Source organism: Rhodothermaceae bacterium, assembly GCA_009838195.1.
GTDB lineage: Bacteria > Bacteroidota > Rhodothermia > Rhodothermales > Bin80 > Bin80.
In genome coordinates this window covers 1-57671 of record VXSC01000011.1, presented here as the reverse complement: position 1 = coordinate 57671, position 57671 = coordinate 1, and the positions used below count along the sequence as shown (strand labels likewise).

The 57671-nt window shown below is 51.8% G+C and carries 45 protein-coding genes and 1 other RNA gene (1 of these 46 running past the window's edge); 10 read left to right on the top strand and 36 right to left on the bottom strand.

Annotated features, from left to right (window positions below):
• The 5 genes from F4Y64_02295 to F4Y64_02275 all read right to left on the bottom strand — a co-directional run.
• Nucleotides 1-238, bottom strand: the start of a protein-coding gene (locus F4Y64_02295; GenBank protein ID MXX96429.1) for a bifunctional 3,4-dihydroxy-2-butanone-4-phosphate synthase/GTP cyclohydrolase II. The gene continues 1007 nt to the left of window position 1, outside the view; only the first 238 of its 1245 coding nucleotides appear in the window; the start codon lies at nt 236-238; the stop codon falls past the left edge of the window.
• Between the two features lie 9 nt (nt 239-247).
• A complete protein-coding gene (yajC, locus tag F4Y64_02290) occupies nt 248-496 on the bottom strand; it encodes a preprotein translocase subunit YajC (GenBank protein ID MXX96428.1) in 249 nt (82 codons plus the stop codon).
• Nucleotides 497-594: 98 nt separating this feature from the next.
• Nucleotides 595-694: signal recognition particle sRNA small type (gene ffs, locus F4Y64_02285), an RNA gene on the bottom strand.
• 41 nt (nt 695-735) lie between these two features.
• Nucleotides 736-3204: a primosomal protein N' gene (priA, locus tag F4Y64_02280; GenBank protein ID MXX96427.1), complete on the bottom strand. Its 2469-nt coding sequence runs from the start codon at nt 3202-3204 to the stop codon at nt 736-738.
• Nucleotides 3205-3212: 8 nt separating this feature from the next.
• The gene (locus F4Y64_02275) at nt 3213-3845 is read right to left on the bottom strand and encodes a GNAT family N-acetyltransferase (GenBank protein MXX96426.1); all 633 of its coding nucleotides are present in this window, start codon (nt 3843-3845) and stop codon (nt 3213-3215) included.
• A gap of 72 nt (nt 3846-3917) precedes the next feature.
• On the opposite strand from F4Y64_02275, the gene F4Y64_02270 reads away from it, so the two are divergent.
• Genes F4Y64_02270 through F4Y64_02255 form a run of 4 tightly spaced genes read left to right on the top strand, consistent with a single transcriptional unit; the run spans nt 3918 to nt 6625 of the window.
• A complete protein-coding gene (locus tag F4Y64_02270; protein ID MXX96425.1) occupies nt 3918-4085 on the top strand; it encodes a zinc ribbon domain-containing protein in 168 nt (55 codons plus the stop codon).
• The gene (locus F4Y64_02265; protein MXX96424.1) at nt 4085-5269 is read left to right on the top strand and encodes a cupin domain-containing protein; all 1185 of its coding nucleotides are present in this window, start codon (nt 4085-4087) and stop codon (nt 5267-5269) included. The genes F4Y64_02270 and F4Y64_02265 overlap by 1 nt, the downstream gene beginning before the upstream one ends.
• Nucleotides 5269-5820, top strand: coding sequence for an NUDIX hydrolase (locus F4Y64_02260; protein MXX96423.1), 552 nt, complete (start codon nt 5269-5271; stop codon nt 5818-5820). Before F4Y64_02265 ends, F4Y64_02260 begins: the two co-directional genes overlap by 1 nt.
• Complete coding sequence (locus F4Y64_02255; protein ID MXX96422.1) at nt 5807-6625, top strand: ion transporter; 819 nt, start codon at nt 5807-5809, stop codon at nt 6623-6625. The genes F4Y64_02260 and F4Y64_02255 overlap by 14 nt, the downstream gene beginning before the upstream one ends.
• On the opposite strand, the gene F4Y64_02250 is transcribed toward F4Y64_02255, so the two are convergent.
• The 6 genes from F4Y64_02250 to F4Y64_02225 form a co-directional block, all read right to left on the bottom strand.
• Nucleotides 6622-9183: a bifunctional aspartate kinase/diaminopimelate decarboxylase gene (locus F4Y64_02250; GenBank protein MXX96421.1), complete on the bottom strand. Its 2562-nt coding sequence runs from the start codon at nt 9181-9183 to the stop codon at nt 6622-6624. The genes F4Y64_02255 and F4Y64_02250 overlap by 4 nt on opposite strands.
• Before the next feature lie 127 nt (nt 9184-9310).
• Nucleotides 9311-10657: an FAD-binding protein gene (locus F4Y64_02245; GenBank protein ID MXX96420.1), complete on the bottom strand. Its 1347-nt coding sequence runs from the start codon at nt 10655-10657 to the stop codon at nt 9311-9313.
• A 332-nt stretch (nt 10658-10989) separates the two neighbouring features.
• Nucleotides 10990-12948, bottom strand: a complete 1959-nt coding sequence (locus tag F4Y64_02240) for a LysM peptidoglycan-binding domain-containing protein (protein ID MXX96419.1) — start codon at nt 12946-12948, stop codon at nt 10990-10992.
• A 199-nt stretch (nt 12949-13147) separates the two neighbouring features.
• Nucleotides 13148-14692 (bottom strand): acyl-CoA carboxylase subunit beta, encoded by a 1545-nt coding sequence (locus F4Y64_02235; protein ID MXX96418.1) that lies wholly within the window; start codon nt 14690-14692, stop codon nt 13148-13150.
• Entirely contained in the window at nt 14689-16389 is a 1701-nt protein-coding gene (locus F4Y64_02230; GenBank protein ID MXX96417.1) for a D-aminoacylase, read from the bottom strand. Before F4Y64_02230 ends, F4Y64_02235 begins: the two co-directional genes overlap by 4 nt.
• Nucleotides 16390-16393: 4 nt before the next feature.
• Nucleotides 16394-18718 carry a prolyl oligopeptidase family serine peptidase gene (locus F4Y64_02225; protein MXX96416.1) on the bottom strand — a complete coding sequence of 775 codons (2325 nt, stop codon included), beginning with the start codon at nt 18716-18718 and terminating at the stop codon, nt 16394-16396.
• A gap of 84 nt (nt 18719-18802) precedes the next feature.
• Between F4Y64_02225 and F4Y64_02220 the strand changes: the two genes are divergently transcribed.
• On the top strand, nt 18803-19585 hold the full coding sequence (locus F4Y64_02220; protein MXX96415.1) for a hypothetical protein: 783 nt from the start codon (nt 18803-18805) through the stop codon (nt 19583-19585).
• Here the strand turns inward: F4Y64_02220 and F4Y64_02215 are convergent.
• Nucleotides 19579-22155, bottom strand: a complete 2577-nt coding sequence (locus F4Y64_02215; GenBank protein ID MXX96414.1) for a glycosyltransferase family 1 protein — start codon at nt 22153-22155, stop codon at nt 19579-19581. The two genes, F4Y64_02220 and F4Y64_02215, sit on opposite strands and share 7 nt — an antisense overlap.
• Nucleotides 22156-22273: 118 nt before the next feature.
• On the opposite strand from F4Y64_02215, the gene F4Y64_02210 reads away from it, so the two are divergent.
• Together F4Y64_02210 and F4Y64_02205 are read left to right on the top strand one after the other, a co-directional pair.
• Nucleotides 22274-23317, top strand: a complete 1044-nt coding sequence (locus F4Y64_02210; GenBank protein ID MXX96413.1) for a DUF1611 domain-containing protein — start codon at nt 22274-22276, stop codon at nt 23315-23317.
• Nucleotides 23314-24378, top strand: coding sequence for a dipeptide epimerase (locus F4Y64_02205; GenBank protein ID MXX96412.1), 1065 nt, complete (start codon nt 23314-23316; stop codon nt 24376-24378). The genes F4Y64_02210 and F4Y64_02205 overlap by 4 nt, the downstream gene beginning before the upstream one ends.
• Before the next feature lie 176 nt (nt 24379-24554).
• On the opposite strand, the gene F4Y64_02200 is transcribed toward F4Y64_02205, so the two are convergent.
• The 4 genes from F4Y64_02200 to F4Y64_02185 form a co-directional block, all read right to left on the bottom strand.
• Nucleotides 24555-24842: a hypothetical protein gene (locus F4Y64_02200; protein MXX96411.1), complete on the bottom strand. Its 288-nt coding sequence runs from the start codon at nt 24840-24842 to the stop codon at nt 24555-24557.
• A 276-nt stretch (nt 24843-25118) separates the two neighbouring features.
• Nucleotides 25119-25442 (bottom strand): hypothetical protein, encoded by a 324-nt coding sequence (locus F4Y64_02195; protein ID MXX96410.1) that lies wholly within the window; start codon nt 25440-25442, stop codon nt 25119-25121.
• A 414-nt stretch (nt 25443-25856) separates the two neighbouring features.
• A complete protein-coding gene (locus tag F4Y64_02190) occupies nt 25857-26354 on the bottom strand; it encodes a hypothetical protein (GenBank protein ID MXX96409.1) in 498 nt (165 codons plus the stop codon).
• Between the two features lie 289 nt (nt 26355-26643).
• Nucleotides 26644-29034 carry a choice-of-anchor B family protein gene (locus F4Y64_02185; GenBank protein MXX96408.1) on the bottom strand — a complete coding sequence of 797 codons (2391 nt, stop codon included), beginning with the start codon at nt 29032-29034 and terminating at the stop codon, nt 26644-26646.
• 111 nt (nt 29035-29145) lie between these two features.
• Here F4Y64_02185 and F4Y64_02180 point away from each other — a divergent pair, with 111 nt between their 5' ends.
• The 3 genes from F4Y64_02180 to lysS are packed head-to-tail and all read left to right on the top strand — an operon-like array spanning nt 29146 to nt 31743.
• Entirely contained in the window at nt 29146-29514 is a 369-nt protein-coding gene (locus F4Y64_02180) for a hypothetical protein (protein ID MXX96407.1), read from the top strand.
• Nucleotides 29515-29555: 41 nt separating this feature from the next.
• The gene (locus F4Y64_02175; GenBank protein ID MXX96406.1) at nt 29556-30251 is read left to right on the top strand and encodes a peptidylprolyl isomerase; all 696 of its coding nucleotides are present in this window, start codon (nt 29556-29558) and stop codon (nt 30249-30251) included.
• Nucleotides 30241-31743: a lysine--tRNA ligase gene (lysS, locus tag F4Y64_02170; protein ID MXX96405.1), complete on the top strand. Its 1503-nt coding sequence runs from the start codon at nt 30241-30243 to the stop codon at nt 31741-31743. Before F4Y64_02175 ends, lysS begins: the two co-directional genes overlap by 11 nt.
• Nucleotides 31744-31796: 53 nt before the next feature.
• Here the strand turns inward: lysS and queG are convergent, their stop codons facing one another.
• From queG to F4Y64_02070, 20 genes are all read right to left on the bottom strand, one after another.
• Entirely contained in the window at nt 31797-32762 is a 966-nt protein-coding gene (gene queG, locus F4Y64_02165; protein MXX96404.1) for a tRNA epoxyqueuosine(34) reductase QueG, read from the bottom strand.
• A 369-nt stretch (nt 32763-33131) separates the two neighbouring features.
• Nucleotides 33132-34685 carry a PKD domain-containing protein gene (locus F4Y64_02160; protein MXX96403.1) on the bottom strand — a complete coding sequence of 518 codons (1554 nt, stop codon included), beginning with the start codon at nt 34683-34685 and terminating at the stop codon, nt 33132-33134.
• A gap of 48 nt (nt 34686-34733) precedes the next feature.
• Nucleotides 34734-34991 (bottom strand): 30S ribosomal protein S20, encoded by a 258-nt coding sequence (gene rpsT / locus F4Y64_02155; GenBank protein ID MXX96402.1) that lies wholly within the window; start codon nt 34989-34991, stop codon nt 34734-34736.
• Nucleotides 34992-35046: 55 nt separating this feature from the next.
• Entirely contained in the window at nt 35047-36273 is a 1227-nt protein-coding gene (gene ftsZ / locus F4Y64_02150; protein MXX96401.1) for a cell division protein FtsZ, read from the bottom strand.
• A 44-nt stretch (nt 36274-36317) separates the two neighbouring features.
• The gene (ftsA, locus tag F4Y64_02145; GenBank protein ID MXX96400.1) at nt 36318-37592 is read right to left on the bottom strand and encodes a cell division protein FtsA; all 1275 of its coding nucleotides are present in this window, start codon (nt 37590-37592) and stop codon (nt 36318-36320) included.
• Nucleotides 37593-37608: 16 nt separating this feature from the next.
• Nucleotides 37609-38328, bottom strand: coding sequence for a hypothetical protein (locus F4Y64_02140; protein MXX96399.1), 720 nt, complete (start codon nt 38326-38328; stop codon nt 37609-37611).
• A gap of 4 nt (nt 38329-38332) precedes the next feature.
• Nucleotides 38333-39745 (bottom strand): UDP-N-acetylmuramate--L-alanine ligase, encoded by a 1413-nt coding sequence (locus F4Y64_02135; GenBank protein ID MXX96398.1) that lies wholly within the window; start codon nt 39743-39745, stop codon nt 38333-38335.
• Entirely contained in the window at nt 39742-40845 is a 1104-nt protein-coding gene (gene murG / locus F4Y64_02130; protein MXX96397.1) for an undecaprenyldiphospho-muramoylpentapeptide beta-N-acetylglucosaminyltransferase, read from the bottom strand. Before murG ends, F4Y64_02135 begins: the two co-directional genes overlap by 4 nt.
• A complete protein-coding gene (locus tag F4Y64_02125) occupies nt 40842-41993 on the bottom strand; it encodes a cell division protein FtsW (GenBank protein ID MXX96396.1) in 1152 nt (383 codons plus the stop codon). The genes murG and F4Y64_02125 overlap by 4 nt, the downstream gene beginning before the upstream one ends.
• Before the next feature lie 2 nt (nt 41994-41995).
• Complete coding sequence (locus tag F4Y64_02120) at nt 41996-43348, bottom strand: UDP-N-acetylmuramoyl-L-alanine--D-glutamate ligase (GenBank protein ID MXX96395.1); 1353 nt, start codon at nt 43346-43348, stop codon at nt 41996-41998.
• The gene (locus tag F4Y64_02115; protein MXX96394.1) at nt 43348-44508 is read right to left on the bottom strand and encodes a phospho-N-acetylmuramoyl-pentapeptide-transferase; all 1161 of its coding nucleotides are present in this window, start codon (nt 44506-44508) and stop codon (nt 43348-43350) included. The genes F4Y64_02120 and F4Y64_02115 overlap by 1 nt, the downstream gene beginning before the upstream one ends.
• 4 nt (nt 44509-44512) lie before the next feature.
• On the bottom strand, nt 44513-45985 hold the full coding sequence (locus F4Y64_02110) for a UDP-N-acetylmuramoyl-L-alanyl-D-glutamate--2,6-diaminopimelate ligase (GenBank protein MXX96393.1): 1473 nt from the start codon (nt 45983-45985) through the stop codon (nt 44513-44515).
• Nucleotides 45972-47969, bottom strand: a complete 1998-nt coding sequence (locus F4Y64_02105) for a transpeptidase family protein (protein ID MXX96392.1) — start codon at nt 47967-47969, stop codon at nt 45972-45974. The genes F4Y64_02110 and F4Y64_02105 overlap by 14 nt, the downstream gene beginning before the upstream one ends.
• A 14-nt stretch (nt 47970-47983) precedes the next feature.
• Nucleotides 47984-48406 (bottom strand): hypothetical protein, encoded by a 423-nt coding sequence (locus F4Y64_02100; protein MXX96391.1) that lies wholly within the window; start codon nt 48404-48406, stop codon nt 47984-47986.
• Between the two features lie 9 nt (nt 48407-48415).
• Nucleotides 48416-49360: a 16S rRNA (cytosine(1402)-N(4))-methyltransferase RsmH gene (gene rsmH, locus F4Y64_02095; GenBank protein ID MXX96390.1), complete on the bottom strand. Its 945-nt coding sequence runs from the start codon at nt 49358-49360 to the stop codon at nt 48416-48418.
• Entirely contained in the window at nt 49360-49803 is a 444-nt protein-coding gene (gene mraZ / locus F4Y64_02090; protein MXX96389.1) for a division/cell wall cluster transcriptional repressor MraZ, read from the bottom strand. Before mraZ ends, rsmH begins: the two co-directional genes overlap by 1 nt.
• 184 nt (nt 49804-49987) lie before the next feature.
• The gene (locus F4Y64_02085) at nt 49988-51616 is read right to left on the bottom strand and encodes a CTP synthase (GenBank protein MXX96388.1); all 1629 of its coding nucleotides are present in this window, start codon (nt 51614-51616) and stop codon (nt 49988-49990) included.
• Between the two features lie 53 nt (nt 51617-51669).
• A complete protein-coding gene (locus F4Y64_02080) occupies nt 51670-52479 on the bottom strand; it encodes a class I SAM-dependent methyltransferase (GenBank protein ID MXX96387.1) in 810 nt (269 codons plus the stop codon).
• Between the two features lie 148 nt (nt 52480-52627).
• Nucleotides 52628-54442, bottom strand: a complete 1815-nt coding sequence (locus F4Y64_02075) for a DUF262 domain-containing protein (GenBank protein MXX96386.1) — start codon at nt 54440-54442, stop codon at nt 52628-52630.
• A gap of 299 nt (nt 54443-54741) precedes the next feature.
• Nucleotides 54742-57585, bottom strand: coding sequence for a TonB-dependent receptor (locus tag F4Y64_02070; protein ID MXX96385.1), 2844 nt, complete (start codon nt 57583-57585; stop codon nt 54742-54744).
• Between the last annotated feature and the right edge of the window lie 86 nt (nt 57586-57671).

Here is a 57671-nt window from a genome sequence, read left to right as displayed (position 1 = left end):
CCATAAGGTTGAGATCAAGGGCAGCAGCACGCTCTGGAGCCATCGGGACACAAATCAACCCGCGACCCTCATGGGCCATGAAGTTGACCAACTCGGGTGTAACTGTAGATGCCGCCCCGACAAAGTCACCCTCGTTTTCGCGGTCTTCGTCGTCTACTACGATTACCAGGCGACCAGCGCGTATCGCTTCGATGGCAGACTCAATTGAGTCGAAGGTTTCCGTACCTGGGACTCCCATTCAGGCGCTTCACTCCTTAACGGACGCAAGCGATTGCTTTTCAACTCGGAGCTTAATCCCTCCATCTACGTCCAGTAAGACACTCGTGGCCCCACTCTCCACTTGGTGAACCTTCCCGTGGATTCCACCGGCGGTTACGACGCGGTCTCCTTTTCGGACCGCCTCAATCATTGCTTTGCGCTTTTTCTCACGCTTTTGCTGCGGGCGGATAATGAAGAAATAGAATACAACGAAAATGAGGATAAGCGGCAAGAACATGCCTAATCCTCCAAAACCTGGAGAGGTTGCCTCTTGAAGCAGGAGTGCAAAGGGCCAGTACATCAGTATCAAGGGATCAAGGAATTGGATATAATAAAGAAGGGTAAGCTAACCGCATCGCGTCGCTTCGACCTCCTACCGCTGCTGCCTTCCGGCCCTGACGGGGTTCAGAGGGAGCTGACCGTACGGGACTCACCCTTCGGCCCCGTCTACCCTTCTATGCAGTGACGGTTCCGCACTCACGCCTGCTCAAGTCCGTCCACATTGACGGATACATGAAGTTCACGCCCGGTTGAGGGAGCCATTCGGAGGATCGAACGGATGTCTTCTTGAAGAGAGTGATAAGTCTTTGGTGCCTTGATGATGAGAAAATAGCGGTACTGATGCTCCACGCGTTTGATGTACGGCTGCTCCGGGCCCAATACTGAAACGGTAGAGGGCAGCTGATCAAGCAGCAGGGTCTTCCATTCATTTGCAAGGTCCGCGACCGCCGGCTGTGGTGCACCCCGGACTTGGATCCCGACGATGCGGCCAAATGGGGGGTAGTTCAATTTTTGCCGGTGCTGCGCAAGAATCTGAGCGTAGCCATGAAAGTCATGCGCCTGCAGGAAGGAAAAGATCGGGTGGGATGGGCGTCGCGTCTGGAGTAAGACCTCTCCAGGCAGGTCTGCTCTACCTGCTCTCCCCGCAACCTGCATAAGCAGTTGAAAGGTTCGTTCCTCACTCCGAAAATCAGGCAGCCGAAGCCCTAGATCACAGCTGATAACGCCCACCAGTGTCACTCGGCCGAAGTCGAGCCCCTTGGCAACCATTTGCGTGCCAATCAGAATATCTGCCCCACCCTCTGCGAAAATGCTAAGGATTTCGTGGTGAGCATCCTTGGTTCGAGTGCTGTCACGGTCCATTCGAAGAATTCTGGCCGTTCGAAACAATTCGCCAAGTTCCTCGGAAACGCGCTGAGTCCCGCTGCCAAGCGGTGCAAATGCTGGTGTTTCGCATTTGGGACAATCATCTGGAAGGTTACGCACGTATCCGCAGTAATGACACCGGAGCCGATTCTCTCCCTGGTGATAAGTCATCGATACACTGCAGGCGATGCACTGCGGCACAAAACCACAGCTCTGACACTCTAGGATGGGTGCATATCCACGGCGGTTTTGTAGAAGAATCACCTGCTCTTTTCGTTCCAGGCGAGATTCAATCGCTTCAAGCAGAGGGGTGGACAAGGGGCCACTCAGCCCATTTTCTTCGCGTTCATGGCAAAGATCAATGATTCGAATTGCAGGAAGAGAAGCGGCGGATCGGTCCTTCGTCGGAGCACGCTCTGGCATAGACAAGAGCGTATACTTGCCCTGCTGTGCGTTCACCAGGGTCTCCAGTGATAGGGTTGCAGAACCCAATACACAGGTGCATTTTGCCATCGTCGCACGCATGACGGCAACATCTCTGGCATGGTATCGGGGAGCAGTTTCTCTCTGCTTATAGGAGCCGTCGTGCTCTTCATCTACAATGATGAGCCCAAGATTTTTTAACGGGGCTAGGATCGCAGACCTTGGTCCTATGACCACACGATATCGGCCCGCACGAGTTTGTTGCCAGACATCATGACGCTCTCCCTGCGCCATGCGGGAATGGAGAACTGCAACGGTATCTCCAAAGCGGGCCCGAAAGCGATGTACTGTTTGCGGGGTGAGGGAGATTTCAGGTACAAGTACGATGGCTGTCCTGCCAAGAGAGAGCGAGGTTTCCAGTGCGGATAGATAGACCTCCGTTTTCCCGCTCCCGGTCACGCCATGAAGCGCGAAAGTTTTATAGATTTTTGATTTGACTGCATCCTGAAGTGCCTTCGCAGCCACGGCCTGAAATGGATGAAAATTTGGGGCTTTGCTAGACGGGGTTGCTTTTGAGCGCATCCATTCCGGGATCCGGAATACCTGCTTTTCGATGATTGAAAAAATTCCCCGCTTTTCAAGGGATCGAACCGTTTGCCGACTTGCACTACAAGCCTTCCGAATCTCCGGCAGCGAAATCTCATACTGGCCGGGTTCAATAGAAGAGATGAGCTGGTCAATGACCTCCTTCTGTTTAATTCCCCGAAACTGCGGCTTCAAGTCACGCAGGGCATCAACTGAGCGAAATGCGGGCGCAAGAGAGATAAACTCTCCGGTCTTCATGCCCACCGTTGGTTCTTGGAGTTCGACGGTTTTCCGAAGCGCTCCCTGAGATTCCGCTCTGATGATCTCCTGTTCGGAAATACGAAGGCCAACGCGTTTCAGCTTGGCAGGAGTCGTTCGGCGATGCTTCATCAGGTGCACTTGCAGTTCAGGAGAAATTCCCACCCAGTGGAGGTCTGACTCGGAAGCCAGATAGTACACGATCCGCTCTTTTGTCTGCATCCCCGCCGGGAGTGCTGCGCTGAGTACTTCTCCCCAGGCACAAACATAGTACCGTGATATCCAGCGGGTAAGTTGAAGGAGTTCTGGGTCAAATAAGGGTTCATGACTCACGGCGGCACGCACGGTTCGGAGTCTTATGCCTTCACGGACTTGTACGTCCAGTTCCGTAACAACCCCTGTATAGGTACGGTTACGCACTGGAACCAGGACCAGGGATCCTATCTGTACGGATTCCTCAAGCTCACCGGGTAGCTCATAGGCATATACCTTGTCCACAGGAATCGGCAAGGCAACACCAATGGCGCGCGACATTTTCGGCGCTATTCTGAGGAAGGAGTCTCTCCCGGATCGTAGAGCATACCTGTGCAGAGACACATTTTTCGCTTCATTCGTGTCAGCACATCATAGTTGGGGCAGCTCTGACATCCCTGCCAGAACTCATCATCATCCGTGAGCTCACTGAATGTTACCGGCTTGTAGCCAAGCTCAGAGTTGATTTTCATCACAGCAAGACTGGTCGTAATGCCGAACAGTTTGGCTTCGGGGTAGAGAGTTCTTGAAAGCTCAAACGCCCGGCGCTTGATCCGGCGTGCAAGCCCCTGCCTACGAAAAGCAGGAGAGATAATGAGCCCCGAGTTGACCGCGTACTTCCCGTGGTCCCATGTTTCAATGTAGCAGAAACCAGCCACCTGATCATGTGTACCGAGTGCAATTACGGCCTTTCCCTCTTCCATTTTGGTGCGAATATATTCGGGGGCACGTTCGGCAATGCCGGTACCTCGTTGCGCTGCTGCCGTTTTGATTAGGTGACAGATTTCGTCCGCGAACCGAAAATGGTCAGTCGTTGCAATGACAATTTCGACAGATGCCGAAGCGTCTACAATCGGGAGCGCTATGGGAGTGTATAGGAGCACTGAGAAAAATAATTTTGTGCTAGCTCGGCGTGTAAGCATAAAACAGAAAGCTGTTCCATTGAACGTATTTGGGATGCGGCGCGTTGATAGGTCGAACTTTGTCTGCGACCAATGCAAGAATGCCCATCATGTGCCCTGGAAGTGGACCGCACCCTGGACGTATGTCCGTATTGCGCCTATGAATTTCCGCGTCAGACCCGCAGCCGAACGGCCATGGCCTGGATAATGGCATTGCTTTTAATCTGGCCTTTATTCGAACTCATAAAACTGATCTTCTGATGGTTCGTCCTTTCCGCGGACAGTACTCCCTTGACGTCTTTATGCGTGATTATTGGCAGAAACGTCCGCTGATCCTGCAGGATGCGTTTGAAAAATCCAGTTTCGATATTACTCGGAGTGACATATTTCGGATGGCGGTCAGCGCTGAATTCGATTCGCGCCTGATTGAAGAAGACACCGTGGACCAGTCATGGGAATTATTTACCGGACCATTTGAATGGGAAGAGCTTGAGAGTTTCGAGGAGCTCTCATACTGGACATTACTGGTGCAGGATACAGAGCGGGAACTTGATCAGATGCGCCAGCTGCTCGAATTATTTCGGTTTATCCCCAACTGGCGTCTGGATGATGTTCAGCTGAGCTACGCGGCTCCAGGAGGGAGCGTAGGTCCCCATGTGGACAGTTACGACGTCTTTCTTATTCAGCTCAGCGGTGAGCGGCGCTGGAAAATCGAAAATTCTCCGGTCACTGATGATCGTCCGATGAGAGAGGATGCATCAATGCAACTCCTGAAAGAGCTTCATCCAGATCAGGAATTCGTTGCCAAGCCAGGAGATATGCTCTATTTGCCACCTAAACTCCCTCATTGGGGGATTGCTGAAGGGACATGCATCACGGCAAGTATCGGATTCAAGGCTCCCGAAACGGGTATGTTGCAGACGGCTTTCTCAGAAATGACAGAAGGGGTTGGACATATCCATACCCCAAGCAATTTTGTGGATCCGGTTGAGCTGCGAACGGGCGATCCTGGTCGAGTCAGCGACACGCCTCTGGACTGGTTTCAGAACGAAATGCGACGGCTTGCGGAGGATCGGGAAAGTCTTGCACGAGTCTTTTGTAGTGCGATGACGCATCCCGTTCGGGAAAACTGGCCTGGAATGGCGAAGGATCCGGTACCCTCTGCTGAAGAGATTCCGGATGATCTTCGGCAAGGTAGTACGTATGTGCGGCTTACTCCGTCGTGCATGGTCTATCGGGAATTTGATGACTGTATTCGGATCTATGCGCTTGGAATTGAATGCCAGCTAAAGCTCGAGTCGAAACCATTTGCACAATTGTTAACCGGAACAGAGATACTCAATTTTGACTCCCTCAAGTCCTATCTTTGGGATCAGGAGGCTCTGGAACTCATGCAGCTTTTACTTGATTCTATGGTCCTGATCAGGGTAGAAGGATCGAATTAATGGGTCAATCATGGAAGTGTAAACAGCGCCAGGATCGTGGGGATTTCAAGGTGTTCACGGTGCGCCAGGACGATTGTGAATCCCCACGAACCGGCCAAGTCCATTCGTTTTATGTACTGGAGGCCTCTGACTGGGTCACGATCGTTCCTGTAACTCCAGAGGGTAAGTTTGTTTGTATCCGGCAGTGGCGGCCGGGGACTTCGGCCGTTGAACTAGAGTTGCCCGGAGGGATCGTAGATCAGGGTGAACTCCCCGAGGAGGCAGCTGCCCGTGAACTGCGTGAAGAAACCGGCTATGCAGCCAAGACACTCATTCGGCTGGGCTCTATGTCTCCGAACCCCGCGATCCTCACAAACCGGTGCCATTTTTTTCTGGCCAGTGATGCAGTCCCTCAGGGACAGCAAGAACTTGATTCAGCAGAGGAGATAGATCCTGTTCTGATTGATCAATCCATGATCCCGAAGCTGATTGCCGATGAAACACTGCGTCATGGTATTATTATAGCAGCACTTCACTACTACGACTTGTATCTAAAAAGTGGAAGAGCATAAAGAACATCAGACTTCATGGGGCTCACGGCGCGAGTTGCTCAACAAGATTCTGTTTGAATCTACGACTCCGCTGGGACGGGGAAGCGATATTGCGCTCTTTATTATCATTGTCGCCAGTGTGGTTGCGGTCATGCTGGAGAGTATTGATCAGGTAAGAGCTGTCCACGGGACTCTACTAATCGGCTTGGAGTGGTTCTTTACGGTGGTCTTCACCGTTGAGTACGTCCTACGGTTGTACTGTTCCCGGAATCCCTTGGGGTATGCTCGCAGCTTTTTTGGGGTAGTGGACCTGATTGCAGTGATTCCAACGTACGTGAGCCTGTTACTTCCCGGTGCCCAGGCATTGATTGTTATCCGAATTCTTCGCCTGTTGCGGGTATTTCGTGTTCTAAAACTGGTACAGTACACCAGAGCCGGGCTTCACTTACTCTATCTGCTCCAGGAGAGTTGGCAGCGAATATGGGTGTTCGTACTCGCACTGTCGCTGCTTGTCACCACCCTGGGCTCAATGATCTATCTGATTGAGGGGCCCGAAAATGGATTTGCCAGCATTCCCCTGAGCATGTACTGGGCGGTGGTAACATTGACCACGGTTGGGTACGGAGATATTTCTCCTCAGACACCTTTGGGGAAGTTCGTTGCGGCGATGGTAATGGTGATCGGCTATGCGATTATTGTGATGTCCATTAGCTTATCGCATCGCCATTTCAAACGAACGACTCCGTGCGTACGCTGCCGGGAGACGAGGCTGGAGAAAGGGTCTGAATTCTGCAAGTACTGTGGACATAAATTCCACCAGCACTAGATGACCACTTCGGCCGCCGGGTCGCGCATATTATAGCTCGACGACATCACCCGGCCATACGCGCCGGTCGTCGTGATCAGCAGGATATCACCTTCTTTCGTCTCGGGAAGTCTGCGTGCGCGTCCCAGGATGTCGCCGGTTTCACAAATAGGTCCAACGATATCTGCCGTCATGCTTGGAGTTTCACCCAGTTTGCTCAGGTTAACAATACTGTGATACGATCCGTAGAGTGCGGGACGGATCAAAGAGTTCATTCCAGTTTCCACCCCGATGTAGTATGTCGATCCTTTACGCTTAACCTGTGTGACACGTACTAAAAGTACACCGCTCCCTGCAACAAGGTATCTCCCTGGCTCGATCCACAGTTCAAATTGGGAGTAGGTTTCACGGAATTGCTGCAGGCTCTCTTCTAGGACTGTCAGGTTCAGTGGGATTGCTCCTGGCTTTTCTGGTACCCCAAACCCTCCGCCGACATTCAAGTGGGTAACGTGGGGGAATTTTTCTGCGATTGAAGCCAGAGCATACGCGATAGAGCTCCATGTGTCTGGCGTCAAGATGCCACTGCCCACATGCGCATGCAGGCCTGTAATCTGAATGTTATGCTCTTTCGCAATGTTCTGAAGCAAAGGCAGATCTTCTGGAGCAATCCCAAATTTTGATGCAGATCCGGCTGTACGTACATACTTGTGATGCCCGCGACCATGCCCCGGATCGACCCGGAGGATCACCGCACGATCCCGAAAGACTTCCGGCCAAAGTTCGAGGGCCCTCACATTGCCGACCGTCACATGACCAGCCAACTCATATCCCAGCGAAAATTCTTCTTTGGGGACGAAGTTGGGGGTAAAGAGAATTCGGTCAGGATCAATATCAGGGAAAAGATGCCTGATATAATGCAACTCCCCTGGGGATACACATTCGAAGCCAATCCCATGTTCATAAATTACTTGTAGCACTTCTGGATTCCAGCATGCCTTCATGGCATAAAAGGATCGGTCAGCGCTTTGGAGGGTCTGCATGTGGGATATGGTATGATCTAAGCTCTCCCGATCATATACGTAACAGGGAGATGACTCAGCCGCTAATTCGAGTAGCTGATCGCGCCGCGTTTTCCACCAGGATGTCGGTAATGAGATGTCTGGTGCGTCGAATAACTCACGATAGGTGGCTCCGAAGAGATCATCTGGCCCAATTTGGCTAAAGATCTGGCTGTGTAGCTTATTGGTCAGCCGCTGTGCATGCAGGTTGTCAACGACGAAGGTGAAATTCAAGTCACTGGCGGCCTGTGTTACCAGGTAAATTTTTTGCTCATCCAGGACCTCAAGTGCAGGGCCCAGTTCGTGCAGAACACTGCGGATATTCTGCCCGACCATGCTGACCGCAGCGCATCCGTTGATACATTTTGCCTGACAGAACTCATTCAAATCGGCCAGCAGTGCTTCAATCACAGATTCCTCGAGGGAAAACCCATAGACCGGATCAATGGAAAGGGTCACGTTTGTTTCTGAGGTGGCGACCATTCCAATTGAAAGGCCATGCCGCTCAAATGCTGTACAAATCTTTGCCAGAAACCCAACGGAGTGCCACATACGTGGAGTTTCAACGGCAATGAGGATCAGATCAGTGCATGCGGCAATAGCCTTAACTTGGGCACCATAGCTATGTGTCTCTGCACTGATTACAGTTCCATCCAGATCGGGGTTTGCCGTCGAACGCACATGGAGAGGGATTTTTTGAGGACGCAGCGGCTCAATACAGCGCGGATGAAGGACTTCGGCCCCAGAGCTGGCAAGCTCCTGGGCTTCACTGTATTCAAGTTGTTTCAATAGGCGTGCACCCGGAACGTGCCCTGGGTTGGCAGTGAACATGCCCGGGACATCGGTCCAAATCTCCAGTCGTATGGCTTCCAGCTTACTTGCAAAGTAGGCGGCCGATGTATCAGAACCTCCCCATCCGGTCAATACGGTCCGATCCTGTGCATCACTGGCAATAAAGCCCTGTGTGATGAAGATGTCTGCATCAACCTGCTGGAGTTCAGGATCTGGATCATGGTTGCATTGAGCAGACAGAAACTCTTCATGAGGAGGAATGCGCGGGATGGGTTCGGATTTCAGGATTGTACGTGCATCCATCCAGTGGATTTGAAAATCCTGCGTTTTGAGGAATGCAGTCCCCAATGTGGTGAGCATGAGCTCACCCATTGATAAAATCCGTGCATGCAGGGGCGGTCCGACATCACGGGTCAGCGAAGCTCCATAGGCAAGCCGTTCCAATTCCTGAAGTAATTCCTGAAGCAGCACTTCGCCATCAAGTCCGAGCTGGTGTGCCAGTGCGAGATGTCGTTTACCGATAGCTGTCAGAGGCTCTTCGTAGTTTCCGTGCAGGGCCGCATCAATCAATCCTTCCAGTGCGCGTGAGGTGCCCGAGGCTGCCGAGCACACCACGCATACCCGCTCTCCATCTGCCCGGCGCGCCCGGATAATGCGAGCGATCGTATCCCAGCTCTCTCTTGAGGAGACACTTGTGCCACCGAACTTAAGTACGACCCAGGGACTCACTTTACAGCAGGTTATTAATTGGGGATGATATGCTCTTAAGTGCACGAAGCACTTAAATTCTTTTTGGTGTTTTCATCAGTCGTGTTCCGGGTGCTGGCCAAGCGGCATCTGCCCGCACGGACCCTTCCTACCCGCGTATGACTTTTTCGTTTATAAAGTCATTGCGGAATTTGCCTTCCGGATCATGAGTCAGGACTAGCTCCTGGAATTGAGTATGTCCCGGATAGCGGGATCGGAGTTCTTCAGCAGTCATCAGAAAATTCTTACCCCAATGTGGCCGAGGCTCAAATGGTGCCAGACGTGCCTCCAGTACTGGAAGTACCGCTTGCAAAGCTTCCCAGTCTTGATGCCAGGTAAAGTGAAATGCCACCGAATCACGGCCGCTGGCAGTACTCATCAATAAATTGTCCGCCGCAATCGTACGCACCTCACTGATCATCAACAACGGATTAAGCTGATCGGCCATATCGCGCAACACGCCAATTACTTCTGGCGCATGTTGCCGGTCAACGAAAAACTCGCTCTGGAGCTCTTCTCCACTGCTGGGCGTGAAGTCCATCTTGAAATGAGGCAGCCGTGCATGCCAAGCACCCGGTACGCCCATCTGCTCTGTGCAAGCCTCAGCGGATAGAGCCAATACCGGGTGCACGTTACGATCTGCCAGTCTTGCCCCATACAACTCGGTGGGCAGGTCTGTCAGCTCATCTGTTATACGTCGCTTAATCCAGATCTGTGTAGATTCCGGTGTACGCCAATCGGTAAAAAAGCTCACACTGTAACCAAGATTCATAATGGTTTCGAATTGCGTATCCATAGAGGTCAGGGGCAAATTCAAGTAAACATGCTGCACCATATCATAAATGGGCTCCACCTTGAGCGTAACGGATGTGACCATCCCAAAGCACCCCAGGCCAACAACAGCGGCCCTGAACAGTAAATCATCCTTTGGGGTGATCGTAATCTGCTCTCCCGAAGCTACAACCAGTTCCAGTCCAACTGCGGCGGTGGCCAAATTGCCGTTGATTACGCCTGAGCCATGAGTTGCGGTCGCCAGCGCCCCTGCGACGGATATATGGGGCAGCGACGCCAAGTTATGAAGTGCTAGGCCCCGCTCATCCAGATGAGGCACTAGGTCACCGTAGCGCATCGCACCCGGCACGGTTACAGTATCAGAGCCGAAGGTGACCGTTTGCGGCATTGCGCTCAGCGACAACTGCGCCTCGGAGCTGTCGGCAATTGAGTTAAAACAATGCCGTGATCCCAGCGGACGTACGCTATGATGGTTGCGTACCATGTCCTGCAACTCCTCCATTGATCTCGGAAGTAGCAAACGGTTGGTGCCATACGTCAGGTTTCCGGCCCAGTTGGTCCGCAGCGGAGCTAGCGATTCCTGGTGCCTGCAGCCCGCGAGGGGTGCAAGCATAGAGCCCAACACAAGAGCAGAGGAAGTCTTTAAGAATGTACGCTTATCCATGGAGACACAGAATCAATGAATACCGCAAATCTATGCATTCCAGCTAAACTGGGAGACATTGGAGTGAATGTGCGAAGATCGTTTCGGTACCGGATGGAAGGCAGAATACAATCGCAAGAACAACATGTCCCCACATAGAAGGCCTTTCCAGAAAGCCCATGAGCACGGGTTCTTTCGTGCGTGTGGAGGGTATCTGTATGGGCTGACGCGCGGTGCCTGTTACTCCCCGGTTACTCGCTCTGGCAAGTCACTGATTCTGCGTCCCGCACTGCTGGCGGTACGTCGCCGAATCTTGGCTCAAACATGGATAAAGCTAAATTGTCCGGCGAAAGTCAGAAGGTAATCGAAAGTTTTTGCCCAGGATGAATGGTGTTGGAGCGCAGGTTGTTATTGGTCTTAATGCTCTGCACCGTCGTCCCGTAGTGTTGGGCAATCTTTGTCAGGTTTTCGCCTCGTCGGACCGTATGGATCGTACGTCCTCCCTGAGGGATTTGAAGCCGCTGACCACGCTTGATTCGAGTATTTCGAAGTCCGTTTGCTTGCTGAATTGCCCGAACTGTCGTTCCGTATTGGTTTGCAAGCTCTGAAAGGGTATCTCCACGACGAACCCTGTGAACCTGATTCGGTCGATTCTCGCTGGGTGAGTTCGAAGAGTTGGTAGTCTGATCAGAGGTGTTCGGAGAACGGGTCGTAGAAGTGTTGGCAACGGTGACCGTCGTCTGCCGCGCATTCTCGGCCACTTTTTGGTCAAACACAATGGGTTTATTGGTACGGCTTCCCCATCCCACCGATCTCGCACCAGTACTTTCAAGCTTTGCCACGATGGTACCCGCCAACCCAGGCACCACAAGCATCTGCCCGGGGTGAATGACGGTGGTTCTGAGCCGATTGGCGTTTTGGATCGCCTTCACGGTGGTCCCATATCTTCGTGCAATTTTACCGAGATTGTCCCCTCTGCGTACGCGGTGTTCTCCAGGCATTGTTTTTTCTTTCTCCGGGAGTTGCTCAAATGCGTCGGCAAAGCGGGCGAATGTGTTTATGGGAATCCGCAGTGTGTACGGGCTTCTGTCGGGTGGAAGTGTACCACGTCGAAGTTCCGGGTTTAGCGACTGGATGTGTTCGGTCGTCGTGCCCACCATGGTCGCGATGGTTTCCAGAGATAGAACTCCACTAACCTTGATCTCATCATAGGCAAACTCCGGCCCATTCGAAGTTGCTGGCAATCCGAACTCCGAAGGGTTGGACATTATCAAAGCAAATGCGATGAATTGCGGCACATACCCAGAAGTCTGACGAGGTAAATACCGTGAAATTGCCCAGTAGGAAGGTGGGTTCTGGAGGGTCCCGCCACCCCGCGAAATTGCGCGTCGGATGCATCGGGGGCTGCAATTATAGCCAGCCAGTGCCAAATGCCAGTCGCTTGCATAGTACTCGTAGAGCTCTTTGAGATGGCGTGCAGCTGCGCGGGTCGATTTGACAGGGTCCATGCGTTCATCAACATAGGAGTCAATTCGGAGCCCCATCGCCCGCCCCGTAGGAGCCATAAACTGCCACATTCCAACCGCGCTTGCACTACTGCGTGCACGCGGGTTCAAACCACTCTCACCGACTGCGAGGTATTTGAGCTCTTCCGGGACCCCCTCTTCTTTGAAGATCTGCTCAATCATTGGGAAATAAGTGTCCGAACGATTCATCCATCGGATGACGGTTTCTCTTCGGTTCGCCAAGAGCCACTGGATCGAATTTTCCACCGCCCGATTCTGGGGCATGGGCACAGTGGTTACGACCGGTTCAATTTTAGGTAGCCCGGTTGCTTCAGCGGTGGGGTTCTCTACCAGTGCCTGCACGTCAAACATGGCGCTTCGAAGAGCAAAAATAGACCCATATTCCTGACGCTCCGCGGGGTCCGTGCCGAAATATGCCTCATGCTCCGTCACAATCGTCCTGAATAGCTCCCGGAACTGGGGCTCATTCGCCAAACTCGACTGATCCGCCAGAACGCTGACTTCCGACATCGCCTGGTCCAGATAATACTCTGCAGAACGCCAATCCCCGTTGGTTTGAGCCTTAATGATCCGTGACTGGAGCAGATAGGCACGACTGATACGGTTCATGATCTGCCTTTCAGTCAGCTCATCTCTAGGATCGCCATAGTCTTCAACCATGGAATACCGATCATACCCCCGCAAATCCTCAACCGGGATTGCCTCAGGAGGCATTAACTGCTGCGCAAGACAGGGCGTAATCAAAAGCGTCGTTGCAGCAAATAGGGTTAGTAACTGGTTTTTCATGACATTGGCAAAGGTCAGTGGAAAGTAGAAATTTACCCTTCAACTTAAAGCTTATTCTCAAATACAGATCGGTAGGTTCCCAAAAAATGGACTGTTGGGATCATCAATATAAACTATTATATACAAAAAAGTAATAATCCCGTCCACTCGAACGCGAGAAGATAAGAGATTCGGGAAAGCTGCCATCAACAATTTCTTGTCAAAGCGGGAGATTTCCATGTTTTTTTCGTGGGTTTGTCTGAACCTTGTTCCTTAGCATCTCTAGGCCCTTGATCAAACGCTCCCGGGTTTCCTGGGGATAAATTACTTCGTCAATATAGCCACGCTCTGCAGCGATGTAGGGATTGGAAAACCGTTCCCTGTAGTCGCGGGTGAATTCTTCCTCAAGGGATGCCCGGTCCGTGGCATGTTTTAGTTCGGAACGATGTAGAATTCTGATGGCCCCCTTTGCTCCCATGACTGCAATTTCTGCGCCGGGCCATGCATAGTTCAAATCCCCTCGGATATGTTTTGAACTCATGACGTCGTAGGCACCTCCATAGGCTTTTCGAGTGATCACCGTGAGTTTTGGGACCGTTGCCTCACAAAAAGCATAGAGTAATTTTGCACCGTGGCGGATGATTCCGCGCCACTCCTGATCCGTTCCAGGCAAAAAGCCAGGGACATCTTCAAGTGTAACCAAGGGAAGATTGAACGCATCACAGAATCGGACGAACCGGGCACCTTTTATGGAGGCATCAATATCCAGGACCCCAGCCAAGTGGGCTGGTTGATTGGCTACGATTCCTACCGCATGACCACCTATACGTGCAAAACCACAAATCAGGTTGCGGGCAAAGCGATCATGAACGGGGAAGAACGAATCCCTATCTACCAGAAAATGGATAATTTCATGCATATCGTAGGGTTTATTTGGGTTCTCTGGAACGAATTCGTTCAGATCAGCCGGATTTCCTGTGGGAGATGGATATCCAGAGTGGACTGCCGGTTGTTCTTCGCAGTTTTGAGGCAAATAATTCAGTACGGTTCGAATTGCTTCCAGGCAGGCAACATCATTCGGGTACACTGCATGTGCGACACCACTTCGCTGCGCATGTGCTTCGGCCCCGCCTAAATCCTCCGCGGTAACCTCCTCCTGTGTTACACTGTGCACAACGTCCGGTCCGGTCACGAACATGTAGCTGGTTCCCTGCACCATAAAGACAAGATCCGTAATGGCTGGGCTGTAGACCGCACCACCCGCACAAGGCCCCATGATCGCAGAGATCTGGGGGATAACCCCGGATGCCAGGGTGTTTTTGAGGAAAATGTCTGCGTAGCCCCCTAAGGAGACCACTCCCTCTTGGATCCGTGCGCCACCTGAATCACTGAGTCCAATGACCGGTGCACCATTTTGAAGTGCCAGATCCAGTACCTGTACGATTTTAGACGCGTGTGCGCGTCCCAGAGATCCTCCGAAAACCGTAAAATCCTGTGCATACACGTAAACCAGACGACCATGAATCGTACCGTACCCGGTCACGACCCCATCCCCATAAGGGCGCTGGTCGGCGAGGCCATAGTCGGTGGATTGATGTCGCACCAGCTGCCCAAGCTCTACAAATGAATCTTCATCCAGGAGAACCGTTACACGCTCACGAGCGGTGAGTTTTCCTTGGTCATGCTGCCGATCAATACGGGATTGACCGCCACCCATCTTTGCTTTGTGGCGACGATGCTCCAGATCCGAATGCCTGTCTGTCATTGGTTTGCTTGAGTTGATCTTCTAACTACACGACCGGGCATTACACCGGTATGCTCCCCTTGGTCCAGCACCATCGTGCCATTGACGAATACGTAGTGCATCCCCGTAGCAAGTTGATGCGGGTCTTCGAATGTAGCATGGTCCTGTATCCTTTGTGGGTCAAAGATGGCAATGTCTGCAAAATATCCCTGCTTGAGCATCCCTCTCCGGTTGATCGCCAAGATGGATGCTGGCAGCGATGTCATCCTCCGGACCGCTTCTTCGAGTAAAAGTACCTGTTCCTGACGCACGTACTTGGCAAGTAGGCGGGCAAAGGAGCCATACGTACGAGGATGAACCATGGAATTCAGGGCGTGCCCCTCCGGTGCGATGGAGGTCGCATCAGAATCAATGGCAACCCACGGCTGCCGAAGTTTCTGGCGCACATTCGCCTCATCCATCAGAAAATAGATCGCTCCGACCCTGCTGGTATCCTCCAGAATCAGATCCATTACGGCTGCGGGGATGGATGTTCCTCGTAATTCCGCGACTTCCGTGAGCCTCAGGCCCATATACTGACGCAGCGGGGCGGTTCTGAACCCCACTAGCATGACATTTTCAGGACCTGCTTCAAGCATGAGGTTTTCCCAGTTTTCAGAGGGAGTCATTAATTCTGTTTCCATCCGGGCCCGAATGGCGGGATCCTGCAGCCTCGCATGCCAAGCCATCATTCCCCCCTCCCTTACATCAGGGGGCATGGCGGCATCCAGACCTGTAGCCCCTGCAACATAGGTATAGATGTCCGCTGTAATCTCAAGCCCTTCCGCACGTACTTCCTCAATCCGGTCGATGACCGCTTCCATTTTATGCCAGTTATTTTTCCCGGCGGCTTTGAGGTGATAAATGTGCCCTCGCACATCTGCATCCTGTGCAATTTGGATCAATTCTTCCACAGATTCAAGAAGACGCCCTCCTTCACTCCGAATATGCGACGTATAGACACCACCAAATTCTCCAGCAACGGAGGCCAGCGCAATCAACTCTTGCGTACTTGCAAAAGTACCCGGAACATAGATAAGTGAAGAGCCCACGCCCAGTGCACCATCCGCCATGGCTTCCCGTACCAGATTCTGCATGCGTTCCAACTCTTCAGGAGTTGGTACGCGATCATTTTCACCAAGCACATATTGACGGACGGTTGCCGCGCCAATAAGCGAGGCAACATTTGGTGAGACGCCTTTGGACTCGAGGAAGGATAAATATTCGTCCAGTGTGGTCCAAGGGACATCGGTCCCTCCCAGGAGATCTTCTGCTGCTTCCTCTGATCCAGCCTGCTGGACTACCCAGCCCCAGAGCTCTTCTTTCATGACCTCATTCAGCGGCCCATTGGAAACCCCCTCTCCAAATACCTCCAAGGTCACGCCCTGGCTGATATCGCTCAGTGACCTCCCGTCGACAATCAGGCTTTCGGTTGCCCAACTCAGCATGTTGATGAATCCAGGAGATACAGCGAACCCTTCGACATTGATTTCCAGAATGCCACGGACATCCGCAAGGTCCCCAATTGCCGCAATACTGTCCCCATCAACTGCAATGTCCGCAATGTAGGGAGCAGTTCCCGATCCGTCGTAGATGGTACCACCACGGAGAATTAGATTGTAGTCGGGCCCGTGGGTACACCCACAAATCAGCAACAGAGATACAAGTAGAGGTCTCATTTGGTCAGCCGGTGGGTCGCCCGATCTGGACGCGGTCCCGACCAAACTCGTATTCCCTCGGGGGGACAGCCCCTAAGAGATGCTCAACAAAGTAATCCCACCTGCGGCGCATCCAATAGGTTCGTCCCCGCCCGAACCCATGCCCTTCATTGGGAAAAACCACCAGATCAAAGTCCTTATTGGCCTCTACTAAAGCTTCTACTAAGAGGAGTGTATTGGAGGCAGGTACATTGTCGTCCATCAGTCCATGTGCAAGAAGAAGTTTTCCCTTCAGATTTCCTGCCAGTAGAATATTGGACTGGTTATCGTAATTCGTCGTCCCGTCTGGATTCTCTATGAAGAGCCCCTGCCATTTTTCAGCCCAGTCATCTTCGTAATTACGATTGTCATGGTTCCCTGCACCACTGACGGCGACCTTGTAGAAATCGGGGTAGCGCAAAATGGCCCCGGTGGAGGCATAGCCGCCCCCGGAATGTCCCCAGATCCCCACGCGGTCCAAGTCCATCCATGGGTTCCGGGCCGCAAGTTGGCGGATTGTGGTGATTTGGTCTGGCAGCCCGTTATCTCCCATATTGCCATAATATGCATCATGGAAGGATTTGGAGCGGCCTGGTGTCCCCATGGCATCCACTTCCACTACGATAAACCCCAGCTCTGCAAGGGCTTGCTTGTCTCCGCGGGACGGTACAAAGCTTCTCGTTCCGACACTACCGCTCTGTGGTCCCGGATAGAGGTAATTCAGGATGGGATAGCTTTTGGATGGATCGAAATTACTGGGTTTATAGAGTAGGCCGTGAAGATCTGTCTCGTTGTCACGTGCCTTCACGGAGAATGGCTGTGGCGGTTGCCAGTCGGTTTTCAGAAGTTCGGAAATATCTGCCGTCCCGAGATCGACAGCAATCGTACCGTCAAGATTCCGGACGGCGTGCTGCTGAGGTACATCCGGTCGTGACCAGGAATCCAGGAGATATTTCTTCTGCGGGGAGAGAGACACGACATGGTGGGCTTCTTCCGGCGTGAGTAATTCGGGCTCGCTGCCATCCATACTCACACGGTACAGGTATTGGAAGTATGGATCAGGGCCATCTCTGCCTGCGCCGGTGAAATACAACATACGTTCATCCAGGTCCGCATGGCGTAGCTGCAGAACAACCCAGTCCCCAGATGTGATTGAATGTTTGAGATCTCCTGTGGTAAGGTCATAGAGGTAGAGGTGTCCCCAGTTCGATCGCTCTGAATACCAGAGGACCTCATTCGTTTCAAAAAATACCTGCCAATTTTCAGCATTCACACCGGATTCATAGTAGGTAGGCACCCGTTCATGAAGAATTTCCCGGACTTCCCCCGTTTCCGCATTGGCGACTCGAAGCCAGGCATCTTTGTGATCTCTGGATGAGGATACGAAGGCCAGTTGCTGACTGTCAGGACTCCAGCGCACGTCTAGAAAGGTGCCATCCCAGTCAGCTACATGGTCCGTGGTGGTTCCGCGATGATAGTCTGGTGGCATATCCAGTCGCACGGTTTCTTTTTCTTCTACATGGACAATCACACGGTGAATCATAAAGACGGCACTGTCCTGCGGCAGGGGATACTTCCATGCTTCCAACTCAGAGTGACCAATCTGCGTTGAGATCATATACATTTCACCAACGCTGCGCCCATCGTGCTGAAATGTTGCAATCTTTTTTGAATCAGGCGACCAGAGCAGAACCGGACGGTCGCTTCTGACCCAGCCCGCGTTATTGGTCGCATATCCAAAATCTTCCGCGCCATCGAAGGTCAGTTGCTGTTCCTCATCGGTATCAATGACTCGGATCCACAGATTGTTTTCCCTTCGGAAGGCTTCATATTTTCCATCAGGAGAAACAGCTGCGGTGGGGCGGATGCCACTGGTGCTTATCTCGTTAACAGGCTCACACACATAGGTGACGATGCTACAGGCCATGCTTTTATCTCGCCCCCCCAAGGAGCGTATCTGCTCCGATTCCGGATCAAATGAGAAGCGTGAAAAATCCACCTCAGCTTCGGGAGATTCCAGATAGTCGGAGATGGCCTCTGTCATGCGTGCATGTTCAAAAAGAGGGCTTTGCTGTCCCTGGCCGGGGTCAACAAGAATGAATTCGGATCCTTCCGGCGATGCGTGAAGGTACCAGAACCGATCCTCATCCAGCCAGTTGGGGCGTAGTGTTGTGTGGTAGACCATGCTCCGGGTTGTCGTCGAGAGCATTGACTCCGCATGTGCATAGTCATCTTCAGAGATGGTAATTTGTGCACTGGCCTCTACGGAATACGTCAGAAACAAAATGAGGGCTACGATCTTTATAGGCATTGCGTGATTGCTTAACTAAAGTAACTGTCCCGGCAAACTACGATCTGGCGCGTCGGGATCCCATAACTTAAAACCCTCACTCTCGTGAAATACTTAACATTACTCTTACTTTTCCCTGGGCTGGTATATGCTCAGCAAGATTCAAATCCCCCGATGGAGGGATTCAACGCGGATGATTCTCACCCACAGGCGATTGAGATTGCAGATCAGGTGATGGCCAGTATGGGGGGACGTGCCGCGTGGGATAATGCCCGCTACCTGAGTTGGACCATCTTCGGAGAAGATCATGTGTGGGACAAATGGACGGGCAGGTTTCGGTGGCAGGGGGACAGTACCGTTGTACTCATGAATATCCATACCATGGAAGGACGCGCCTTCAAGGATGGTCATGAAATCACCCCCGCAGATGAATTATTGGCAGGTGCCTATAGAGACTGGATTAATGCAGGCTACTGGTTACTGATGCCGTATAAACTCAAAGACTCAGGGGTCACATTAGGGTACAAAGGAGAAGAGACCATGGCCGATGGCCACGAGGCACATGTTCTGACACTCAGATTTGATGGGGTGGGGCTCACCCCAGACAACGGGTATGATGTGTATGTTAACAAGGAACTGAATCTGGTTGAACAATGGTCCTACTACGCAGACGCCGATGCGGATGAGCAGCCCCGCTTTACCACGACCTGGGAAGGGTATGAAAGCTACGGGGGCATCATGCTTGCCGATACCAGAGCCGTTGTCAACAGCGATTCAAACGTCCGAAAAGTTTCGAATCTGGGAGTGTACTCTGATTTGCCGGATTCGGTGTTTGAAGATCCAAACCAGATTTCCCTCGCCTCGCTGACAGAAACAGGTACCTACTGAGCCCAGGTCATCAGACGGGAGGACTGCAATAGGGGCTGGTCCTCACGTTTTGGGAGAACACGTACCGTGTATCCAACGGATCCGCTCTTGGTACAGACGACATTTTTCGCCTCATAGAGGTACGGGGTGTTCTTCTGGTTGGTTTTGACCAATTTCATGGACGTGATTGTTGCGTCTATGATCTCTCCCTTCTGTGCGATCCGTCCCAAGTATAGCTGGACCTCTACATCATCTGGTGACAAGGGTCCTAGCGTTACATCGGCCTTGATCGTGAAGGGAGCTCCGACCTGTAGATGACCTTGAGGAGCATTTTCGTCAACACGGACCTGGACTTTGGGCCAGGCCTCTTGTACCTTTTGCTGCTGGCTTGACAATGCCCTGGCACCTTGCAGATTCTTGTCATAGAGTGCTTTTGCGCGCGTGGCTGCGGTCAGGTAGGTCGTTTCGGTGTATTCCTGAACCATACGATGAGTGTTAAAGAAGCTGCTGTGGGTCGCAATGGATCGCTTCATGCGGGCGATCCATTCAAGAGGCAGTCCTTCGGAAGAGCGCTCATAAAATAGCGGCACAATCTCATGCTCCAATTGATCATAGAGCTGTTCAGCCTCTCGTTCATCCTGGTAGGCATGGTTCTCCATGATTTCACCATTGCCAATCGCCCAGCCGATCGCGGGATCATACCCTTCATCCCACCATCCATCCAGGATACTGAGGTTGAGTCCACCATTTGCGGCGGCTTTCATTCCACTGGTGCCGCTGGCCTCCCTTGGGCGCCGAGGAGTGTTTAACCACAGATCTACGCCCTGTACCAGATCACGTGCAATAGCCATGTCATAATCTTCAAGAAAAACGATATGGTTACACAGGGCTTCGGTACTGGAAGCAGCAACAATTTTCTGGATCAGTTCTTTTCCAGGTTGATCACGGGGATGTGCTTTCCCCGCAAAAATGATCTGAACCGGGCAGCCAGAGTTAGTTAGAATTTGGGTCAGCCTCTCTAGGTTCCGAAACAGGAGCGTTGCACGTTTGTAGGTGGCAAATCGGCGTGCGAATCCAATGGTAAGTGCCTCGGGATTGAGAACTTTCTTTGCCCGGGCAATCTCTCTTGCCGGCGCTTCCAGTCGCTCCAGTCGGGATTGCAATGACCTACGGGCCCGTAGGATCAAACGCTCTTTACGCACTGAATGTGTGTGCCAGAGCATATCATCCGGGATTTGCTCTGCATGCTTCCATTGGGACTCACTGATGGCTTCTTCTCTCCACCGCGGACCAACATATCGGTCAACATGTCGCTTGAGCGAGCTTGAAATCCAGGAAGAAATATGAATACCGTTGGTCACATGACGGATGGGCACTTCATTTTCCGGTACTGCGGGCCAAAGATTTTGCCACATTGCGCGGCTCACTTGTCCATGTAATTTTGCGACCCCGTTACAAGCACTGCTCATACGCAGAGCAAGCTTAGTCATGCCAAACAGCTCCTGATCATTATCTGCATGTTCCCGCCCGAGCGCCAAAAACTCACGGCGCTCGAGGCCCAGTGATTTTTTGGCGTAGGATACCATATAGCGATCCATTAATTCCGGTGAAAAACGATCGTGACCAGCTTCGACTGGTGTATGTGTCGTGAATACGACGCTCGCTGCGGTAGCAATTCGAGCTTCATGGAAAGACAAGTTATGCTCCTGCATCAACTGCCTGGTACGGTCCAGCGTCAGAAATGCAGAGTGTCCTTCATTAAGATGAAAAACCTGAGGCTTGAGTCCCAGTAATTGCAGTGCCCGATAGCCGCCAATCCCCAGAATAATCTCTTGCCGGATACGGAGTTCGTTCCCTCCCCCATAGAGGTAGTCTGTCAGATTCCGATCCTCATCGTGTTCATTTGCATTGAAGTTGGTATCCAGTAAGTACAATGGAATACGTCCAACTTGTAGCCGCCAGATCCGGGCGTATACTGTACGATTGTCGATTTCGATATCCACCTGCAGGGGTATCCCATGTTCTCCACGCTCGAGGGTCAACGGAAGGCTGGTAAAGTCATTCTCTATATACGATTCTTTCTGCCAGCCGTCGGCATCCAGATACTGGCTGAAGTATCCCTGTTGGTACATCAGGCCAACGCCAACGATGGGAACTCCGAGGTCACTTGCACTTTTTAGGTGATCACCCGCCAGGACCCCAAGCCCTCCAGCAAATATCGAGAGACATTCTGTAATCCCAAACTCGGCGGAGAAGTAGGCTGCCAATAATCCATCTGACTCATGGGTGCGGGAGTACCAGGTTGAGCCTGCCTGCATATAGGTGTCAAAGGAGCCACACACCTCGTTCAATTGAGCGACGAACCCTTCATCCTTTGCGAGTTCTTCCAGCCGGGTCGCAGATACTTCGGCCAGCATCCGCACCGGGTTATGGCCTGAACTTTCCCAGAGGTCTGCGTCGAGCCTTTGGAAGAGAGAAATGGTATCCTCATCCCAGGCCCATCGGACGTTATATGCCAGTTCCTGCAGTCTCTCAAGAGCGGAGGGTAAAGATGGAGCACTGGTAAAGATGCGGACGGGTTTGGGAATCATGTTTTATTTTGTAATACAGTCAGCGAATTATGAGTCATATAAACGCGAGACCGACTGCTCGCGAATGGGAAAATCCATTATGCTCACGGTAAATGCCGCGGGTTGACTTAAGGAATTTATGAAGGAAAGTGCGCTTATACTTGCGAACGGGCTATTTGATAGCGTTTTCGCAAAAACGACACATGGCCTACTACGTGGTCCCAGCCGGTACAAGATTTTGGGAGTGGTGGACCCGGACTACACAGGCCAGGACGCAGGCTATATACTGGACGGTCGCAATCGTGGAATTCCCTTCTACAGTTCTGTTTCAGAGGCGTTGGTGCATCAGACTCCAACGCACTGCATAATCGGAGTCGCAACGGTTGGGGGGGTGCTTCCAGATGCGCTTCGCGTGGATTTATTGACAGCGGCATCTGCCGGCCTGCAGTTGGTGAATGGGCTTCATCAACTGCTTTCGGACGACGATGAACTTGTGAGTCTGGCCAAAGGAAGAATTATTGATTTGCGCAAACCTCGCCCTACGTCCGAGTTGCAATTCTGGTCTGGTGAAATTCTTCTCGTGCCCGCACCACGTGTCGCAGTTCTTGGAATGGATTGTGCGATCGGCAAGCGGACTACCGCAATGATCTTGCGAGATGGGCTTCGCGAGCAGGGCGTGCGCTCAGAGGTAATCTATACGGGGCAAACGGGTTGGTTACAGGGATTGAAGTACGGATTTGTTTTCGATGCAACTCTGAATGATTTTGTATCAGGAGAGTTGGAGCGTGCCATCGTGGAATGCTATCGGGAGGAAAGACCGGAGGTGATTCTCCTCGAGGGGCAGTCTGCTCTGCGGAATCCAGCCGGACCAGCTGGACCGGAGCTGATTTGCTCTGCACGGGCAGCGGGGGTCGTCCTACAACACGCTCCTGCACGTCTTCACTTTGAAGGTTTTGAAGACCTGGACTGCAGGATCCCCCCATTGTCAGAGGAGCTTGAAATCATCCGTCTTCTGGGCTCAGAGGTATGGGGGATTTCGCTGTTTACGCGTGGGCTTGATGATGCGCAATCTTTGCAGATTGCCACAGAGTTGGAAGCACAGCACGGGATTCCGGTGGTGAGGCCACTGGAAGAGGGGGGTGAGCGGCTGGTGCATATAATCCGGCAAAGGCTACCCTCATGATCATTCGCGGTGTGGAGACTTGGACGGAGCGCCTTCCTTTGACCCGTCCCTATGTGATTGCGACACGAGAGGTCAGCACGGTTGATTTACATTTTGTTCGCCTAGAAAGCAGTCTCGGTGTTTCAGGTCTGGGATGTGCGGCCCCGACGGCGGTCACTTCCGAAAATGCAGAGGACTGCCTTGGGGCAATGGATGCCGCCGCACATGATATCTTGAAAGGACGGGACCCTAGACTGTTTCGGACATTGGCAAGGCAATTGCAATCGGAATGTTCGCAATACCCCTCCGCGGTGGCAGCCCTGGATATGGCACTCTATGATCTGTTGGGTCGAAGTATGAATGTTCCGGTAGTTGCCATGCTCGGTTCATCAATGAAGCCGCTCCCCACCTCAATTACGATCGGAATTCTCCCCTTGGAAGAAACGCTGAAGGAAGCCCGTGAGTATCTTGCACGTGGATTCAATTGCCTGAAGGTCAAGCTTGGGCTGGATTACGACGAGGATCTTGAACGTCTGCGGGCCCTGCGATTGGTATGTCCAGGGAGCGTCCATATCCGTGTTGATGCGAATCAGGGGTATACCATTGAACAGACTAGGGATCTCTTTCGTGAGGCACACGCATTGGACTTGGAACTCATCGAACAGCCTTTAGCCAGAGGGGCAGAGGAGGATATGCTCAAATTGTCAGGGGAGGCTCAACGTCTTATGGCAGCTGACGAAAGCTTACATGGTCCTATGGATGCTCTCCAACTGACGGTAAATAAGCCATTCGGGATTTGGAATATCAAGCTCATGAAATGCGCCGGCATCACAGGCGCCCTGGATATCGCAGATCTGGCAGCATTAGCAGGGATTGACCTGATGTGGGGTTGTATGGATGAGAGCGTAATCAGTATAGCGGCCGCCTTGCACACGGCTTATGCGTGTCCCCAGACACGGTACTTGGACCTTGATGGAAGTTTTGATCTTTCGAGGGATGTGGCACGAGGTGGATTCGCCCTGTTGAATGGATCCCTGCACCTTCTAGAGGAACCGGGGCTTGGCGTGACACTTGCCGACTAATTGACGAGGTTCAATTACTTCCTGATGTTCTGCTTTCTTGCACATGGCTCTGTATGCAATCCCAGCGGACGTCTGATGGGTGCTTTACATCTCATAACGGGACTGACAGGGTTGCAGTCGCCGAATATCTACGATGAGTTGTCGGTGAATATGGTTGGAGGCAAGCAAGTAAGCAGCTATTGTGCTGCCTCAGGAGGTTTGTAAGTGCTGGATTGGTTAAGATCTCTGTATTTCGCAGCAAAACCCAGTGTAAGCAGGGTTGTTATGACAGGTGCGATCCACAACACACGCTCTCGATCTACGGGGATAAACATTAACGCCATGCCCACTCCAGCACCAAGCATTAGCCAGAAGCTAGCTCGAGGGTAAAGTTTCTTTAACCCATGGCGATGCAAAAACCAGAGTGCCAACACCCCCATCAACATGAGAGCGAAAGCCAGAATGGAAACGAAAACGTGACCCATAGTCCTCAGGGTAGAAACCCTGCAGGCCGAAGCAGGAGCGGGAAAAATAGAACTCAACTCTCATACCCGCCCGTATAAAAATGGTGCCCCGAGACCAGCAATGCAACCACCCCAATTTGAAGCCAACAGAACCAAGGCGAGCCATCATCAGATGGACCGCCTTGGGGCCAGCCCGCAAAAACGATCTCAATAACCGTTATCTGCGCGGCAATCCTAGCCGTATGGAAGACAATTGTCCCAGCGACAGATCAACAAGGACTGTCCAACCGTCTTCTGCTATTTGAGGCGATTATAGGTCCGTAAAACTAGGATGGTGACTACGGAAGAAAATAGAGCAACCACCGCGGCGTCCAATATCGCATCAAGATGTCCTCCGATGCTCTGTATATGGGACAGCACATCTGCACCGGCCGCAGCTCCGACTGCTAACACAACCACTAAGTAGGTGGTTGGATTTTCCGCGTCCGTTGCCACAACTCCATATGCAAGACCCGATAAGACCAGCAGCAAAGGAACGACCCCCGAGGCAATCATATCAGGCGCTAGGCCGTGAACGACGGCCAAAACGACCATTACGACTATTAAAACTTTTCTTAGCATGATTACATTTTATTTGGTGAGTGGAAGTAGGCAGCGCACGAGACTAAATTGTCGAGCGCTATTGGTAGATAACACTTTTTTTACAAAAAGTCAAGGGAAAATTCACAATTTCTTCACAATTCTCCCATTTTCAGCTGACTTTTCGTCTCGTTTGCTGGATTTGAGGTGCTATTCTTGCAAATTCGATCCCCTATTCCTAGCCAATCCGATCTATCCGTAGCAACCGATCAAGGGGGGCATTTAAGTGCTGATTTTTTGTGCACTTGTTGTCCAACGGTATTTGAGTGAATGAAATCGACGGCAGTTTAAAATGGGGGGTTATATACCTGTGTATCCGTCGGATCGGAAGTGTAGACGCTTGTTGTCATCTGCAGTACAACACCTACCCCGCAGCCGAATCAATCCCCCGTCTACCTACCTCTCTGCCTTATTCCATGCGGCCGGCCCTTTGAATAGCGGAATTACGCGGGGAATAATTTCGTGGGGTTGAAGCTGAAGCTTGTTCTTATTCTTGGCAATCGTATGGATTGCCGGAATCCAAATTGCAGAGTACGTGATGTACTCTCCCCAGGCTTGCTGTTCGACAGGGATCCTAATAATCCAGTGGGTCCAGAATCCAGCCAATACCGTTCCAAAAGTGAAAATGCCGAAAATGGTGAGTAGTCCCAAGAACCATATAATGCTCCCGCGCTCGACCTTTTTTGCGATGGGCAAATACAGGTAGATGGCAGAGGCTAAGATGATCGTAACAGCTACGCCCCACAATATGTCCGTTCCGGTGTAATTACCGTCAAAAGCTCTCCAGTAAGTCCATAACGAAATCAAAGGATAAACCGCGGAGAAGCCAACCCTTGCAACGTGCTTGTTCTGGAAGAACTTGACCGTCTTTCTATTCAGTGTCCTCCAAAACATCTATCAAAACATATCTGAATGTCGCGTATAGCCCTATCCGCCTACCGGTGAAAATCATACAGAGCCTTACAAAAAGTTACAATAATCCGAAAACTCGATCAAGTCGTTGTGGGTACATAGGTATGTGATCCCTGGCAGGATGTGCATTTCCATGCGCTATGAATAGAGTGCAATGCCCTGCCTATCCAGCCCAAGCGAGATCTCCCCGCAAGGGATCTATGCTGGCTTTACCGACGCCGAAGGAATTCTAGGCCCGTGCAAACTGAACGCCGAAAGTGTGGAATGTCACCTAAATGTCCAGATTGCGCTTCTTGAGAACAAAGAGCCCCTCGGATCCGCTCGTGACGATCAGGGTGCCGCTCTTGAAATAAGGATAATTACTCCATGAGGTGGAACCGGGACCAGGCTCAAAAAAGCCAATCTCCATGGGCGTTTCGGGATTCGTGATATCAAGAATCCGTAGCCCGGCACCGTAATTTGATTGATACATCAGATTGCCCTTGATATAGAGATTGTGATCCGTGTCGGGAGTACTGGCAACATATTCACTGACCAGTACCGGATCATCCAGATCCGAAACGTCCCAGACCAAGGTGCGAGTCCCCTCAACCAATCCCTGCGGCTCATCGCCTTCATCATTCATGTAGAAGTACCGATGATCCTCGGTTAGCCAACCCTGATGTGCATAAGCCACTTTGGGATAAACGGCCATAGAGATGGTTACCGGATTTTCCTTGTCGGTTACGTCTGCGATGCTGAGTGCGGTTTCATTGGATCCAAGACAGATTTCTTTACCACTGTAGGTCAGGTCCGGACCGGAATAGATGACGCATTGCGCATCATGTGAGTAGCCTGTCTTGCGCCTTCCGGTATTCGGATCAGCAAAGCAACCTGCAAACGTCACATTGGCTGGTTCACGCAGGTCAAGCATGTGTAAGCCGCCACCGCAGGTCTCACCGCCTCCGCTGGCACCGACAACAAAGCCGAACCCGGTCTCTTCGTTAATAACAATATTATGTGCACTGGCAATACCTGTGTAGAGTGCGGTTTCGTTGAACGTCACCGGCTGCCCTTCAACTTCACGCAACTGCGCCAAATCAAAAATCTGCACACCATGTTGTCCAGCACCATCTGCGACGATAAAGGCATGATCAGCATACACTTTAATGTCCCGCCATACATTTGCGACCGATCCGTCTGTCATGGGCAGATCCCCGACGTAGCGTGGGTACTCAGGATCGGTAACATCCACAAAAGAGGTGCCATCGTTGCGTCCGACTAAGGCATATTCCTGGGAGGTATTAGGATCCGTCCATCCCCAGATATCATTAAGCCTGGAACCCCGGCCTCCTCCCATTTCTGGAAGGGGTAGGAATGCAGTCATATCTACGTCCTTGCAGGGCCACCTGGACACCATACCCTCGGTGCAGCGGATTTCCCCTCCGGTGATCGCTTCATGTCCCTTCACTTTATTGACCAGGGTCGCCTTTGTCACCCAGTCACCATTCTCTTCTCTCTTTAAGAGGATCGCTCCTCCGGCCCTGGAATCCATACGTACAGCTCCTATGACAGCAACATCTCCCCGAACAACAATACGGCTTCCGAACGCTGCCCGGCCAATCGATTCATCCGGCAGCAGCTTCATAGCACCGACCCATCCATTTTCATCGGAGATGAATCGGTGGACAATCCCTCTACCTCGATTGCTGCGATGAGCCCCGATCCAGATTTCATTGCCGCTGGCTGCCAGAGCAGCCCCGAACTGAGAGGAGCGTTGTTGATCGAAGGATTGCAGTTGATCCCGCATGCGCAATTGGGTTGACTCAGGATCCCACTCATACTCCAAAACGATCCCCTGGCCTCTTTCCTGCATGGGTGCTCCTGCGTACACGCGTCCTTGGTGGATTACTACCGAGCCTCCCATCCTGCTTCGCTCTGTTAGAAAATCCGGTGCCAGTTTACCGACCTGGGTCCAGCCTTCTGATCCATGCAGGAACGCGTAGACGGCTCCCCTATTTTCAGATTTTGTCGGTGCACCGACAATAGCCAGATTCTTTTCGATGGCCAAGGTAGCTCCAAAACCGTCTCCGCCTCCGGCATCACTAGCGGTCAGGGTAGCAGTTTCCGAGAATGAGCCATCAGCATTTTCTGTAATCACATAAACCGCCCCGGCTGACTCCATACGGCCAGGTGCGCCAACCAGGATTTTCTTTTCGTCCAGTGCAATGAAGTCTCCAAACCGATCACCGGGGGTCGCATCGGATGCAGTAAGACGGGCAATCGGTTCCCAAGCGCTGTTTTGGCGAAACCAAGCGTCGGCATCCAGCCATTCCGGCACTTCTTCGGGCCTGTCAATCTGTTCCCGGGCGCTGTTGTAGCGGAACACATAGACGGTTCCCCGGCTCTCATCTGCATCGCTGGCTCCGACGAATAACGTCTCACCATGAGCTGCAATTGCTCGGCCAAATCGTTCCAGTTCCTGATTTACAGACAGGATAACGGGTTCAGCTGCAAGGTCACCAAGAGTATAGATATATACTTCCCCAGGGAAAGCTACATTTCCCGTTTCTCCAACGAATACGTGATGATCAGTCACCGCGATTGTGCCACCAAAAGACTGAGCTTCAGCGGAAGAAGCAATCAACAAGCCGGTACATAACAGAAGTAGAGTGCGGTTCATTTGCTCAAGATGTTTTATGCCAAGGCACTATATACCATAACCTTCACAGATGGTTACACGGAACAAGAAATTCGCGCTCTTGTTGGCAGAGGTTCTATAATTAGCACTGCCGTGGCGCACATTTTTGAACTAGATCAGGCTGCAGTCGCTGAGGCATGGCCGAAACTCAAGGCATGGCTAGACAGCACTCTTGGGTGCTCGGATGACCTTGAAGGGATACTATTTCTGGTCGGTCTACATGAATCAGGGCGGGAATTCGAACCTAATTTGGACAAAGCATCAAAACAGCGTCTGGTCAATGAAGGGACTTATTGTGTTTTGGAATGTCTGGGATGTTTTGAGAGGGTGGGACAGGAAGTGGACGGCTACTGGATTTGGGAGCCCCATGAAGATTTGCCAGAAGACATGAGTTCCACAGAGCAGGACTTGCTGCTACGCGCAGGTATTCTCCGCTATTTTGACCATTATCTGAATCCATGAAATTCATCCAATTTTCATTCTTCCCCCTGTTTATACTCGCGATGATGACTACCAGCAGCTGTCAGACGCAGACCGTTAATGGACTGCCCTCGACCAATTTCTTCGAGATCTCCACTTCCATGGGGACAATGGTGATTGAGCTCTATGATGATACTCCAGTTCACAGGGATAACTTCAAAAAGCTCGCGAACGAGGGATTCTTTGACGGAACCACGTTCCACCGCGTGATTGGCGGATTCATGATCCAGGGAGGGGATCCAAATTCGAAGGATGACGATCCCACGAATGATGGGTCGGGGGGGCCCGGCTATACTCTTCCTGCAGAGATCCTTCCAGGGCGTTACCATAAGCGAGGTGCACTTGCAACTGCACGGTCGGGGGATAATATGAACCCGGAGCGAGAGTCCAATGGGAGTCAGTTTTATATTGTTCACGGCAGTATTTATCCCGAAGAATTCCTGGACCAATTGCAGAGTCGAGCACAGCAGATGATTCCAGACTCAACATTTGAATACTCTGCCGAGGCTAGAGCAACCTACATGAATGAGGGAGGTGCGCCCATGCTTGATGGCATGTATACGGTTTTTGGCGAGTTGGTTGAGGGCTACGAAGTGCTGGATCGAATCACGCGAGTGCTGACTCCGAATCGAGCTGGCCAGCGAGGTAGCCCTATGGGTGACATGCCCATGGTAGAGGTTAAAATGGAGGTTCGTCCGTTGCCCGGTTATGACAGATAGTTCTCAACCACGCCAGTTTTCAGATCAGGAGCAGGTGCGTCGGCAGTCAAGGGAGGCCCTAGAAGCCAGCGGAATCAATCCGTACCCGTATGCATGGCCGGTGAGTGACCATGTTGCTCCTGTAGTGGAGGGATTCGATGAAACTGCTCCCACGAAAGTCGTGTTCATGGCAGGTCGCCTGATGAGTCGGCGGATCATGGGAAAAGCATCCTTTTTTGATCTCCAGGATGCAACAGGACGAATGCAGGTCTATGTTCGAAGGGACGACATGCCAGACGGGTTCTATAACGAGATCTTCAAACGTCATATTCATATTGGTGACATTGTTGGGGTTGAAGGGCACGTATTTCGGACACGCATGGGTGAGGTTACCGTGCATGCATCGAAGCTAGAACTTCTCGCCAAGGCACTGCGCCCGCTTCCCATCGTCAAAGAGCAGGAAGGGACTGTATTTGATGAGGTCACCGAAAAGGAATTTCGGTACCGGCAGCGCTACGTAGACTTAACTGTCAATCCACATGTACGGGAAGTCTTCGTCCAGCGCGCACGAATGATTACAGCTATTCGAAAGTTTCTTGATGAGCAAGGCTTCATCGAAGTTGAAACTCCCGTTTTGCAACCAGTCTACGGTGGAGCATCTGCACGGCCGTTTAAGACGCATCATAATGCGCTGGACATGCCACTCTACATGCGCATTGCCGACGAGTTGTACCTGAAACGGTGTATCGCTGGCGGGTTTGATGGGGTCTATGAGATTGCCAAAGACTTCAGGAATGAGGGTTTGAGTCGATTCCACAACCCAGAGTTTACCATGCTGGAGTTATATGTCGCGTTCAAGGATTACGTTTGGATGATGGACCTAGTGGAAGAGCTGATTGAATCGGTTGCCACGACTCTGCACGGCTCTACTCGTGTGCAGTGGGGGGAAGAAGAGATTTCGTTTGAACGGCCATGGCCGCGCATTCCGTTCTTTGAAGCAATCGAGAAAAAAACCGGACATAATCTGTATCAACAAAGCCGGGACACGATTTTAGAGGTGGCCGACTCTCTGGATATAGAAACCTCATCCTCAATGGGGATTGGTAAATTGCTGGACGAAATTTTTGGTGCTGCGGTTGAACCTGATCTGATTCAACCTGCATTCATTACGGATTATCCACTTGAGTTAAGCCCCCTTGCCAAGCGGCACCGGAGCCAGGAGGGCTTGGTCGAGCGATTTGAAATGTTCGCAGGTGGGAAAGAGTTGTGTAACGCGTTCAGCGAACTCAACGACCCAGACGACCAGCGAAGGCGTTTTGAAGAGCAGCTTCGTCTTCGAAAAGGAGGAGACCTCGAGGCAATGCAAATGGACCATGATTACCTACGTGCGCTTGAATATGGTATGCCCCCCAATGCCGGATTGGGTGTGGGGGTTGACCGACTGGCCATGTTGATGACCAATCAAAGGAGTATCCGTGACGTGATCTTGTTTCCGCTGATGCGCCCCGACTAAAACCTTCTGCGGCCGGGATTAACAATGGTTCTAGTCAGATCTTTGGCCTGGACCTAATCCCTGCGAAGGACACGGGATCGTTTGGCTGCCCGTACGTTGCGCTTAAAGCCTTCATACTTAGCCCGTTTCACGGCACTTCCTCTGAAGCGTTTTCGAAAGGCTTCAAGATCCAGTTCTTCCCATTCTTCAAGCGGGGTATCCTGGATTCCTTCCCGGGGTAGGAATCGGGAATCCTTCGTTTGGCGACTGAATTTATTCCAGGGACATACATCCTGGCATATATCGCATCCAAAAATCCAGTCTTCCTGCTGCGACATGATTTCCTCGGGCAATGAATCCCCGCGGTGCTCGATAGTCCAGTACGAAATGCAGCGGTTCGAATCCACTACGTACGGCTGATAGATCGCATCCGTTGGACATGCATCAATGCATCGGGTACAGGATCCACAATGATCGTACGTAGCGGGATCATCACAGGTAAGCGGCACATCAATGATCAGCGTCCCGATAAAAAACCAGGACCCAATGCGGGGATTGATCAGGTTGGTGTTTTTTGCAATCCATCCCAATCCACTACGCTGTGCCCAAACCTTGTCCATCACGGGAGCAGAATCAACAAAAACGCGGCCGGAAAGGGTTTTAACTTCCCCCTCCAGCCATGAATACAGTTCGTAGAGGCGCTCCTTCATGACTTGATGGTAGTCATCTCCCCATGCGTAGCGACTGATTTTTCCTGCATCTTCTGCATGGGTACCTCCCTGCCAGTAGTTATATAACACTGTTACAACCCGCTTCGCACCCGGGACCAGTTTTCGGGGGTCTACCCGTTTTTCGAAGTTCCGGGTCATGTAAGCCATGGATGCATGTTGCCCGTTCGCAAGCCAGACTTCAAGGCGTTTTGCCTCGTCATCCAATTGCCGCGCCTCCGCAATTCCGCATGCCACAAAGCCGAGTCTTGCAGCTTCAAGCTTGAGTTGTTTTGCCAGTTGAGACTGTTGATTATGGTCAAATACAGGCATTGGAGTATTGGAATCCCGCAGGATTGATCACCAGAAGAGCCAAGTCTAGGACAATTTCCCGATAGACGGCGTTCAGCTCAGAGTGCTCAAAATAAGGGCAATTTACTCACAAAGAAAGTCTGCCTCTTTGTGTTCAGAGAAAGGAAGGTTTGCTCATGTACATATTCCGATCATGTGGACTAGCTCAATCGGAACGCACAATCTTCTCGTTGTTGCCTTGGGGCAGGAGTAAACGCCGAAGATACAAATCCGTATCGGGGCAGACCTCCGGTTGTTGTTCGACTCAGGTACACAGAAGCCTGTGCGGGCAAAAAAAAGGTGCCCCGACATAGACCTGACGGAGCACCTTTTTAGAGGAACGGAAAGTTTTTAGTTCACGGGGATCGTGTCAACCCGTCGGAATTGACCCGCTGCCCCTTTCTTGGTTATCTGTCCCGCTGCTCCCATGCCCATGTCAGACATACGGGACTCATCAATGCCGTTGTCAACGTAGTACTGTCTGACCGCTGCTGCACGGTCCTCACTCAACTGCTGTGCATTCCGCTCGTCTCGGGATGCATAGCCTTCAATGCGCACATTCAGTTCGCAGTTCTGGAGGATTTCCAAGTTTTCCATGAGCTGCGTGCGACCAGCATCGGTGAGGACGGATGAGTTACGATCAAAGAACACCGTGTTCATTTCTGAAATGTCACAGTCGAAGCAACCTTCCTCCGTCACATTCACGGTAGTCGTTCGGCTGTCACTGCCCGCATCATTGGTCAGGGTTAAGGTTACGGTGTAAGTGCCCATTTGCGCATACGTATGAGACGGGCTGGCCTCTGTGCTACCTTGGCCATCACCGAAGTCCCACTGATAGCTGAATGGCTCGGATCCGCCCGTGTTGGCTGTAAAGGTCACACTTGGATCCTCGTCGCATATACTGACACTCTCCTTGTTGGTAGTGAGTGCAAGAATTTCGGCAGGAGCGATGACGGTGACACTACATGCACCAGTAGCCGTACCGCCTTCGTTCGTTGCAAAAAACATCACCTCGTACGTTCCCGCCTCTGTGTAGGTGTGAGTACCGGAGTCTCCCGCGGCTGTCCCGCCATCACCGAATTCCCAGCGCAATTCAGTCGGTTGCGTCGCAACCTCCATGTTCGTGACCGCAGAGAAATTTGCAGGAGTATCTGTCACGACCATCGTGGTCGGGCAGGTAAGCGCACCAACCTCAGGCGGAGTGACCGCAGCCGCAAAATTAATTTTTAGACCAATGCCTAGGGCGGTAAGTACATCCACCCCACCATATCCGTATTCCGATGTGCCGTCCAGTGCTTCATCACCGAAATGAAATCCTCCGTTGAGTTCTGCGAAGAATGACGTACGTGGATTAAGCGCGATGTCCACTCCTACCCCGGCAAGAGGGCCGAATGCACTCCCACTCTCTTCCGTTGTATAGGGTGCCTGATCCTGAGTCACATTTCCAAACGAGTACGACAAGCCAAAATTGAGGTACAGAGCCGTGCGCGTCGGTGCCTCTGCGAAAGTGTATCGACCAATCGCCTGAATCGAACTACGCATCGCATCGTCATTTGCTACTCCATCCGTGTCGTCAACCCTGGCCGGGAATTGTGTGATCACGGGATATTCTCCAGCAACGTATGCGAGACTGATTGAGAATGGGACGGAGAGCTGATACCCAAGCTCAAGGCCGACATTCCAAGGGATACCCACATCGAAAGCATCCCCATTAAAATTGAATGGCGATTGTTCATTGTCGCCAAGGTATGATGAAAACCCAAGTCTGGGTTTCACAAAGATATTACCTTCCGGGCGCAAATTCTTCATATAATCCTGTGCGACTGCACTTGGCAGGATTGTCAGAAGGAGTCCCAGTGAGAGGAATTTTACGGCTGTCCGAAAAAGATTTGATGAGAGGCTCATTGTACTTCTTGCATAAAATTTTGCGTGAATTGCGTTGATTCCACGAATCTAACGCGCGACTTTGTTCAAGTGTAATGAAATCTGAGATTTGTAATGCGCAGACTTATTGCGGTGAATAATCCCCTTTGTAACAAGTCTATCCAGATATGCCTGGGTCTCAGGGTAAAGGTCTTTTGCAACAGAAGCGTCCTCGGTTTGCAAGAGTCTCTTGACCATGGTTCGCATCCGGCTACGGTGTTCGCGGTTACGAAGGCGACGTGCCGCACTCTGGCGTACCCGCTTGACTGCTGAAGCGTGTTGGGGCATAGCATAAATGTGATTTTACGAATACACCTGCTACCAAATTTACATATGAATGTTCCTAATCCATCATTTTTCGCAAAAAAGCAGGGACCTTATCCGAAGGGGAGGGCTCTTTCTTTTTTGATGGAGCATCGTCCTCACTCAGGTACCTGATTTTTTGCTCTCCCAAGGTGATATTCTTCTTAGGCTCAGCTAATCCACGACGCTCCCATGCGGGTTTATCCAATACCTTAAGGTTGTCCTCACCTTTGTAGCCAAAGTCATCGTCCTCCAGACGTAATTTCTTGCTCTCCCGTCCCTTCGGTGTTTTCACTCGATCAAAACCAGTCGCAATGACAGTAATCCGCATCTTACCCTCCATCTCAGGATCAACGACCACGCCCGTGATGATCTCTGCATCTGTGCCGGCTTCATCCTTGATGACGGCCATTGCTGCGTTTACCTCCTTAATCGGTATAGACCCGGCGGTGAGATTGACCAGTACGTTCCGAGCACCCGCGATAGATACACCGTCCATAAGCGAGCTTGAAATCGCGTCAAGCGTGATCGTGGCGGCACCGGTTTTTATATCACCCGTTTCAACCCCCATGATCGCAGTGCCACTATCCTTGATCGTCGTGCGTACATCTGCAAAATCCAGGTTAATCAAGCCGGTCTTCGTGATTAGATCGCTAATTCCACGGGTGGCATCCGACAGGACATTATCTGCCCGCTGGAATGCCTCGGCAAGATTCGTTGTCTCATCTGCGATATCCAGTAGCCGCTCATTCGGAATTATAATCAAGGTGTCAACATTATTCCGGAGGCGATCAATCCCCGCCAGAGCATATTGCATCCGTTGCTTGTTTTCGAACTCAAAGGGCTTAGTGACGATCGCTACCACTAGGATTCCCAGCCGCCGTGCAATGTCGGAAACGATGCTGACTCCGCCGGTTCCAGTTCCTCCCCCCATACCGGCAGTCACAAAGACCATATCGAACCCGTGCAAGGCGGTTTCGATCTCGTCAATGCATTCCATCATAGCCTGCACACCCACATCGGGTCTCGCTCCTGCACCTAGGCCCTTGGTCAGCTCCCGACCAGCTTGAATTTTATGCTTCGCCAAGCTCTTCTTTAGATCCTGGGCATCTGTGTTGATGACCATAAATTCTACGGATTCCAAGCCATGTTCAATCATACTGTTGACGGCATTGCCGCCACCTCCGCCTATACCGACAACGCAAATTTTTGCAATGCCTTGGTATTCAGCATCAAACTTGAACCGAGTTTTTTTCTGTTTTTCCATGATCTCGTTAGTTTTCATTTTGATCAAAAAGGAAATGAGTTGTTTTAAAGTTCATCGAACCAGCCCTTCATGCGGCCGACGATTTTGCTCCACGAGCCCCCTCCCTTTTCGGAAGCGTCTATGGCACCAGGCAGTCTTCTGACGGAGCCATCTTGCGTGATAGAATTCATCATTTTCGGGGACAGTCCATAAAGAACCAGGCCGATACTTGTGGCGAACTTGGGGTCCGACACCTCTTGCCAGAGCCCGCCTCCCCGATGTGTAGGAAAGCCAACGCGTGTTTCGAGCCCAAGGACTTCGTTAGCCAATTCATTGGTTCCGGGGATCAATGAGCCCCCACCGGTCAGGACCGCACCAGCGGAGAGATGTTTGCCATATCCACTGCGTCGGATTTCAATCGCGGCGATCTCCAGGATTTCCTCCAGTCGAGGTTGAATGATCTGGGCCAATGTGCTGGAGCTGATCGTTTTTTCCTGCCTGCCCCCCAACCCGGGAATACGGATCTGATTGTCATCATCTGTGAGATCAACCATTGCACAACCAAATTGACATTTCAACTGCTCGGCATGATTGCGCATGACCCCCAGCCCCTTCCGGATATCCTCCGTTACATTGTTGCCTGCTACGGCGATGACGGCAGTGTGCCGGATCGTACGATCTTCAAAGACGGCAACATCGGTGGTTCCGCCCCCAATATCAATCAGGACCACCCCAACCTCCTTCTCATCTGGATGCAGCACACTGAACGAACTGGCCAGTGGCTCAAGCACGACATCAGTGACCTGATAGCCGGCTTTCTCAATGCACCTGTAAATATTTCTTGCTGCAGAGACCAACCCTGTGATGATATGCACATTGGCTTCAAGGCGTACACCGCTCATTCCGACCGGATCTAACACCCCGTCCTGACCGTCAACGATGAATTCCTGTGGGATAATGTGCAGGATCTCCCGATCCGCGGGCATCGCCACATGCGCCGTATCCTCAATCAATCGCTTGACATCTTTTTCCGTAATTGAGTGATCGCGGTTGGTAATCGTAACCACCCCTCGACTTTGGAAGCTTTGAATATGATCGCCGGCAATACCTACAATTACATTCTGAACTTCTACATCGGCTGCCCGCTCCGCTGCTGAGATCGCTTTCTGGACAGAGGCTACAGTCTTATCAATATTAACCACAACGCCCCGGTTCAGACCATCAGATTCGGCGATCCCGATCCCTAGCACATTAATCTTGCCTAATTCATCGGATTCGGCTACGACAGCACACACTTTCGTGGTGCCAATATCCATTCCGACTACAATTTGATCACTCATGGTTCGTGGTGTATAGCTATATCGGATTTTCTCTCGTTACGATTTGGCCTCGAAACCGCAGGTCAATGACCTCGACCATCAGGTCCTCGCGAGGTCGTATCTGCTGATCCCAGAATGCATACAACTTGTGCAGTCTCTCTTCCCATGCCGTATCCCCTAGATGCACTAACATGATCTGGTCTGCACCGGCAACACGCATAATCATGGTCAATTCGTTTTCTGTTACTTCAAATTCAGATATCAGGGAGTCGATCTCAGCAGGAAGCCGTGGTAGAAGGGCTAGAAGGTCCCGTACGGCTTGGTTTTTCACGGGAGATAGTGCACGATATGGATTCGTAGTCCCCCGCAAGAGTGGCACATCAAAGATTGCCTGTGGATGGGCAGGCATCATGTGGCCAAACTCGTCCAGATAGTATGCCGGACTTCCTGTTTCCTTAAGGGTCAACAGAAGTGGACGACGCTCCAGGACCTCTACCCGCATCATGCCGGTTGGATAACAGATCGCGCGCGCTCCTTGGACCCATGGATGCCGTTGTAGCCGGTCAACTACCAACTGGGTACTGAATGTACTATCAATCAGTCCATACATGGTAGCTGGATCTGTGTAATCAGTGCCTGTAATTGTAATCTGGGTACACGGGCGCTGCCACAGGTAGGACCACCCGCTGCTCGCTCCAACACAGATCAGGAGAGAGATTGCAAGAAAGGTCAGAATGCGTCTCTGTCTACGTGTCATGATCTTAGGCGGCTACGCTTCGACAAAGTTGTTCGGTGTACACGCGAGCCGTTCGCCAGATATCTCCTGCCCCCATGAACAGTACTACATCACCAGACTCACAGGTATCCCGCAAAATGGGTAGTACATCCTCCTTCCGCTTCGCGTAGCGAACATCGCGATGACCCCTGGCCGCAGCCAGTTCCGCAATCAGCTTCCCGGTGACTCCAGGGATTGGTTTTTCCCGGGCCGGATAGATCTCTGTCACAATCAGGATGTCCGCATTGAAAAATGAACGGGCAAACTGATCCTTGAAATCATTTGTGCGCGAATATAGGTGGGGTTGAAAAACCCCCACAATCCTGCGATCCGGATATCCCTCGCTTGCAGCCTTAAGGGTTGCAAGGACTTCGGTCGGATGATGGGCATAATCGTCGATGACCAGAATCTCATCCTTCTCCCCCAGAACCTGAAACCGCCGCTGGACGCCGGAAAAGAGCTCCAGCCCCGACTTAATGGAATCAAAAGCAATATCGAGCTCTAACCCGACGGCGACTGCAGCCAGTGCATTGCGTACATTGTGCAATCCGAGCGCTCGTAATTTAATAGATCCGAGTAGCTTACCGGACGCAAGCACATCGAAATGAGTAGACTGCCCCTTTTGTCTCACCCTTTCGGCCCGCACCATCGCCTGCCGCGCGGTGCCGTAGGTCACCAGCCTGCGGTCTATTCCGTCAATGATTGCCTGTACACCAGGATCATCCAGGCAGACGATGGCTGCTCCGAAGAAGGGCACACTCACGGCAAACGCAGTAAAGGCCTTATAGACTTCTTCAAGGTCGCCGTAGATGTCCAAATGATCTGCTTCAATGGTCGTGATTACGGCCAGGGCGGGGGTTAATCGCAGAAAGGCGCGATCATATTCATCTGCTTCAATCACAATAATATCCCCCTCTCCACTGACGGCATTACTGTTGAGTTCCGTCACTTTCCCTCCAACGATGACCGTGGGATCAAACCCACCTTCTGCGACCACACGCCCAACCATGCTAGTTGCCGTTGTTTTTCCGTGTGTGCCGGCTACACCGACACCATACTTCATACGCATGAGTTCGCCGAGCATCTCTGATCGGGAAATCAGTGGGATACGATGAGAAACTGCGGCCTGTGTTTCGGCATTTTGATTCACATCCACCGCAGACGAGTAGACGACTACATCTGCGCCACCGACATGTTTTTTGTCATGTCCTTCGTAAATGTGTGCTCCCTGATCTGCAAGTTTGTTGGTCAGTTCACTCAGGCTCAGATCAGAGCCGGTTACCCGGTATCCTCGCGCCAAAAGAACGGAAGCGATTGAACTCATTCCAATGCCGCCAATACCGACCATGTGTACATGACGGATTCGTCCGAGCCAGGGTTGTCGACGTTGCGAGTTCATGCTGATTCCTCCCATCCAACCAATGCCAGAATATCTTTTGCGATGGTCGTGGCGGCTTGAGGTTTTGCGGCTTTGCGTGCTCTGTCTGCCATCCTGCCTCTTCGTTCGGGGTCAGCCAAAAGGGCAGGGACCTGTATCAGGAGTGCATTCAGAAGATCCTCTTCCGGCACAAACATCGCCGCACCGATACGCTCCATACTGCGGGCATTTTTGGTCTGGTGATCCTCGGCTACATGTATGGACGGCACGAGTACCGCAGGAGTCGAGGTGCACAAGAGCTCACTGCATGTGAGGGCTCCAGATCGTGCCAGAACAAGGTCGCAGGCAGCATAAAACAACTCCATTCGGTCCACATACTTCATAACACGAAGCCTTGCATGCTCCTTCTTCCGCATTCGCTCGTAGTAGAGGTTGCCGGTTTGCCAGATGATATGAAGGTCAGGGGCGGAGAGCATTTGATCCGAAACCTGCCACATCGCTTCATTAATGGCTTGACTTCCCAGCGATCCCCCGAACACGAAAAGCACCTTCGCGGTCTGTGGCAGTTTTAGAGCTTTCCGGGCGGCTTCACGTGTAATTTTCGTCGCCAACTCCTTGCGTACAGGGTTGCCACTGATACGGCAACGCCCCTCGGGGAACCAGCTCTTTGCCTCTTCAAAAGCAATGTGTACCTGTGCTGCACGGCGTCCCAGAATACGATTGGTCACACCTGCGTAGGCATTCTGCTCCTGGGCAACCGTTGGACGTTTACGCATGCTGGCTGCCCACAATACCGGCCCTGACACATAACCGCCTGTCCCGACAGCAACATCCGCATCAAAGTCCTGAACCAACTGATAACTCTGCCAGAGCCCGGTTGCCAGCTTAAATGGGAATCCAGCATTTCGTAAGAGCTGTCTACGGTGAAACCCGCTGATCGTAATTGGATGAATTTCAAATCCTGCGTCCGGGACCGCGTTCCACTCTAGGTGATCCCGCGTTCCAGCAAATGCAATTGCACTCATCGGCTCCAGCGAGCGGATTGCTTGTGCAATGGCAATTGCCGGGTATACGTGGCCGCCCGTGCCGCCACCAGCCAGTAATATGCGAGGTGGTCTCATCGGCGGTCCAGTTGTCGGGAAATATTGAGTAGAATTCCAAGCAGAATGCCTGCAGCAAGCATCGAGGTTCCGCCATAGGAAATCAGTGGAAGCGGGAGCCCCGTTACCGGCAAGATCCCCACTGAGACCCCTGTGTGGACCAAAGTGTACAAAAACAAAATCGTTGTGCAGCCAACTGCCAGGAAAAGGCCCAGTGGATCTATTGCATCACGCGCAATCCGCAGAAAGCCCCGCAAGAGAATCATCACGAACAGTCCCAGGAGGACAAGACTTCCCAGGACCCCATACTCTTCCGAGATGATGGCAAAAATGAAGTCATTATAGGGGGTCGGCAGAAAATCCCGTTGGATACTTTTGCCCGGTCCTCGTCCGGTCCAACCGCCCATCGCAAGGGCAATCCTGGCCTGGTGTGCCTGATAGCCCTCTGCCTGTAAGTCGAACACTTCGGCTTCCTCCGTATTCGTGAAGATCTTCAGATTCAGGTAGGATTCGACCCGCTGAGCCCGGTTTGGAGAAGAAAGGAGCATCAATAACACGCAGGCAATGCTGAAGACGACACCTCCTCCGATGTGGAATAGGCTCACACGGCCGACATAGAGCATCAGCATCACAGAAACCAGGACGAGGAAGGCGGTTGACAGGTCCTCCAGGCCGATCAACACGACGGTTAGAAACGTCCAGAAAAATAGCGGAAGGACGCCCCTGGTGAAGTTATGGATGTATTCCTGCTTACGTACCAGGAGTACAGCGATGTTCAGGATCAGCGCAATCTTAGCCAGATCTGATGGTTGAACGCTGAAAAGACCAACCTGGAAGGCACGAGTAGCGCCTCCGTACGTGACCCCAAAAATGCGCACCAGCACCAGTAGGAACAAAGAACCTACCAGAAACAGTCGCGACCAGCGCGCAATCTGATGATAGTCCAACATACTGAAGACAATCATCGTCACGAGTGCAAGTCCCACCCGGAGTGTGTGACGCAAAAGGAATTGCTCCGTATCCCCATCTGCTTTCACTTCAGCCAGAAAAGCGATTGCACTGTAGACTGCCATAACCCCAATCGCGGAGATGACAAGCACGATCCAGAGGATATACCTATCCATCGGGGCTCGGTCCTGCAGATACAAGGTGTTGGTCTGTCTCGGCATGGTTAGAAACTCTCCACGATGCGGCGAAATCGTGCTCCCCGCTCTTCGTAGTTGGAAAACAGGTCAAAAGAGGCGCACGCCGGGCTCAACAGTACAACATCCCCGGAACTCGCACAGCTTCGTGCACTCTGGACGGCTTCGTCCAGAGTTTTGACCGCCAATGCATTTTTGGTATGAGGGCCAAGCTCTTTAAGCACCTTTTGTGCGCTTTCTCCGAACGCAACTACGGTATGTACTTTTTCGGAGATCAGTGGCTTGATAATCTCATAATCATTCCCTTTGTCCCGGCCACCTGCGAGCAGTACAATCGGTGCATGGAAACTCAGTAGCGCATACCAGAGTGCGTTCACATTAGTCGCTTTCGAGTCATTGACATAGGTGACCCCGCTCAATTGACGGATGACTTCCAGTCGGTGATCCACTCCGGTGAATCGTTGCAGGCTTTCACGCAGAACCGCATTCGTGAGTCCAACCGCCTGCCCTGCCAGTGCAGCTGCCAGAGAATTACTGATGTTGTGTGGGCCCGGGATCCCCAATTTCTCCGTGGGTAAGAGTGCGTGCTTCTGCAGATGGATCATGTCGCGAATTGCGCTCGCACCGCTCGAAAGCTCTACCTGGCTACTGAAGGGGAGCCCCTGCACATCATGGGTGGAGATAAAGTACTCGACGCGCTCCCGTACCAGCGTGTCATCGTAGTTATAGATCACTGTGTCTGCATCCGACTGGTTTTCATAGATGCGGAGTTTACTTTTGGCATAGTGTTCAAAGCTGCCACCGTAGCGATCCAGATGATCTGGTGTGATATTCAGGATCACACTCACGTCCGGCCGGAACGTGTCTATATGATCCAGTTGGAAGCTGGATACTTCAAGGACGACTACCGTGTCTGCATGTAAATTTTGTATATGTTCAGACAAGGGGCTACCAATGTTGCCCGCGACTACGGTATGCCGATCAGCAGTCTTCATCATGTGTCCTACAAGTGAAGCTGTCGTGGTCTTTCCATTGGTTCCGGTGACTGCTACAATCTGTCCCTTTGCGTACCAGGAGGCAACCTCAAGCTCCGAATAGACGGGCAGTCCTCGGGCAAGGGCGGCCTGCACAGGCTGAGCCGTCGTAGGTACTCCCGGACTGATCACCAGGAAATCTGCTGCCAGTGTTGCTTCTGTATGCCCATGGGCTTCCACTTCAATGCCCTGATTCTTGCACCATTTCAGCGTATCTGGATCAATAGGGCCATGATCGGAAAGCAATACTTTGGCACCAGTACGGGCCAATAGATCCGCGACTGCGCGGCCGCTCCGGGCAGCTCCCAAAACGGTAATGCGTTTCCCCTGGACGTTGTATGGCTGCATCATCGGATCCGGAGCGAGAGTAGGGTTGCCAACATGGTGATTACGGTCACAAGGCAGAAACGGGTAACAATTTTTACCTCGTGCATACCTTTTGCCTCATAATGGTGATGCAGGGGTGCCATGCGAAAGATCCGCTTCCCCGTGCCTGTCTTGCGACGGGTATAGCGGAAATAAGCAGTCTGCAGAATGACCGATAGGGTTTCGACAAAAAAGACGGCACAGAGCAGTGGTAACAGAAGCTCTTTTTTGACCATCACGGCGATGACCGCAATGGCAGCTCCTAAGGAGAGCGATCCAGTATCCCCCATAAAGACAGTCGCCGGATAGCCGTTAAACCACAGAAACCCCAGGCATGCGACACACATCGCGGATGCAAAGATGGTCAATTCCCCTGCGCCTGTCAGGTGCAGCACCCCCAGATAGGAGGAAAATCCTGCGTGTCCCGAGATATAGATGAGGACGACCAGTCCTAGGGCGATGATCGCGGCGACCCCTGCCGCCAGCCCATCGAGACCGTCCGTCAAATTGACTGCATTAGATGTGGCCGTAACAATGAATATGGTCATCGGGATGAATAAGAGCCATCCAAGATCCATCCCTCCCAGGAATGTATTGCCCAGAATGTTATAGTCGAGATGCCAATTCTGAACGAATGGCAGATCTGTCACGGACCGCGTCTCTTCAAATTGCGGATGGAAATACAGAATGAGCCCCACCAGCAGTCCCAGTCCGATTTGGCCGGTTAGCTTCATACGTGCCGCCAAGCCCGCTTTGTCTTTGTGAACGGTCTTGATGTAATCATCTGCGAACCCGAACGCGGCCATCCATGCGGTCGAAATGAGGATGAGCCAGACGTAGACCTCGCGCAGGTCTCCCCATAGGAGCGTTGCAATCATGATTGCACTGACAATAATCAATCCGCCCATCGTGGGGGTCCCACGTTTGTGTGAATGATCGACGGCGCCAGCGCTCAGCTCTGTGCGTACCTCTTCCCCGAGCTGATTGCGTACGAGCCAGCGAATCACATAGGGCCCAATGACCATCACGATGACGAATGCTGTGATAGCAGAAAGCGTCGCGCGTACTGTGATGAACTCCACGACCTGGAATCCCGGAGGATGAAACGCCTCTTCCAACCACTGTAACAGATAGTAAAGCATGGATTCAGATGAGGGGTTTCGGGTTGCGTGAAGCAAAGGCCTCAAGGACTAGGTCCTGATCTTTTAATTTGACCTGAACCCCATTTTTGTCCTGAGCAGACTCGTGCCCTCGGCCCGCAACAAGTACAATGTCTCCAGCGCTGCATGCTTGTGCAACATGTTGCACGGCTTCGGTCCTTGAGAGAATCAGGTGTGCCCGTTCGGGCTTTTTCATACCACGGAGGATGTCTTCAGCGATTGCCTGTGCAGGTTCCGTCCTCGGATTATCATTCGTAACGACCACATGATCGGCCAGCTCCTCTGCGACTGCGCCCATGAGGGGGCGCTTCATGGTGTCCCGGTTGCCGCCGCATCCAAATACGCACCACAGCCGAGCCGTTTCTTGGCGGGCATGAGCCAGTGACCGAAGGACCTGCTCCAGCGCGTCCGGTGTATGTGCAAAATCAACGACAATCCGTGTGGCATCATCGCACAGGTACTGCTCGAATCTGCCGGGGACAGGGCGGGCCTCAGACAGAGCCTCAATGACATCTGTGCGCGGCAGCCCACTCGCACGTGCGGCTCCATAGGCAGCAGCCAGATTATAAGCATTGAATGTTCCTGCCAGCCGAAACGTACTGGTTTGGCCATCCAGACGCAATTGGAGGCCGTTGGGGCTGTCCTTCACAATACTGAATCGAATATCTGCGTCGGTATTCTGACCGAAGGAGCACTGTGTCGCCTGGGTGTTCTCCACCATACGTCGGCCTGCCTGATCGTCCTGATTATAAACCGCAACTGCGTCGGGGCTCAGGTCATCAAAGAGGCGTTTTTTGCTTTTGAGATACTGCTCCGCAGTCGTATGGTAGTCCAGGTGATCATGCATCAAATTGGTGAATACGCCGACCGAAAAGTTCAGCGTGGCAGTTCGATACTGATCTAGGGCATGAGACGAAACTTCAATCACGCATGCTTGACAGCCTGCGCGAACCATCTCTGCCAGCATGGGCTGAAGTTGCGTTGCATCGGGGGTCGTGAGTTGGGCAGGGTAGGTCGTTTGCCCGGTAACGTAGGATACCGTTCCAATCAGACCTGTCATGGTTCCGGTGCACTCAAGAACATGTTGTACAAGTGCTCCGGTAGTGGTTTTTCCATTGGTTCCGGTTACACCTGTGAGATGCAGGGAAGCAGCTGGATCGCCGTAGAAAGTTGCTGCGATCACAGCAGCGGCTTTTCGTGTGTTGGACACCTGAACGAAGCGTGGATCTTGGCCCGGTTTCTCCTGGCAGACAATGATGTATGCACCTGCATCCAGTGCATTTTGGATGTAAGCATGTCCATCGAACTGCGTTCCTTGTACGGCGGTGAAGACGTATCCTGGATGCACATGGCGGCTGTCCTGACTGACCCCGGTGACCGTTAAGTCCAGTGCAGGTGCAGCAGGGTCCATGAGCAATCCCTCGCTGGCCAATCGGGTATGTAGATCAGTCCAGTTCATGGTGCTGTAATTGAAGGATTACGTCTGTGTCCACGGCCGCTCCGGGCTCCGGAGATTGCCCGATTACCAGGCCGGTTCCATTCAGTTGTACATCCAGCCCTTTGGAGCTCAACAAAAACCATGCGGTCCGAGCATCGAGCCCCAAAACATCTGGCATCACCGTCAGCTCTGCCTTATCGGTTGCAGTTTGAACTTTCACACGGCTTCGCTGAGCAGATTCTTCGGAGACCACTACGGTGCTAGGTCGTGGTGCAAGACTGTCTCGTTGCACCTGAAACCTCCATCCTTCCTGTGGAGTGGGAAGTCCAGATGCTGGGAAGGTTGCGATCCATCGCTCTGCGATTCTCTTGAATATGGGGGCGGAGACCCTACCGCCATAAATACTGGTTTCGGGTTCATCCAAAATCACGATCATGGCTACTTGTGGATTTTCGGCCGGATAGAAGCCAACGAACGTTGCCCGGTACTCGCTGCCGTAGGCACCATTGACCACTTTACGGGCGGTCCCGGTCTTTCCCGCGATGGTCAATCCTTCAACCTGAGCATCCGTTGCGGTCCCTCTCTGAACAACCTCAATGAGAGCTGGCTGGAGCATGGCAACGGTTTCTTCCTTCAGGACCCTTCGGATGGAGTCGGCTCGGGCCGGATCATCGGTTGCACGCCAGAGCACATGTCCGGTCACGTCCCGTCGTTCAGCCACGATATACGGCTGACGCAACAAACCGTCATTCGCGAGGGCCGCGTATGCCATCACCATCTGCATCGGGGTCACATCAATCTCGTACCCGATACTGAGTGCGGTTTTCGTGGTCCTGCTCCATTGATTAGTGCGCTTGAGGAGTCCGCCGACCTCCCCGGGCAGGTCAATCCAGGTTTTTTGCCCAAATCCAAAGTTGCGTATGTACCGGTACAGCTCTTCTGGAGCCATGGGCCGCGTGGTGAGCGCCATTCCCACGTTGCTGCTCTTTACGATCACATCATTGAAGGTGATTTCCCCGTATCTCGCGATATCGTCCAAGGTGTAACCAGATACCTCAATTGTTCCGTCACCGGTGTTAACCAGTTGATCCATGGAGACGGTGCCCGTTTCCAGTGCTGCGGATGCCGCAATCATTTTGAAGGCGGAACCAGGTTCCAGTCGGTCGGTGACCGCGCGGTTGCGCCAGGCGGATACCGGTGCCTCTAGCGGCATATTTGCATCAAAGGTGGGAAAATTGGCCATGGCCAGAACGGCTCCACTTTTGGGGTCCACTGCAATCGCACTTCCTCGAATTGCACGGGCTTCCGCGACACCAGCCGCGAGTTCTTCCTCCATAATTGTCTGGCGGATGAGATCAATCGTAAGTACGAGGGTCTCTCCATCGGTGGCCGGAACGACGACCCCCTCCGCATCAACGCGGAGGTATCCGCGGCGATCTCTGAAAAGAGTACGCCGTCCTGGCTGCCCTTTCAGGTACTCATTGTATTCAAGCTCGAGACCCGCTTTACCTACGCCGTCTGTATCTATATGTCCGATGATATGGGCAGCCGTTGTTCCGTAGACATACTTACGTTGTGAGCGTTCTTCGAGAATGACGCCGGGTATCTCCCAGGAGGCGACCTCTCTTCGCTGCTCCGGTGTCAGATCGATGAGTCGGACAAATTGCGCACTCGCCCGATTCTCGATTCGTGACTCAAGCTGTCTTGTAGAGGTATCGGTTAAATCGGACAGGCGAGCCAGGAAAGCGGGTTTTTGCTCCGTGAATTCGGGCACAGTGGGGTCCAGTGCGAGATTATAGTGTGGAGAATTCACGGCTAGAGCCCGTCCATGAATGTCAAGAATCTCTCCTCGTTGTGGCAGGAGCAACTGTTGGGACTCTGCTTGACGCCGACCCAGCTCACGCAGATGAACTCCCTCTTCAACGTTGAGCCAGATCAGCTGTCCGGCAATGATCAGCGGCATGAGCGCCAAACCGGTCAGCACGACATACATCCTCCCCAGTATTTGATCCCGGATTTTCATGGTTCGGTTTGCTGAGCACCGCTCTGGATGAATCCTGCATATTCGTGCCCTCTCTGAAGCCCCAGCGCCTCGGCACGCTCATAAATAACGGAAGGGCCAACAAAGGCATTGTAATCTGCTACGAGCCGGTTATGCTGCAGATGGAGGCGAACATTCTCTCGCCGCTGGGTATTGATTTCCGCCAATAGATCCTGTGATGTATGAATATGACCGATATAGCCGGTCAGGATCCCTGCAAGGAGAAAGATGATCAGGCCGAACTGCAGGGTGGAGATACGAGCAATGACTTTCCGTTCCGGTGTAGACTCATCAATGATCGTTAACTCTTGCCAACTGCGAACCGTCGTCATGGCCTGTTCTACCGCACGCTGTCTGCGTGTGGCCTGGTTGGGAGGTCCATATTTGCGGCGCTTAAACATCAGAGAATATTATGTACTGACAGGTACGGGACAACGAACTCCTGCACGCAGCCGTGCACTTCGGGATCGGCGGTTTGCCGCAATCTCTGCAGCATCAGGAACGACAGGTCGGCGCGTGACTGGTTTCCAAGGCACAAGTCGGTTCCCGTAGAGATCTCGTCTCGATTCTCCTTCCAGAACCCCGTCACGCAGCATCCGCTTAACCATCCGGTCTTCAAGGGAGTGATAGCTGATGACGACCATCCTGCCTCCTTCTGCCACAATTTTCGGGCTGGATTCAAGAAGCTGTGCCAGCTCATCCAATTCTCCATTGACGGCAATGCGAAGGGCTTGGAATGTGCGGGAAACTGCCCGAGACTCCCATCGGGTCGGGACTGCATCGCGCACAATGTGGGCCAGGTCTGTGGTAGTTTCAACGGGCTGGTTCGCAGTGATCGCTCGGGCGATTCGCCGTGCATAGGGCTCTTCTCCCCAGGAGCGGAGGATATTTACCAGTTCATCTTCAGTCGATCCATTCACGATATCTGCTGCAGTGATATCGAATTCAGTGTCCATCCGCATGTCCAGGTGGGCACGTTGACGATGGCTGAATCCCCTTTGACCGGAGTCCAGTTGATGAGAGGAGACGCCAAGGTCCAGTAAAAGCCCCGTGACGGGAAGAAGGTTTGGGATCAGGTTCTGCAAGTTGCTGAATCTCCCCTTATATACGACCAGTTGCTTCATCTTGATAGCATCGGGCAGCCGTGCTTCCACGGTTTGGACCGCGTCCGCGTCCCGATCAACTGCAACGACCCTCCCTCTAGACGACAACACAGAGAGAATAGCAGCAACATGCCCGCCGCCTCCCGCAGTCGCATCGACATACGTGCCGTTGATGTCCGTTACCAAGTATTTCAGTACAGTTTGTGAGAGAACAGGTGCATGGTAGGCGGTTGCATAAGGAACGGTAGACATCAGCTTCCCATAACCTCCGCCGCAAGCGTTTCATAATCCGTTTCTTCGGCAGCCAGATATTCTTCGAATCTTTGGGGATCCCAGACCTCGAGATACTTCTGGCTTCCAAGAATTAAACTTGTTTTTTCTATTCCTGCATACTCAAGCAGTGGTCGTTGAAGGGGGATTCGCCCCTTTGCATCTATGGTTACTTCTTCCGCCCATCTCATGAATTGGCGAATGAATGATCTGTGTTTTTCGCTATAGGGGTTGAGTTTCGAGATCTGATCTTCAATCTCCAGCCATTCATCAAGCGGGTAGGCAAAGATGCAACGCTCAAATCCGCGCGTGATCACCAGGGTGCTGTGCGCCTCCGGGCTCATGCACGCACGCATTCTAGAGGGGATCGCGATGCGCCCTTTTCCATCAACTGAATACGTCGCCTGTCCCTTAAATCCAGGCATGGGGACCTCTTGAGTATAGCTACCTGATTAATGATAAGGAAAATTACCCACAATTTCCCACAATTTCCCACAAAATTAAATTTTGTGGGAAATTACCGTGAAAAAGGCGCCAATTACCTTCGATGAGCCGCACGGTTTTCCCGTGTAGTCTAGGGCAAAGCTCAGCGGAGTACAGGGGTCAGGGTTACCCCTCGTGTTCGAGCGCGGCGGCGACGAATGACATAAACAGGGGGTGGGGATTGCCCACGGTGGAACGGTACTCGGGATGGAACTGTACGCCGATGTACCAGGGGTGGGTGGGCAGTTCAGCAATTTCCACGAGCCCACTTTCCGGATTGATTCCGGTGAACCTCAGCCCTTTTTTTTCGAGGCGGTGTTTGATGGAATTATTGACCTCGTATCGGTGGCGATGCCGTTCACGCACTTGGGTCTTGTTATAAATAGAGTGCACCTGCGAGCCCTCTGTGATCTCGCAGTTGTATGCACCAAGCCGCATCGTTCCGCCCTTGTCGGATATATTCTTCTGACTCGCCATCAGATCAATGACCGGCCAGGGCGAATTCGGGTCAAACTCGGTCGAGTGCGCTCCTTGCAGGTCACAGACATCCCGTGCAAATGCGATGATGGCACACTGAAGCCCCAGGCAGATTCCAAGGAAAGGGACTTTATTGATCCGGGCGTAACGAGCTGTTGCGATCTTCCCCTCGATCCCACGCGAGCCAAAACCAGGTGCCACCAGAATTCCCTTTGCATCCTGGAGCATCGCCTCACAGTTGTGTTCATCGATCTCCTCACTTTCAACAAAGCTTACATCCACATGAGCAGACAGCTTTGCACCGGCCAGAATAAATGATTCGGTGATGGACTTGTAGGCATCCTGATGGGCTACATATTTCCCGACCAATGCGATGCGCACTTCTTTGTCCGGCGCATGCAACCGCTGAACAAAGCGAGTCCATTCAGCCAGCTCGGGCTCACTAGTAATAGGTTTTTGTGTTTGAGGATCTGCCAATCCCAGTCGTTCAAGAACCAGTTTCTCAACTCCCTGTCGGGCTAGTTGAAGAGGGACCTCGTAGATGGAGCGGGCGTCAGCTGCCTCTATCACTCCACGGGTTTCCACGTTACAGAAGCGGGCAATTTTTTCACGCAACTCTTTGTCCAGCGAGCGCTCCGAGCGGCAGACCAGGAGGTCGGGCTGCAGGCCATAGGAGAGCAGTGTTTTTACCGAATGCTGAGTAGGCTTGGTTTTCAGTTCGCCCGCAGCTGCGAGGTAAGGTACCAGCGTTAGATGTGCCACCTGCGCATTGATGGATCCCATTTCGTAGCGCAACTGCCGAATCGCTTCGAGGTAGGGCAGGCTTTCAATATCCCCAACTGTGCCGCCAATCTCTGAGATGATGACATCTAGTTCTTCACTCTCTGCAAGGCGCACGATCCACGCTTTAATTTCATCAATGATGTGGGGGACAATCTGGACGGTTTTTCCGAGATATTCGCCGGCGCGCTCTTTCCCAATCACCTCGCTGTAGACGCGGCCGGTGGTAACATTATTTGCCTGGCTGGTTTCGTGTCCGAGAAATCGTTCGTAATGCCCGAGATCCAGATCCGTCTCGGCTCCGTCATGAGTAACAAACACCTCCCCATGCTCATAGGGATTCATGGTGCCCGGATCTACATTAATGTATGGGTCCAACTTTTGGATGGAGACCCGAAGGCCATGGGCTTCGAGCAGTCGGCCTAGAGATGCACAGAAGATACCTTTTCCGAGCGAAGACGAAACTCCGCCGGTCACGAATATATATTTACTTCTCACAGCCACTCTGAATTAGAAGAACGATTCCCTAAAGTTAAAGCATTTGATTGGACTCAGGTACTTTGGCGTGCAACGACAATCAATCCCGTTCCGCGCGTATTTGCGTTGTGCAGGTCAAGAGTATTCATCAGTAGGCCCAATGGCAGCACGGGCACGTAATAGAGTGCAACCAGTGGCGCAAAAAACAATGACCTGCCAAGAAGCAGCATCGGGAACTTGATCAGTAGGCGCCAGGCCAGGGATCCCCAAGCTCCATAGCTATACTGTGCATTAACGATTTCGAGCCCGGCATGTGTGAGCATTTGCATGAGCCCCTTGAGGTTATAGCCGTCGCGGACATGCTCACCAATAAAGCTCTTCTGATCCTTGTTATGGACGTCGGATCCTCCCTGATCGCTCGGAGTGCTGATGATCAAGCATCCTTCGCGTTGCAGGCGCTGGGCAAAATGATGAATTGCTGCCTCATCCTCTTCAATGTGCTCAAGGACATCTACCGCTAGAATACAGTCAAAGAGACCGGTTACATTTGGATCTGTGAGGTCTTCAACTTGTAGTTCAATCCGACCCGCAAGTCCAAATGCTTCAAAACATTTGGAGGCGCGCTCCAGATAATCTTCCTTGAGATCCGTTGCCGTAACAAAGACGCCGGGGTATTTACGCAACGTATGCCATGCATATTGTCCAAAGCCGGTCCCGGCATCTAGGAGCTTTGAATCTGGTCCCAGTTTCATTTCCCGGAGCGCCCGGTGAACGTACCAGGTTCGGAGAAACAACAGATCCAGTACAGCAAAAAGCAGAGGGAGCAGTTTCGGATACGAGTCGAGCCAGCGGCTGATCCGATCCTTAATTGAGTCATACTCCATACTTGATTCGGCTTTTGGTTTCTGGGGCTGAGGCGAGAGAGGACTCAATTATGATTAAGTAATAGAGATCGTGAATTATTCCAGGCCAGAGGGTGAGCACTTCAGTATATGGCAGGAATTCTCAGGCCGTGAGAGATTGGTGCAATACTCACAGTGATTGATCCCTTTGCACCGATTTCACCATTACGGATTCTATGATCCTGATGAGCTTATTTTTGCGGCCTGCCATAAAGGATTCGAAGTCATCATCTCTAAGCGATTTTGGAGGTATGCAATGGGTCAGCAATATCTCGTCCATTTTCTCCTCGGAGATCGAAACTTGCTTGTGTGTCTGAATAGAAGACAGGTACTCTGATGGTGCATTACCACCGATCATCCTATTGGTCTGTGAGGATATCATCGTTTTATTAACGATTGAGTCGAAAGTCTTTGGCTCGATTTCTTCTTCTTTGCACCATGCTCTTGGGAATATGTGGTGTATGTCTAAGTCATACCCCAAGGCGTTGAGTTCTTGAACGGTTGCTTTTTTGAAAAAATCCTTCGCACCTTCCCGCAACACAAGAACGTTTAGTCCCTTGTACGCGGCACTATTTCGAGAACGCAATGTGTCAAGGCGGCTTTCTTGGAACGCCGCGTCCACGATTGTGCGAGGCAAATCAATAGTCGTATCCTTGGGATCACCCATGATCCATCTCATCAATTGTTCAAAATCATTCGCGATGCGTGTCTCAACTGCTCCGCCATAGAGTTCGCCCAGCACTCCACACCAAAACCATTGTGACAAGCGATCATAGATATTTGGTATGAGCCACTGTTCATTTCCGATTTGAGAAAGTACTGTCGCAAGCGGGATTAGTTGTGTTCGGTAAGGAAGCTCTTTGGGATTAAAAAAACATTGCCTTTGCATGAACTTCGCGGCAAGAAGGAATCCGTCTTCGACCACAGGAGCCCATTTCTTATAGTCGTTCAGCTTCAGAGAGAGAACAGTCCTTCGCTTTGCGCTAACTGGAGAGATTCTTTTGCCGATCTTTCCCGCTTCGATGTCTTGTTTTCGTTTTTCATAACTTCGTAGAATGGATACAGCCTGCAAAAAATCAGTGGATTTTATGTCACGTAGTATCGGCTCGTTTTTCAGTTTAGTAGATCGACCTTCACGTCCTTTGGATTCGTCCCCATACCAGTCTTCACGAAGATTGTAGCCATCAGCAGCAAAGCTGGCGGTAACAAGCTCAAACACGGACAGGTCTACCCCACCTGTATTCACCTTTTCAAAGATTAGGCAAACCGCTTCTGGAGTGGTATTCTTCCCGAGTGAAATCACGGGCAATTCGTAAGCCGTAAATGCTTCAATAAACACTTTACTAAAGGTAGTGAAATCCTCGGCGCGATTAGGATTGAATTTGACAAGATCTAGTGTCCAGCTAAGGGCGCTTAGAATCTGATTGCAAGGGAAGTAGAAGGAGGTGCATTCCTTTTCTCGCGTTGATAAGTCCAACTCTATGTCACGACCGAAATTTGTCCGAATTGTCCGATCCGGTCCGACGGCGATGAACGCATCCTCTAGAGTTTCGTCTTCTAGTGCACGCTCAATATCAACATAGTAAAACCGCTCAATCGGCCTTCCTTTTTTATTGAACGTTTTTACAGGTTGTCCAAGTGCAAGAACCTGCGTAAGTGTTGTTAAACGTTGCTGACCATCCAGAATCAGATGTTCAGGGTCGGGGTAATTCTTATTGGGTGCCAAATTTTCGATTGGTCTTACTTGAAAGCGAATATCACCACCTGTTTTTAACAGCATGACTGCACCAACCGGGAAAGAACGACCAATGCTTATAAGAAGGGAACGAATATGTTCATCATCCCAGATCCACCCACGCTGAAAATTCGGCAATTGAATCTTCCCTGAGGTGATCTCCCGGATTACCTCAGGGAGCTGTTTTTTTGTGCTATCAAAGGTTGTCATCTGTATTCCTGATTAACCTGACGGAATCCACAGCTCAACAGTAGCTTCACAATTCCTGTGGTAATTTCTGTTCGTCGTGAATTGCCAATTTGCAACGTGTAAGTATACAAAACCACTCCGTTTTTACATGATGTGGTTTTCGATGCGATCGCCTAAATAATTGGATTAGTGTAATTCTCTTTCGTAGCAACGTAGAGTTAGGGAGTGGTGCGGCCCCATGACTTGTGTCATAGTGGTGTCCAAGATCGCTGCGTACTTTGATCAGAGATCCTCCCAGACTGAATTTGGGGGAATTTAGGCTAAAAGTCTGCCGAGAGTCTCAGATATAATGCGGCTCCGTTCTGGTCCCATGGTGTACTGGGCACATATGAGTTACCCTGTCCGTCACGTTCAATCGGATCCGCAGGGCGGTCAGTTGCAAAAATGTTGTTGACTCCAAACGCGGCAGTATAGCGATCACTGATCCGGTATCCTACCTCTGCATCAACGATCCAGCTTCCGTCGTAAGTTCTCAGAGCATCCTGGCCGCCAATGGTGCACGAGAAACTGAAGAACAGACATGCTTTCCAGCTGCTGTAATAATGCAGACGAACCATACCGTGGTAGGGTCCCATAATTTGACGACCCATCGCTACGATCCGGTGGCGAGGATTCACATGTTCCATTTCAATCCTTCGCCTGGGAGAGAGAATACTGACCTGAGTGGACTCAGTCAGAGGCTTTCCCAAGAAAGAATTGATCGTTGTGGGATCAGAGAATTTCAGCAATTCAGGACGTGTCCAATTGTAAGCGATGCTGGCTATAGTTGCACGGTCACTGCTGTGTTCCTTATCGTAGGAAAGTAGGACATCTATGCCAAATTGACGGGTATCAAAGTCATTTGAGAAAAACTTCACCTCCCGCGGTGTTTCGAACCCGGCGAGTTGCCCAGATTCGCGGAGAACTGTGGCGAGTTCATCATTCAAGGGAATGCTACCTGTGAGTGCGATCCGGTCGCGAAGAGTGATACTGAATAGATCCGCTGTAAGGACCAGGTCTGGTGAGATTCGAAGGATGGTACCCAACGCCAAGTTGACCGCAGATTCTTCGGTCAGGGGCTCTCCCCCTAAAGCCTCCGCAATCGGATGATATGAAGGAATCTGTCCGGCATCAATCAGCCCCCCTTTGGAGTCAAAATTCGTCTGAATATTTTGAAGGTTGGCTTGTCCTGGCGTGGGTGCACGAACTCCCGTACTCACAGATCCGCGAAAACTCAATATCGGCGTGGCACGCCACAAGGCAGCCACCTTTCCGGTGAGTGTGGTTCCAAAGTCCTGATAGAAGTTTTCATAACGCCCAGCAATGCCGATCTGTAAAGTCCGAATGACGTCTGCCTCAAGGTCAATATAGGCGGCATAATTCGGACGCTCCCAGCGTCCAGCGTACTCCGGGGGAATTCCCTGATCTCCATTGGAACCCACAGAAAAACCCTGATCTTTGAAGGGTCCGATGGAATATGAATTGGTATCACCCGCTTTGGTTTCGAATATTTCGGTTCGCCACTGTACTCCCCCCGCGATATTAAGCGGCGAGTGAAAGCTTTCAAGGTTCACCGGATAGGATACATCTAGGTTCACGCTGTATTCTTCTTGCAGAAAATCACGCTGGCGGAATTCAGACGGTTGATTGGGACCCAAAGAGGCATTGACGGTGTTTCGGATGAAGTAGTCCATGAGACTTCTTCCCATACCTGCGCTGACATCCCATCGAAATCCAGACGGGCTATCGCCGCGTATCCCTGCAACTGCACTCAAATCTGACATATCAGCACCGAACCGTGGAGTAAATCCACCCGGGTAATCCTCATTAAACAGGTAGCATGTACCCCGGTAATTTGCGATGAAGGACTGTACGGCATTGAAATCCGAGTCTAGAGAGGGTAAATCATTCAGAGTCTGGCAATCAATCCCATCATTCGGATCAAGGTCCGCAATCGCACGTGTAGCACTGTCCCCGGATCCGAACCTGAAGACATTGGCCCGTGCGGTGCTGCCCCCTGGCGCTCTGAGGTAGTAGCTGCCATTGCCCGAACGCCGACCATATCCCCCAAAGGCATACAGGTGTATGGATTCGCTCAAATCCAGTCCAGCATTGAAAAATCCTGTAATGGCATCATCAATATCCGGGTTTCCCCAGACCTGAGCCGTTCGGGCGACTGGGAAGCCCTTACTCATTAGCGCTAACGCATCCGCCCGATCTACAGAGCGATTTGTGGGTTCCATATCACGGTACTCAAGACTGACGTTCACGAAGCCCTGTTCGGTCAGGGGGAAGCCCGCATTTGCTGCAATGGAGATATAGCGTCCATCGCCTTGATGGTATTGGCCTACCCGTGAACGAACCGAAACTCCGTGATTGGCATCCCGCAGTTGCAGGTTGAAAACACCCGCAACTGCATCTGCACCATATTGAGCGGATGCACCATCCCGCAGTACTTCGAACTGTTTCATTGCGATAGCCGGAATCATGTTCATGTCGGGTCCCTGCGAACCGAGAATCAGTGCGCTCCCGAACAGAGCTACAGAACCAGAGCGGTGGCAACGTTTTCCATTTACGAGCAGAATCGTGTTATCAGGTGAAAGCCCTCGCAGTGTTGGAGGCCTGACAAAGGTCGTTGATCCATCTATCTCGTGTCTCTGAACATTGTACGAGGGAATTTGGGAACGAAGGATATCGTCAATGTCCGTACTGGCTGTGCTCTGCAGATCCCGGGGAGAGATTACATCAATAGGTACAGCTGAGTCTGTCACAAGCCGGGGGAGTCGCCGCGTTCCCACAACGACCAAGCCTTCAATGTCCTCAATAGATGGAGCAAGGACCACATTCAGTTCCGTGCCATCCATCGGGGGTGTAATCCGCTGGGTCACATATCCAATAAACGAGAATACCAGAATGTCACCAGTTCCGCGAAGCTCAAGTTCAAATGTGCCTTCCGGTGAAGTAGTAGTTCCGATACTGGTCCCTTCAATGACGACTGTTACAAGCTCCATGGGTTCACCAGTTCTTTCGTCACTTACCGTCCCCCGCACGGTTACCTGGGCGCCCACATCGGGTGCAAACAGTACAATCAGAGAGACAATGGAGTAGATTGTCAAGTATTTCATGGTAAAAGTCCAACAGTCCCTTGAAATATCAATATAGATCTTATAGCAGGACGGTTCTGCCTGATTAGCGCTACCTTAGCGCGATC

Excerpts from the sequence above, each read along its gene's own strand:
- F4Y64_02075 (MXX96386.1), bottom strand. The coding sequence starts at position 54,442 with ATGACAACCTTTGATAGCACAAAAAAACAGCTCCCTGAGGTAATCCGG.
- lysS (MXX96405.1), top strand. The coding sequence starts at position 30,241 with ATGACAGATAGTTCTCAACCACGCCAGTTTTCAGATCAGGAGCAGGTG.
- F4Y64_02080 (MXX96387.1), bottom strand. The coding sequence starts at position 52,479 with ATGGAGTATGACTCAATTAAGGATCGGATCAGCCGCTGGCTCGACTCG.
- F4Y64_02070 (MXX96385.1), bottom strand. The coding sequence starts at position 57,585 with ATGAAATACTTGACAATCTACTCCATTGTCTCTCTGATTGTACTGTTT.
- F4Y64_02260 (MXX96423.1), top strand. The coding sequence starts at position 5,269 with ATGGGTCAATCATGGAAGTGTAAACAGCGCCAGGATCGTGGGGATTTC.
- F4Y64_02175 (MXX96406.1), top strand. The coding sequence starts at position 29,556 with ATGATGACTACCAGCAGCTGTCAGACGCAGACCGTTAATGGACTGCCC.
- F4Y64_02200 (MXX96411.1), bottom strand. The coding sequence starts at position 24,842 with ATGGGTCACGTTTTCGTTTCCATTCTGGCTTTCGCTCTCATGTTGATG.
- murG (MXX96397.1), bottom strand. The coding sequence starts at position 40,845 with ATGAGACCACCTCGCATATTACTGGCTGGTGGCGGCACGGGCGGCCAC.
- F4Y64_02275 (MXX96426.1), bottom strand. The coding sequence starts at position 3,845 with ATGCTTACACGCCGAGCTAGCACAAAATTATTTTTCTCAGTGCTCCTA.
- mraZ (MXX96389.1), bottom strand. The coding sequence starts at position 49,803 with ATGCCTGGATTTAAGGGACAGGCGACGTATTCAGTTGATGGAAAAGGG.
- F4Y64_02245 (MXX96420.1), bottom strand. The coding sequence starts at position 10,657 with ATGGATAAGCGTACATTCTTAAAGACTTCCTCTGCTCTTGTGTTGGGC.
- F4Y64_02115 (MXX96394.1), bottom strand. The coding sequence starts at position 44,508 with ATGCTTTACTATCTGTTACAGTGGTTGGAAGAGGCGTTTCATCCTCCG.
- ftsA (MXX96400.1), bottom strand. The coding sequence starts at position 37,592 with ATGAGTGATCAAATTGTAGTCGGAATGGATATTGGCACCACGAAAGTG.
- F4Y64_02190 (MXX96409.1), bottom strand. The coding sequence starts at position 26,354 with ATGTTTTGGAGGACACTGAATAGAAAGACGGTCAAGTTCTTCCAGAAC.
- queG (MXX96404.1), bottom strand. The coding sequence starts at position 32,762 with ATGCCTGTATTTGACCATAATCAACAGTCTCAACTGGCAAAACAACTC.
- F4Y64_02240 (MXX96419.1), bottom strand. The coding sequence starts at position 12,948 with ATGAAAAACCAGTTACTAACCCTATTTGCTGCAACGACGCTTTTGATT.
- F4Y64_02140 (MXX96399.1), bottom strand. The coding sequence starts at position 38,328 with ATGACACGTAGACAGAGACGCATTCTGACCTTTCTTGCAATCTCTCTC.
- F4Y64_02125 (MXX96396.1), bottom strand. The coding sequence starts at position 41,993 with ATGCCGAGACAGACCAACACCTTGTATCTGCAGGACCGAGCCCCGATG.
- F4Y64_02210 (MXX96413.1), top strand. The coding sequence starts at position 22,274 with ATGAAGGAAAGTGCGCTTATACTTGCGAACGGGCTATTTGATAGCGTT.
- F4Y64_02110 (MXX96393.1), bottom strand. The coding sequence starts at position 45,985 with ATGAACTGGACTGATCTACATACCCGATTGGCCAGCGAGGGATTGCTC.
- F4Y64_02265 (MXX96424.1), top strand. The coding sequence starts at position 4,085 with ATGGTTCGTCCTTTCCGCGGACAGTACTCCCTTGACGTCTTTATGCGT.
- F4Y64_02270 (MXX96425.1), top strand. The coding sequence starts at position 3,918 with ATGCAAGAATGCCCATCATGTGCCCTGGAAGTGGACCGCACCCTGGAC.
- F4Y64_02100 (MXX96391.1), bottom strand. The coding sequence starts at position 48,406 with ATGTTTAAGCGCCGCAAATATGGACCTCCCAACCAGGCCACACGCAGA.
- rsmH (MXX96390.1), bottom strand. The coding sequence starts at position 49,360 with ATGTCTACCGTTCCTTATGCAACCGCCTACCATGCACCTGTTCTCTCA.
- F4Y64_02225 (MXX96416.1), bottom strand. The coding sequence starts at position 18,718 with ATGCCTATAAAGATCGTAGCCCTCATTTTGTTTCTGACGTATTCCGTA.
- F4Y64_02235 (MXX96418.1), bottom strand. The coding sequence starts at position 14,692 with ATGACAGACAGGCATTCGGATCTGGAGCATCGTCGCCACAAAGCAAAG.
- F4Y64_02230 (MXX96417.1), bottom strand. The coding sequence starts at position 16,389 with ATGAGACCTCTACTTGTATCTCTGTTGCTGATTTGTGGGTGTACCCAC.
- F4Y64_02195 (MXX96410.1), bottom strand. The coding sequence starts at position 25,442 with ATGCTAAGAAAAGTTTTAATAGTCGTAATGGTCGTTTTGGCCGTCGTT.
- rpsT (MXX96402.1), bottom strand. The coding sequence starts at position 34,991 with ATGCCCCAACACGCTTCAGCAGTCAAGCGGGTACGCCAGAGTGCGGCA.
- F4Y64_02205 (MXX96412.1), top strand. The coding sequence starts at position 23,314 with ATGATCATTCGCGGTGTGGAGACTTGGACGGAGCGCCTTCCTTTGACC.
- yajC (MXX96428.1), bottom strand. The coding sequence starts at position 496 with ATGTTCTTGCCGCTTATCCTCATTTTCGTTGTATTCTATTTCTTCATT.
- F4Y64_02185 (MXX96408.1), bottom strand. The coding sequence starts at position 29,034 with ATGAACCGCACTCTACTTCTGTTATGTACCGGCTTGTTGATTGCTTCT.
- ftsZ (MXX96401.1), bottom strand. The coding sequence starts at position 36,273 with ATGGAAAAACAGAAAAAAACTCGGTTCAAGTTTGATGCTGAATACCAA.
- F4Y64_02120 (MXX96395.1), bottom strand. The coding sequence starts at position 43,348 with ATGCAGCCATACAACGTCCAGGGGAAACGCATTACCGTTTTGGGAGCT.
- F4Y64_02135 (MXX96398.1), bottom strand. The coding sequence starts at position 39,745 with ATGAACTCGCAACGTCGACAACCCTGGCTCGGACGAATCCGTCATGTA.
- F4Y64_02160 (MXX96403.1), bottom strand. The coding sequence starts at position 34,685 with ATGAGCCTCTCATCAAATCTTTTTCGGACAGCCGTAAAATTCCTCTCA.
- F4Y64_02215 (MXX96414.1), bottom strand. The coding sequence starts at position 22,155 with ATGATTCCCAAACCCGTCCGCATCTTTACCAGTGCTCCATCTTTACCC.
- priA (MXX96427.1), bottom strand. The coding sequence starts at position 3,204 with ATGTCGCGCGCCATTGGTGTTGCCTTGCCGATTCCTGTGGACAAGGTA.